General features: G+C 61.0%; 49 protein-coding genes and 2 tRNA genes (1 of these 51 running past the window's edge). 43 read left to right on the top strand and 8 right to left on the bottom strand.

Annotated elements, in window-relative coordinates; translation table 11 throughout:
• Positions 1-3,023 carry the 5' portion of a DUF748 domain-containing protein gene (locus VL197_13840; protein HUJ19059.1) on the bottom strand. The gene continues 58 nt to the left of window position 1, outside the view, so only the first 3,023 of its 3,081 coding nucleotides appear in the window; its start codon is at positions 3,021-3,023; its stop codon lies beyond the left edge, outside the window.
• A 339-nt stretch (positions 3,024-3,362) separates the two neighbouring features.
• Between VL197_13840 and VL197_13835 the strand changes: the two genes are divergently transcribed.
• The 4 genes from VL197_13835 (at position 3,363) to VL197_13820 (ending at position 5,661) form a co-directional block, all read left to right on the top strand.
• Positions 3,363-4,397, top strand: coding sequence for a zinc-dependent alcohol dehydrogenase family protein (locus VL197_13835; GenBank protein ID HUJ19058.1), 1,035 nt, complete (start codon positions 3,363-3,365; stop codon positions 4,395-4,397).
• A 16-nt stretch (positions 4,398-4,413) separates the two neighbouring features.
• A complete protein-coding gene (locus VL197_13830) occupies positions 4,414-4,764 on the top strand; it encodes a hypothetical protein (protein ID HUJ19057.1) in 351 nt (116 codons plus the stop codon).
• Between the two features lie 169 nt (positions 4,765-4,933).
• Positions 4,934-5,086 carry a GxxExxY protein gene (locus VL197_13825; GenBank protein HUJ19056.1) on the top strand — a complete coding sequence of 51 codons (153 nt, stop codon included), beginning with the start codon at positions 4,934-4,936 and terminating at the stop codon, positions 5,084-5,086.
• Between the two features lie 71 nt (positions 5,087-5,157).
• The gene (locus tag VL197_13820) at positions 5,158-5,661 is read left to right on the top strand and encodes a nitroreductase (GenBank protein HUJ19055.1); all 504 of its coding nucleotides are present in this window, start codon (positions 5,158-5,160) and stop codon (positions 5,659-5,661) included.
• Positions 5,662-5,692: 31 nt separating this feature from the next.
• Here VL197_13820 and VL197_13815 read toward each other — a convergent pair whose 3' ends face one another.
• Positions 5,693-8,200: a PAS domain S-box protein gene (locus VL197_13815; GenBank protein ID HUJ19054.1), complete on the bottom strand. Its 2,508-nt coding sequence runs from the start codon at positions 8,198-8,200 to the stop codon at positions 5,693-5,695.
• Positions 8,201-8,403: 203 nt separating this feature from the next.
• On the opposite strand from VL197_13815, the gene VL197_13810 reads away from it, so the two are divergent.
• The 24 genes from VL197_13810 (at position 8,404) to VL197_13695 (ending at position 37,961) form a co-directional block, all read left to right on the top strand.
• On the top strand, positions 8,404-9,336 hold the full coding sequence (locus tag VL197_13810) for an FAD-dependent oxidoreductase (protein HUJ19053.1): 933 nt from the start codon (positions 8,404-8,406) through the stop codon (positions 9,334-9,336).
• 270 nt (positions 9,337-9,606) lie between these two features.
• Entirely contained in the window at positions 9,607-10,887 is a 1,281-nt protein-coding gene (glp, locus tag VL197_13805) for a gephyrin-like molybdotransferase Glp (GenBank protein ID HUJ19052.1), read from the top strand.
• An 87-nt stretch (positions 10,888-10,974) separates the two neighbouring features.
• The gene (locus VL197_13800; protein ID HUJ19051.1) at positions 10,975-12,906 is read left to right on the top strand and encodes a molybdopterin biosynthesis protein; all 1,932 of its coding nucleotides are present in this window, start codon (positions 10,975-10,977) and stop codon (positions 12,904-12,906) included.
• Between the two features lie 93 nt (positions 12,907-12,999).
• Entirely contained in the window at positions 13,000-13,716 is a 717-nt protein-coding gene (locus VL197_13795) for a MotA/TolQ/ExbB proton channel family protein (GenBank protein ID HUJ19050.1), read from the top strand.
• Positions 13,713-14,129 carry a biopolymer transporter ExbD gene (locus VL197_13790; GenBank protein HUJ19049.1) on the top strand — a complete coding sequence of 139 codons (417 nt, stop codon included), beginning with the start codon at positions 13,713-13,715 and terminating at the stop codon, positions 14,127-14,129. The genes VL197_13795 and VL197_13790 overlap by 4 nt, the downstream gene beginning before the upstream one ends.
• Complete coding sequence (locus VL197_13785) at positions 14,126-14,908, top strand: TonB family protein (protein ID HUJ19048.1); 783 nt, start codon at positions 14,126-14,128, stop codon at positions 14,906-14,908. The genes VL197_13790 and VL197_13785 overlap by 4 nt, the downstream gene beginning before the upstream one ends.
• A gap of 50 nt (positions 14,909-14,958) precedes the next feature.
• Entirely contained in the window at positions 14,959-16,242 is a 1,284-nt protein-coding gene (gene tolB, locus VL197_13780) for a Tol-Pal system beta propeller repeat protein TolB (protein ID HUJ19047.1), read from the top strand.
• A gap of 529 nt (positions 16,243-16,771) precedes the next feature.
• On the top strand, positions 16,772-17,215 hold the full coding sequence (locus tag VL197_13775; GenBank protein HUJ19046.1) for a hypothetical protein: 444 nt from the start codon (positions 16,772-16,774) through the stop codon (positions 17,213-17,215).
• A 31-nt stretch (positions 17,216-17,246) separates the two neighbouring features.
• Positions 17,247-19,199, top strand: coding sequence for a thioredoxin domain-containing protein (locus tag VL197_13770; protein HUJ19045.1), 1,953 nt, complete (start codon positions 17,247-17,249; stop codon positions 19,197-19,199).
• 240 nt (positions 19,200-19,439) lie between these two features.
• A complete protein-coding gene (gene rpiB / locus VL197_13765; protein ID HUJ19044.1) occupies positions 19,440-19,898 on the top strand; it encodes a ribose 5-phosphate isomerase B in 459 nt (152 codons plus the stop codon).
• A gap of 2 nt (positions 19,899-19,900) precedes the next feature.
• The gene (gnd, locus tag VL197_13760) at positions 19,901-20,797 is read left to right on the top strand and encodes a decarboxylating 6-phosphogluconate dehydrogenase (protein HUJ19043.1); all 897 of its coding nucleotides are present in this window, start codon (positions 19,901-19,903) and stop codon (positions 20,795-20,797) included.
• Positions 20,798-20,916: 119 nt separating this feature from the next.
• Positions 20,917-21,804: a transaldolase family protein gene (locus VL197_13755; protein HUJ19042.1), complete on the top strand. Its 888-nt coding sequence runs from the start codon at positions 20,917-20,919 to the stop codon at positions 21,802-21,804.
• A 2-nt stretch (positions 21,805-21,806) separates the two neighbouring features.
• Positions 21,807-23,378 carry a glucose-6-phosphate dehydrogenase gene (gene zwf / locus VL197_13750; GenBank protein HUJ19041.1) on the top strand — a complete coding sequence of 524 codons (1,572 nt, stop codon included), beginning with the start codon at positions 21,807-21,809 and terminating at the stop codon, positions 23,376-23,378.
• Positions 23,375-24,133: a 6-phosphogluconolactonase gene (pgl, locus tag VL197_13745; GenBank protein ID HUJ19040.1), complete on the top strand. Its 759-nt coding sequence runs from the start codon at positions 23,375-23,377 to the stop codon at positions 24,131-24,133. The genes zwf and pgl overlap by 4 nt, the downstream gene beginning before the upstream one ends.
• A 329-nt stretch (positions 24,134-24,462) precedes the next feature.
• Entirely contained in the window at positions 24,463-25,515 is a 1,053-nt protein-coding gene (locus tag VL197_13740) for a radical SAM protein (GenBank protein ID HUJ19039.1), read from the top strand.
• Positions 25,516-25,581: 66 nt separating this feature from the next.
• Positions 25,582-26,091 (top strand): nitroreductase family protein, encoded by a 510-nt coding sequence (locus VL197_13735; protein ID HUJ19038.1) that lies wholly within the window; start codon positions 25,582-25,584, stop codon positions 26,089-26,091.
• Positions 26,092-26,334: 243 nt separating this feature from the next.
• The gene (pal, locus tag VL197_13730; GenBank protein HUJ19037.1) at positions 26,335-26,871 is read left to right on the top strand and encodes a peptidoglycan-associated lipoprotein Pal; all 537 of its coding nucleotides are present in this window, start codon (positions 26,335-26,337) and stop codon (positions 26,869-26,871) included.
• A gap of 93 nt (positions 26,872-26,964) precedes the next feature.
• Complete coding sequence (ybgF, locus tag VL197_13725; GenBank protein HUJ19036.1) at positions 26,965-27,813, top strand: tol-pal system protein YbgF; 849 nt, start codon at positions 26,965-26,967, stop codon at positions 27,811-27,813.
• Positions 27,814-27,929: 116 nt separating this feature from the next.
• On the top strand, positions 27,930-28,610 hold the full coding sequence (locus VL197_13720) for an ABC transporter ATP-binding protein (GenBank protein HUJ19035.1): 681 nt from the start codon (positions 27,930-27,932) through the stop codon (positions 28,608-28,610).
• Positions 28,603-31,098: an FtsX-like permease family protein gene (locus tag VL197_13715; protein HUJ19034.1), complete on the top strand. Its 2,496-nt coding sequence runs from the start codon at positions 28,603-28,605 to the stop codon at positions 31,096-31,098. Before VL197_13720 ends, VL197_13715 begins: the two co-directional genes overlap by 8 nt.
• Positions 31,099-31,148: 50 nt before the next feature.
• Positions 31,149-31,820 carry an arylesterase gene (locus tag VL197_13710; GenBank protein HUJ19033.1) on the top strand — a complete coding sequence of 224 codons (672 nt, stop codon included), beginning with the start codon at positions 31,149-31,151 and terminating at the stop codon, positions 31,818-31,820.
• Positions 31,821-32,132: 312 nt separating this feature from the next.
• On the top strand, positions 32,133-33,374 hold the full coding sequence (locus VL197_13705; protein ID HUJ19032.1) for a TolC family protein: 1,242 nt from the start codon (positions 32,133-32,135) through the stop codon (positions 33,372-33,374).
• A gap of 96 nt (positions 33,375-33,470) precedes the next feature.
• Complete coding sequence (locus tag VL197_13700; protein HUJ19031.1) at positions 33,471-34,655, top strand: efflux RND transporter periplasmic adaptor subunit; 1,185 nt, start codon at positions 33,471-33,473, stop codon at positions 34,653-34,655.
• Between the two features lie 168 nt (positions 34,656-34,823).
• A complete protein-coding gene (locus tag VL197_13695; GenBank protein ID HUJ19030.1) occupies positions 34,824-37,961 on the top strand; it encodes a CusA/CzcA family heavy metal efflux RND transporter in 3,138 nt (1,045 codons plus the stop codon).
• Positions 37,962-38,514: 553 nt separating this feature from the next.
• On the opposite strand, the gene VL197_13690 is transcribed toward VL197_13695, so the two are convergent.
• The 5 genes from VL197_13690 to VL197_13670 all read right to left on the bottom strand — a co-directional run bounded on the left by VL197_13690 (position 38,515) and on the right by VL197_13670 (position 42,719).
• Positions 38,515-39,210, bottom strand: coding sequence for a helix-turn-helix domain-containing protein (locus tag VL197_13690; GenBank protein HUJ19029.1), 696 nt, complete (start codon positions 39,208-39,210; stop codon positions 38,515-38,517).
• A gap of 38 nt (positions 39,211-39,248) precedes the next feature.
• Positions 39,249-40,190 (bottom strand): AAA family ATPase, encoded by a 942-nt coding sequence (locus tag VL197_13685; GenBank protein HUJ19028.1) that lies wholly within the window; start codon positions 40,188-40,190, stop codon positions 39,249-39,251.
• A complete protein-coding gene (scpB, locus tag VL197_13680) occupies positions 40,187-40,846 on the bottom strand; it encodes an SMC-Scp complex subunit ScpB (protein ID HUJ19027.1) in 660 nt (219 codons plus the stop codon). The genes VL197_13685 and scpB overlap by 4 nt, the downstream gene beginning before the upstream one ends.
• A 121-nt stretch (positions 40,847-40,967) precedes the next feature.
• On the bottom strand, positions 40,968-41,816 hold the full coding sequence (locus tag VL197_13675) for a HEAT repeat domain-containing protein (protein ID HUJ19026.1): 849 nt from the start codon (positions 41,814-41,816) through the stop codon (positions 40,968-40,970).
• A gap of 138 nt (positions 41,817-41,954) precedes the next feature.
• On the bottom strand, positions 41,955-42,719 hold the full coding sequence (locus tag VL197_13670; GenBank protein ID HUJ19025.1) for a segregation/condensation protein A: 765 nt from the start codon (positions 42,717-42,719) through the stop codon (positions 41,955-41,957).
• 261 nt (positions 42,720-42,980) lie between these two features.
• On the opposite strand from VL197_13670, the gene VL197_13665 reads away from it, so the two are divergent.
• The 15 genes from VL197_13665 to VL197_13595 all read left to right on the top strand — a co-directional run bounded on the left by VL197_13665 (position 42,981) and on the right by VL197_13595 (position 57,034).
• On the top strand, positions 42,981-43,958 hold the full coding sequence (locus VL197_13665) for a hypothetical protein (GenBank protein HUJ19024.1): 978 nt from the start codon (positions 42,981-42,983) through the stop codon (positions 43,956-43,958).
• A gap of 132 nt (positions 43,959-44,090) precedes the next feature.
• On the top strand, positions 44,091-44,573 hold the full coding sequence (locus VL197_13660) for a universal stress protein (protein HUJ19023.1): 483 nt from the start codon (positions 44,091-44,093) through the stop codon (positions 44,571-44,573).
• Positions 44,574-44,676: 103 nt separating this feature from the next.
• Positions 44,677-45,084, top strand: a complete 408-nt coding sequence (locus VL197_13655; GenBank protein HUJ19022.1) for a bacteriohemerythrin — start codon at positions 44,677-44,679, stop codon at positions 45,082-45,084.
• Between the two features lie 14 nt (positions 45,085-45,098).
• Positions 45,099-45,857: an ElyC/SanA/YdcF family protein gene (locus tag VL197_13650; protein HUJ19021.1), complete on the top strand. Its 759-nt coding sequence runs from the start codon at positions 45,099-45,101 to the stop codon at positions 45,855-45,857.
• A 532-nt stretch (positions 45,858-46,389) separates the two neighbouring features.
• A complete protein-coding gene (locus VL197_13645) occupies positions 46,390-48,753 on the top strand; it encodes a vitamin B12-dependent ribonucleotide reductase (GenBank protein HUJ19020.1) in 2,364 nt (787 codons plus the stop codon).
• Between the two features lie 256 nt (positions 48,754-49,009).
• Positions 49,010-49,201: a hypothetical protein gene (locus VL197_13640; protein HUJ19019.1), complete on the top strand. Its 192-nt coding sequence runs from the start codon at positions 49,010-49,012 to the stop codon at positions 49,199-49,201.
• Between the two features lie 199 nt (positions 49,202-49,400).
• Positions 49,401-49,766, top strand: a complete 366-nt coding sequence (locus VL197_13635) for a hypothetical protein (protein ID HUJ19018.1) — start codon at positions 49,401-49,403, stop codon at positions 49,764-49,766.
• Positions 49,767-49,993: 227 nt separating this feature from the next.
• Positions 49,994-50,833: a tRNA 2-thiocytidine(32) synthetase TtcA gene (ttcA, locus tag VL197_13630; protein HUJ19017.1), complete on the top strand. Its 840-nt coding sequence runs from the start codon at positions 49,994-49,996 to the stop codon at positions 50,831-50,833.
• 100 nt (positions 50,834-50,933) lie between these two features.
• Positions 50,934-51,638: a hypothetical protein gene (locus tag VL197_13625; protein ID HUJ19016.1), complete on the top strand. Its 705-nt coding sequence runs from the start codon at positions 50,934-50,936 to the stop codon at positions 51,636-51,638.
• Between the two features lie 98 nt (positions 51,639-51,736).
• The gene (locus VL197_13620) at positions 51,737-52,123 is read left to right on the top strand and encodes a DUF1573 domain-containing protein (protein ID HUJ19015.1); all 387 of its coding nucleotides are present in this window, start codon (positions 51,737-51,739) and stop codon (positions 52,121-52,123) included.
• A 283-nt stretch (positions 52,124-52,406) separates the two neighbouring features.
• Positions 52,407-53,543, top strand: a complete 1,137-nt coding sequence (locus VL197_13615) for an alanine--glyoxylate aminotransferase family protein (protein HUJ19014.1) — start codon at positions 52,407-52,409, stop codon at positions 53,541-53,543.
• Positions 53,544-53,669: 126 nt separating this feature from the next.
• Positions 53,670-55,247, top strand: coding sequence for a phosphoglycerate dehydrogenase (gene serA, locus VL197_13610; protein HUJ19013.1), 1,578 nt, complete (start codon positions 53,670-53,672; stop codon positions 55,245-55,247).
• Between the two features lie 92 nt (positions 55,248-55,339).
• The gene (locus VL197_13605; protein ID HUJ19012.1) at positions 55,340-56,647 is read left to right on the top strand and encodes an adenylosuccinate synthase; all 1,308 of its coding nucleotides are present in this window, start codon (positions 55,340-55,342) and stop codon (positions 56,645-56,647) included.
• 137 nt (positions 56,648-56,784) lie between these two features.
• Positions 56,785-56,860, top strand: a tRNA-Lys gene (locus VL197_13600).
• 96 nt (positions 56,861-56,956) lie between these two features.
• Positions 56,957-57,034, top strand: a tRNA-Glu gene (locus VL197_13595).
• A gap of 13 nt (positions 57,035-57,047) precedes the next feature.
• On the opposite strand, the gene VL197_13590 is transcribed toward VL197_13595, so the two are convergent.
• Positions 57,048-57,671 (bottom strand): site-specific integrase (locus VL197_13590; GenBank protein HUJ19011.1); only part of this gene is annotated, 624 nt, incomplete at its 5' end.

Genomic DNA, 57,671 nt, shown 5'->3' with positions numbered 1-57,671 from the left:
AGGGTCTTGGTCTCAACAATGAAAATGCGCTCCGGATCGATACGTTTCGACTGCAAGAGATAGTCCCTTACCGCACGCACCCGCTCGTCAGCAAGCGCCTTCAGGTCCTCATCGGTCACCTTCATGTTGTCGAGCATAAGCTTCTCCATTTCGGGCACCGGTACGTCCTTGGCGATTCCAAGGAAATTAGTCGGCTTGGGGAATTTTTCTTCTTTGTAGGCACGCTTCAGGAGCAGGGGATATTCCTGGGGCGAAACGGTCACCGACTCAAGAGATGATGTCTCATCTTTCTTTCCGGCAAGTTCCCGGATCTTTTGGGCCCGGATCTTTTGCTGCATGCGGCTTTGTTTCAGCCCCTCCCTGTCCTGCTCGGGGTCCGCGTGGCCGATGATGTCCATCCTGAGCGATGGCCGCTCGCTCAGCGCTTTTTCAAGGATATCGAGCTTCTTCTTTACGGCGTCCGTCAGGGCTGCCGACCCATAGTCGAACTCGGCATAACCGATCTGCTCTCCGCCGCCGAAAACGGCTCCCAGCAGGGCAAAGGGGGAGGTGGCGGCCTTTTCGAGAAGGTTCACAATGATCTTGAGCACGACGCGGCCCACCCTGAACTGAGGGTCGTTCAATTCTCCCGACACCGGGAGGTCGAGGTGAATCTCGCCGTTTCGGTCCTTCAGGAGGGCCACCGCGAGCCTCACCGGCAGCTTTGTCGCGTCGGGGCTCTCGACAGGGTCTCCGAAGGTGAACTGGTCGATAAGGACGTTGTGCTGGGCATCAAGCTTGTTCTTTTGGATCAGATAGTGAAGCTGAAAGGAGAGCTTTCCCTTTTCAACCGCATATCCGGCATAGCGGCCCGCGTAAGGGCTGATCGACGTAAGGTCCATGTCCCTGAAATCGACCGTAAGCGCCACATACAGATCGTTGCGGAGCGGGTTGATCTTACCCGTGATCTGAAGGGGTGCATACCGGTCGTAGGCGCCCGAGAGCTCGACTTCACCAAGCGTGTTCTCATCTGAAGAGAGTCCGGAAATGCGTCCTTTGATGTCAAACAGGTTGGAGCTGAACCGCATCTTCATGCTGTTGTCGGTAAAGTTGATCGTTCCGCCCTGCAGGCTGATCTTGTCGATCCCGATCGTACGCTGCTGCGCCGGTTCCTGTTCCTGTTCCTGTTCCTGTTCCTGTTCCTGTTCCTGTTCCTGTTCCTGTTCCTGTTGTGTTGCGGACGTTGTGACCTTTGTGAGCGAAGGCTCCTGGAGCGGGGGCGCTGTTTCTCCTGCGGGCTCCGCGGCGCTGAAGGCCTCCAGCAGGTTTACCGTCCTGTCCGCATTGATGATGATGCGCGAGTAGAACTTTGAAAGCACGATCTCCCGGATATGCAGGGACAAAGGTGCGTACCGCGCCTCGATCCCTTCCAGGGAAAGCGAGTCCCACTTCAGCAGATCTTCGGCGTCAACGCTGTCGAGGAGCGAGAGTTTATCGATCCAGAGCCTTCCCCTCATCACGGCGTTCAGCCCTTCCTTGCCGGTCTCCCGTGCTTTGAGAGCGCCCTTCGCGTTCAAGGTTCCGGCTGCAAGCAATACCTGCGCATGCCCCGCCAGAAAGGGCTGCATCAGTTTGAGCCGGACCCTGCTGAGGCGCACCGCGAGGTCGGTTGCCAGAGGGCTCAACGTGAAGGTGCCGTCGACCACGCCAGAACCCGTACGGTCAATGCGCAAAGAGAGCGCGATCGTTCCTTTTGCATCTTTTTCCGTGGAGATATTTTGTGCCTTGCAGCTGATCTCGTCCAGGGTGACGCTAAACGGCTTGGCGAGGCTGCGGTCCGTCGCTTGTACGGTATAGGCATCGACGACGATGGATTTGAGCGATATGATCCAGGGAGCTTCTGCCGGCGTCACGCGGCCGGTGCGATCCGACGACGAAGACGTGCGCGCTGGTGGCGATGCCGCAGGTGGAGCAGCTATGAACGATTCATAACTCATCCGTCCGTCCGGGGAACGCGAGATCGCTATCCAGCCCCTCTCGGTGGCGATGGCGCTTATCTCGATCTTCCTGGTTTCCATGTCCATCGAGATGTCCCTTATGCTCAAACGGGAGACCTTGAGAATGTCCTCCTGTGCCTTCGTAGTGCTGATCCGAAAGTCCCTGATCCTTGACTCGCCTGTTATGGCGAGCATCGGCTGACGATTGGTAAACTGGCGGTAGGTAACCTTCATGGCCATATCAAGCCTGCCGGATGCCACCTTCACGTTGAGCTTCATGGGGACATAGGCTGCATAAGTGGGGATATCGATATCCTTGAGCGAAATGTCCAGAGAGGTCTCATGGGAGTCGGAAAAGACCTGCGTGGCGCCTCTGACGTGCACCGGCGTGCCGTTTATCGTCGCGTCCAGCGATGGTTGGACGAATGAATCGACATAGGAGGGAAGATCGGAGATGAAGGGAATCGTGAGATTGATCTGCGTGATTTCGTGTCTTTTTGACACGGGACGGTCATCGAACTCGATATCGCCATCGATTATCTGAATATTGCTGAATGAAAAGAGAACCGGCTTCCCGGCCCTCTCCTGAACACGGACCTCACGTTTTTCCAGGAACCTGTCCAGGACAGCGGAAAAGTTGTAGGTATTGGCGTCCGTTCGGACGAGGTGGACATGGGGCTTCTCGAGCTTTATTTCCCTGACGACCGGCCCGCCCTTGAAGACTGATACTGCCTGGAGGTTGACATAGAGCCTGCGGAACGACACGAACGTCGCGCGGCCATCGGCTTCCTTGATCTCAAAGCCCGAGATGGTAACCGCAAGCGAATAGGGATTGAAGCGGACCGAATTTATCACAACACTGCGGCCGAGCTGCCTGCTCAGCTGCTCCGTCGCCATCCCTTTGATGTAATAAGGCAGGATAAAAAAGCCTGTGATCGAGTAAAGAAGGAAAAAAACGAGCAGTATGGTGCCGAAAATCCTTACCCTGCGGATTTTCGTGAGATTCGTGATGCCCATGAGGTATCCGTCAGGCTTCGCAAAGTGCATGCTGCGTCTCCTGGATCAAACGGCGTCGTCAACGTCAGCCTTTGGCATGACAACAATATAAAGAACCAGCACTCATCCTCTTTTGAGGTTAGCACAAGCTGCAGACAGGCGCAACCAAAGCGTACGGATATGCTGCTTGAGACAAGAGAACGGCTCTTCCGGGGTGAAGTGGATTGCCGCGGCAAAACATGCTGGCGAGCAGCCGACGTCCGCACCATCACGATGATCTGTGCCCTCTGAGCGCAGAGCCGGACCGTGAAAGAAGCGGGAAGTCATCTCGATTTTTTTAGGGTAAAATAATCATAGGCATCCATTCCGCAGTTCCCTGCGAGGTGTTTTGTGAAAGCAATGGTATTAAAAAGCATCGCCAGCCTCACCGACAATAAAGCTCCCCTCGAACTGGTCGACTTTCCCGTACCTGTCCCCCGTCGCCATGAGATCCTCATCAGGGTTTCGACCTGCGGCGTGTGCCATACCGAGCTCGACGAGATCGAGGGCAGGACGCCGCCGTCGAAATTCCCGATCATCCTTGGCCATCAGGTCGTTGGCAGGGTGCAGCAAAGCGAGGACACGGGCGGGCGGTTCAAAGCGGGAGACCGGGTGGGCATTGCCTGGATCAATTCTTCCTGCGGTGTGTGCAGGTTCTGTCGCCAAGGTCTTGAGAATCTCTGCCCCGATTTCAAGGCCACAGGCAGGGACGCAGACGGCGGGTACGCGGAATACACGACCGTACCCGAGGCATATGCCTACCGGATCCCGGAAGTATTCACAGACAGCGAGGCGGCGCCGCTCTTGTGCGCGGGCGCGATCGGGTACCGCTCTCTCCGGTTGACGAACCTGAAGGATGGTGATAACCTCGGGCTCACCGGCTTCGGCGCATCGGCACATCTCGTGCTCAAGATGGTTCGATACCGGTATCCGAACGCAAAGGTCTTTGTTTTCTCGAGGACCGAGGCTGAACAGAAGTTCGCACAGGAACTGGGCGCAGTGTGGGCGGGAGGCGCGGAAGAGTCATCGCCTGAAAAACTGCATGCGGTCATCGACACGACGCCGGCCTGGGGCCCGGTCGTCGAGGCATTGAAGAACCTCGAACCGGGCGGCAGTCTCGTGATCAACGCGATCCGGAAGGAAGAAGGGGACAAGAAGGCGCTGCTCGGGCTCGATTATTCCCGCGACCTCTGGATGGAGAAGGAGATCAGGAGCGTTGCGAACATCACGCGCCGCGATGTGGAGGAGTTCCTGAAGCTGGCCGCCGAGATACCGATCAGGCCCGAGGTGCAGGAGTACCGGCTCGAGAATGCGAACCAGGCGCTGCTGGAATTGAAAGAGCGCAAGATCCGGGGAGCGAAGGTATTGAGGATCGGCAGGCTGTAAGAGAAAGGGAGGCATCATGGCGTTCGAGCACTACAAGACACCCTTGCTGGCCAGGAAGCGGTTCATCAGACGCCAATTGCGCTACACCGGCTTTTCCCTGATCATCTTGTCCCTCTCGCTCGGTCTCGGGACAATGGGGTACAAGGTCTTCGGCCATCTCGCCTGGATCGATGCCCTGCTGAACGCCTCCATGATCCTGACCGGCATGGGTCCGGTCGATCGTCTGGAGACGACGGGCGGCAAGCTGTTCTCTTCGTTCTACGCCCTGTTCAGCGGGATCGCCTTCCTCACGTTCGCGGGCGTTCTTTTCGCGCCGGTATACCACCGGTTCCTGCACAAGCTGCATTTGCATATTGCCGACAGGTGAGAAACACAGCCATCAAACCAGGGAACCGCGAAGGCGCGAAGGACGCGAAGGGGTTAAGCGAAAAGATTAAATATTTTTGACGAGTCTTTTTGAAGATTTTGAAGATGAAGATATTGAAAAGAGATGAACCATAACTGGAGATCAAACCAGACAGCAATGGGAGGGAAAGGTGGAGATTGAAAGGGTGGCAGAAAAAATCGTTAACCCCGAAGCTCAGCTGTTGACATATCTCAAGATAAGAAAATGTAAATTAGGTTTTTTGCTTGATTGGAATGTTCTCCGTATGAAGGATGGAATCAAAAGAATGGTCAACAATTTGTAATGTTGTAACCCAAGATTTTCCCCGCGTCCTTCGCGCCTTCGCGGTAAAAGTTTAAGGAGGTTTTGTTCTTCATGGATATTCTCGAAGGGATTTACACGCGCCGGAGCGTCCGGCAGTATACGGACCAGCCCGTTGACCGGGAGCAGCTGCTCGAGATCATCAGGGCCGGGATGTGGGCGCCCTCGGGCCTGAACAACCAGCCCTGGCGTTTCGTGATCGTCCGGGACCCCGGGGTCAAGCTGAAACTGGCAAAGCAGACGAAATACGACTATATCATCGAAGGGGCGTCGGCCTGCATCGCGGTCTTCATGGACAAGAGCGTCATGTATCATGAGGTGAAGGACCACCTGGCCATGGGCGCCTGCCTGCAGAACATGCTCCTTGCCGCTCACGGCCTGGCGCTCGGCGCGGTCTGGCTCGGGGAGATATTGAAGAACGCCGGGGCAGTCCGCGGGCTTTTCAGCCTCCCCGAGAACCTCGAGCTCATGGCGGTTGTCGCCGTGGGCCATCCTTCTGCCCAGAAGAGAGCATCGACGAGGAAGGACATCGCGGACGTGCTGCTGCAGGAACGATAGCCGGGAGCAGCACCTCTCCCTCGATCGCGACCTACTGCAGGACCTCCCGCACCTTTTTCAGCAGGTCGTCCGCAGACAGGGGCTTTGGCAGGAATTCAACATCCTCGGTCGCCAACCCCTTTTTCCCGATGATGTCCGTCGTATAACCGCTCATGAAGATGGCCTTGATATCGGGGCGCATCTTCCGGATGTCGTCCAGTACCTCCTTGCCGTTCTTCTTCGGCATGACAACATCCAGGATGAGGAGATGGATCCCGCGCCGGTCCTCGCTGAACCTGCGGACGGCTTCCTCCCCGTTCACCGCCTCGACCACGGAATAACCGACCTCCTCGAGCGAGTTCCGGACGAGCTTCCTCACGGTATCATCGTCCTCGGCAACAAGGATCGTTTCCGTGCCGCCGGGGATATGGGCCTGCGCCGACGGCTTCAGCGAACGGGAGGGCGTGTTGACCAGGGGCAGGTAGATCGTGAATACCGCGCCCTTGCCGGGCTGGCTCTTGACATCGATGCTGCCGCCGTGCTGGCTCACGATCCCGTACACGATGGAAAGGCCGAGGCCCGTTCCCTTGCCGACGTCCTTCGTGGTGAAGAAGGGGTCGAAGATCTTTCCCGCCAGCTTCTCATCGATCCCGGTTCCCGTATCCGTCACGGAGAGCACCGCGTAGGAGCCGGCCTTCTCCAGGCCGCGGGCCCGCGCGTCCTCGCCGGAGAGCGTCACCCGGCCCGTGCCGAGCGTGATCACGCCCCCGTCCGCCATTGCGTCCCGGGCGTTCGTGCACAGGTTCATGAGCACCTGTTCGATCTGTCCGCGGTCCGCCATCACCGTGAGGTCTTCCGCAGCCAGGTCCGTGATCAGCTCGATATCCTCGCCGATGATCCTGAGGAGGAGCTTTTCCAGGTGCCGGACAACGGCGTTCAGGTCCTCGGGCAGGGTCTTCATGGGCTGGCGCCTGCTGAAAGCGAGCAGGCTCCGGGTAAGACCGGAAGCGCGCTGCGCCGCGGTGAAGATGCTCTCGATGGCCTGCCGGAACGCGTCGTCCTGCTGAAGCCTCTTCAGCAGGAAGCTGGAATAGCCGAGGATCGTGGTCAGGATGTTGTTGAAGTCGTGGGCGATCCCGCCCGTCAGCGTCCCGATCGCCTCCATCTTCTGGGCGTGGCGCAGCTGCTCCTCCAGCCGCCTCTTGGCCGACACGTCGTTGATGACCTCGATCGCGGAAACGACCTCGCCCGACGGGCTCATCATGGGAAACGCCTTCGTTTCGACGTGGATCTCGTTGCCCTCGTGGTCATGGTGGACGTGCAGCGCGGTCTGGGGCAGCGCGGTCTCGAAGGTGCGCCTCACGGAGCAGTCCTCGCCCGCCTCCCAGCATGGGGACTGCTGCCGGTGCGAGATCTCGAAGCAGTGTTTCCCGATGATCCCGGAGAGCGGCATCTTTGCCTGGCGCGAGTAGGCCGCGTTCGCGGACACGACCTTGAACTCGCGGTCGATGACGATGAAGGCCTCGTCCACGGCCTCCAGGATGTTCCGCCTGAACTCTTCCGCGGTCTTCCGCTCGGAGATGTCCCGGTCGATCGCAAGCAGGAAACGCCGGTTCTCGATCTCAAGCAGGCCCGCCGAGAGCTCGACGGGAAAGACCGAACCGTCCTTTCTCACGTGGTTGATCTCGGCATGGATCCACTCCCCGCTCAGCGCGGTTTGGATCCGCTCGGGCACCATGCTGGCGGCTTCTTGCGAGTCCAGGTCCGTAATGTTCATGGTAAGCAGTTCCTGGAGCGTATAACCGTGCATGGCGGCAGCCGCCCGGTTGGCATCAACGATCCTGCCCAGGTGCGGAGGCTCGGCATCGAGGATGAAGATCGCATCGCCGGCGTTCTCGAACAGTGTTCGATAGCGTTTCTCGCTCTCGCGGATCGCTTCCTCCGACCGCTTCCATTCCGTCGTGTCCCGTATCGCCTCGATGCAGGCGATGACTTCTCCGTGGGAATCCCTCAAGGGAGAGGAGATGATCTCGAAGCACCGGACGGCGCCGTTGACCGTCTGTTTCTGCTCAATCCGGTGGATCCCTCCGTCCCTGAACGAAAGCGCGACATGGCAGCCCTCGCAGACATGGTCCAGGTGCCGGTAGGCCTGGTGGCAGTATTCGCCGGCATGCTCCCCGAGAAGCTCCTTGTGCAGGGTATTCTGATACATGACGCGGTAGTCGCGGTCCTGGATGCTGATGGCGTCCCCGATGGCAGCGATGACCGCTTCGGTATGGGTTTGCATTTCCCGGGCTTTCGTAAGGGCCGAGGTCAGTTCATCCAGGGTATGCTGCCGTTCGCGTTCATGCCGGGCAAGGAGACGGCTCAACAGCAGTGAACTGAGCCCCACATACAGGCCGCTGCTCAGAAGGGCGAACAACAGAAAGGCGGTGCTATGATAGATGAGAAAAAAGAGCGCGACCGCGCTCAGGAGCAGCCACAAGGCGCCTGCGAGGGCATAGACACGGGCAATTTTCCGCGAAGATGCATTCAGGATCTGCCGGAATGAGTCTCGCATACGGTCGCTCATGAATTATTCATTATTTTGCCGGGAAGGCAGGACGCGAACCGGAAGGCGGTGGCCCGGCAAAATATGCTACTTTATGTAAAGTTTACCGCATTTCCGGCCATAATACAAGGTGCGGAGCCCACCAGACAATCATTGACTTGAGCAGTGCTCTCGGATACAATACGTGACCACCCGCAACGAGGAGGACAATCATGCCGCAATTCTATGACACCATCATCATCGGTTCGGGCCCGGCGGGCCTCACGGCCGCGCTGTACCTGGGCAGGGCCGGCCAGAAATGCATCGTGCTCGAGAAGGACTTCGTCGGGGGGTACACGGCGAAGATCGCCCATATCGAAAATTATCCCGGCTACGAGACCATCAACGGCATGGACCTGACGCAGATCATGGCCAAGCAGGCGGAGAAGTTCGGCGCCACCATCGTCTATCCCGTGGAAGTGGTGGACATGGAGCTCAAGGGCGAGGTCAAGCGCGTGCGCACCCGCGACGAGGTCTATGAGGGCCATGCCGTGATCATATCGATCGGGGTGGCCCGGAAGAAGCTCGAGGTGCCCGGCGCCAAGGAGTTCCTCGGCAAGGGAGTCTCCTACTGCGCCACCTGCGACGGGAACTTCTTCAAGGGCAGGAAGGTGGCCGTGGTCGGCTCGGACGACGAGGCGGCAGAGGAGGCGCTCCACCTCGCCGAGCTCGCGGACAAGGTGACCATCGTGCCGCCCAAGGAGCTCGATATCGTGAACGCCGTCATGAACCGGCTCAGGTCAAAGCAGAACGTGGAGATCCTTCCGGTCTCGAAGGTCCATTCCGTCGTCGGCGATGAACTGGTTACGGGACTGAAGATATCGCAGAACACGGAGGAACGGGTGCTCCCCCTCGAAGGGGTCTTCATCGCCATGGGCTCCACGCCTATCTCGCAGCTCATCCTGCGCGCCGGCGGTCTTTCCGACGACCGTGGCTGCCTGATCGTGGACAAGCACCAGCGGATGAACCTCGAGGGCGTCTTCGCGGCGGGCGACTGCACCTGCGGCGGCATGCAGATCGTTTCCGCGGCCGGCGAAGGGGCCGTGGCCGGCATGCGGACGGCGTCCTACGTACGCAAGATCAAGACGAAGGCAGAAGGAAAATAGCAATGTAAAAAACCAGTGACCCCAGAGACAACGGGATGCAGGCGCAGGGAAAAGCCTTTGTCTCACGCGAAGCCACGGTGCCACGAAGAAAAAGCAAAAAGGCTTCCGAAATTGTTTTCAAGTTACCCTTTGCGCCTGTGCGGCTTTGCGCGATGAATAAGGTTTTAAGGATCTGCATCGTGCCTTTTTTTCACGCCGCGTTCATTCATCATATACCGTTTATCTTCTTGCCGTGCCTCTGCTCTGGAATTTATTTTCATGGGAGTTTTGATGACCATCAAGGACATGCTGGGCAGGAGCGGCGTGGTTTCCCGTGAGGACGCGCTCAAGGTCCTGGACGAGCATTTCGTCGTTCCTGTTCTCCCGGCCGAGCAGATCTCCCTCAGTTCTTCCCTCGGCCGCGTCCTCGCCTCGAATATCATTTCCCCGTCAGACCTTCCGGATTTCAACCGTTCGACCATGGATGGCTATGCGGTCAGGAGCGCGGACACCTTCGGCGCGGCCGAGTCCCGGCCGGCTCTCTTGACGGTCATTGGCGACATTCTGATGGGAACCATGCCCGGAAGCGGCATCGCAAAGGGCGAGGCCATGAAGATCGCCACGGGGGGAGCCTTGCCCGCGGGTGCCGATGCGGTCGTGATGTTCGAGCAGACCCAGCCGGTGGACGCAGCCAGCATCGAGGTGGTGAAGCCTGTTGGACCGCTCGAGAACGTGATCCAGATCGGCGACGACGTCAGGAAGGGCGAGTCCATCCTTGCCCGCGGCCGCCGCATCCGGCCGCAGGACATGGCTGCGCTGGCTGGCATGGGCATTACCGCCGTCAGTGTCTTTGAAAAACCGAAGGTCGCGATCATATCCACCGGAAACGAGGTCGTTCCCGCGGACACCACCCCCGGACCCGGCCAGATCCGCGATACCAACTCCTACGCCCTCGAAGGCCTGATCGAGCAGTCCGGCGGCATGCCCGTCAAGAAGGGCATCATCCGCGACGAGGAGGACCGTCTGTCGGAAACGCTCCAGGGCGCGGTCAAGGACAGCAGCCTCGTGCTGATGACCGGGGGCAGCTCGATCGGCACGGCGGACCTCACGGCAAAGGTTATCAACAGCGCGGGGATGCCGGGCGTGATGGTGCATGGCATATCGATCAGACCGGGGAAGCCCCTGATCATCGGCATTGTCGGAACGCCGCGCGGACAGGTGCCGGTATTCGGCCTGCCCGGTCATCCCGTTGCGGTCTCCATCTGCTTCGATCTGTTCGTAAAGCCGGCCCTCGTCCGGTTGAGCGGGGAGGTCGTGCATCCCTCGCTCGAAGGGGTATCTCCCTACCGCGTCGTACGGGCAAAACTGGCGCGCAGCATCGCGTCGAGCCCCGGCCGCGAGGACCACGTCCGCGTCACGCTGGAAAAAAAGGACGACGGGCTCTGGGCGAGGCCGGTATTCGGTGCGTCCGGACTGATCAGCACATTGGTTAAAGCTCTGGGCACGGTCGTGGTTCCGGTCAACACCATCGGGATCGAGGCGGGAGAAGACGTGGACGTACGGCTGTTCTAGGTTCCTCTTTACGCGCGGCCGCCGGGAAGGACCGCCGGGCAGTTCACCGGAGAGGACGCGAAGCCTTGGCGCAAAACGGACACTCCAATGGCATTCAAACAAAAAAAATATCTCTCCAACGAGCCCCTTGCCGAGGCGATCAGGAAATACAGCGACGCGCTGACAGCGGCGCACATCGTCTCGCCGCTCGCGGGCGAGCGCATCCCCGTGGCCGATGCCCCCGGCCGGGTCACGTCCGAGGCGGTGATCGCGAAGATCTCGTCGCCCTTCTACCATTCCGCGGCCATGGACGGCTATGCCGTCCGGTTCATTGACACCTTCGGCGCAGGGGAGACCAGGCCCAGGCGGCTTGCCGTGCCGGAGCAGTCGGTCGCCGTAGACACGGGCGATCCCCTTCCCGACGGGTTCGATGCCGTGATCATGATCGAGGACGTGGAGAAGACGTCCGAAGCGGAGATCGAGATCCTGAAGCCGGCCACCCCGTGGCAGCACGTGCGCCTCGTGGGCGAGGACATCGTCGCCACGGAGCTCATCATCCCCGAGAACCATGTCATCCGGCCCGTTGACATGGCCGCCATGATCGCGAGCGGCCATACCACGGTCATGGCGCGCCGCAGGCCCGTCGTCGCGGTCATCCCCACGGGAACGGAGCTGGTGGAGCCGGGAAGTGAACTGAAAAAGGGAGATATCATCGACTTCAATTCGACCATGCTCTCCGCCATGGCCGCGGAATGCGGCGCCCGCGCCGTCCGGACGGGCATCGTCAGGGACGAAGCGGCCCTGCTCGCGAAAACGGTCCTCGGTGCGCTCGCGGACTCGGACCTCGTGGTGATCAACGCCGGCTCATCCGCGGGCAGGGAGGACTTCACCGCCGATGTGCTTGCCGGGCTCGGCCGGGTCCTGGTGCACGGCGTCTCGATCAAGCCCGGCAAACCGGTCATCCTCGCGATCGTGCAGGGCAAGCCGGTGATCGGCATCCCCGGCTACCCCGTGTCCGCCGCGCTCACCTTCGCACTCTTCGTCAAGCCGCTGATCTATGCCCTGCAGGGGCTCAAAGCGCCCGAGGCGGAGACGGTCACGGCACGGCTCAGCAGGCAGGTGGCCTCCTCCCTCGGCCAGGAGGAGTTCATCCGGGTGAAGCTGGGCAGCGTTGCCGGCAACCTCATCGCCACGCCGGTCACGCGCGGTGCCGGCGCGCTCATGTCGCTGGTGCGGGCCGACGGCATCATCCGGGTCCCCGCGATGAGCGAAGGGATCGCCGCCGGGCAGGAGATCGGCGTCGAGCTCCTGCGGACGGGCGGCGATATCCGGAATACGATCGTCTGCATCGGATCGCACGACAACGCGCTGGACGTGCTCGGCAATTATCTGAAGAAAAAACATCCCGAGCTGACCCTGTCCTCGGCCCACGTGGGAAGCATGGGCGGCCTCCTCGCCATCAAGCGGGGCGAGGCCCATGTGGCGGGCACCCATCTGCTCGACGAGGAGACCGGCGAGTACAATGTCAGCTACATCAGGAAACTGCTTCCCGATACGCGGACCGTCCTCGTGAACCTCGTGCACCGGACCCAGGGCTTCATTGTGCCGAAGGGCAACCCCAAAGGCATCAGGGGGTTCGAGGATCTTGTGCGGCCGGACGTGGTGTTCGTGAACCGCCAGGCCGGGGCCGGCACGCGGCTCCTGACGGACCTCTCGCTCAGGAAATTGAAGATTGACCCGAATACCGTAAAAGGGTATCATCACGAGGAATTTACCCATATGGCCGTCGCGGCAGCGGTCGCCTCCGGCGCGGCGGATACCGGGCTTGCGGTGCTCTCGGCTGCCCAGGCGCTCGGCCTCGACTTCATCCCCGTGGCGCAGGAACGGTATGATCTCGCGGTGCCGCAGGAGTTCTACGAAACGCCGATGGTGCAGGCGCTGTTCGGGATCATCCGCGGCGACAAGGGTTTCCGCGAGGAGATCATCGCAATGGGCGGCTACGACGTGAGCGAAATGGGGAAGGTTCTGGGCGTTCTGTGAAGGCCGGAGGGAACCTTGCCAGCCCGGGAACCATAACAGTTACCATTTCAAATCTTCAATTTACCACTTACCATTGATTACGGAGGTATCATCATGTTCGCTATCGCTGCCGTACCCGGCATGGGAATGGGGGTCCTCGGCCTGTTCCTCGAGACCGGATGGATCGCCCGCGGGATCGTCATCATCCTGCTGGGATTTTCGGTCGTCTCCTGGGCAATGATCCTGCTGAAATACCAGTTCCTGCGCAGGGCCGAGAAGGAGTCCCATGCCTTCCTCGCCGCGTTCCGGAAGACCAGGAACCTCGACGATCTGACGCAGCACGCCGAGTCGAAGAAGTACAGCCCCCTCGCCACGCTGTTCATCGAGGGCGTGCGCGAGACCGAGGCCATCGTCAAGGCGCTGCCCGAGGGGAAGGTGACCGAGGAGGAGCGGCCGCTCATCTCGCAGGACATCGAACGGTCGCTCAAGATCGTGACCCAGGACGAGATCGGGTACATGGAGCGCTACCTGGCGTTCCTCGGCACGACCGGCACCGTGGGGCCGCTGCTCGGTCTCTTCGGCACGGTCTGGGGCATCATGGACGCCTTCTACGGCATCGGCCTGAAGGGCGCCGGCGACATCGCCGCGCTGGCGCCGGGCCTCGCCGCGGCGCTCATCAACACCATTTCCGGCCTGTTCGTGGCCATCCCGGCCGTGATCGCCTACAACTATTTCGCCGACAAGATCCATGACATCGCGAACCGGTGCGATTCATTCTCCATGGAGTTCCTGAGCTACGCGGAGCGCCACCTGCTCAGGAGGAAGTCATGAGCTTCGAGCGCCGCGAACGTCACATCATCCGCGAGATCAACCTGGTTCCCCTGATCGACGTGCTGCTCACGATTCTCTTCTTTTACATGATCGTCTCGCCCATGATGAGCCGCGGGCTGGACGTGAAGCTGCCCAAGTCCGAGTCGAACACGGTGAAGCCCGAGGACCGCATCGTGCTCACGGTGACCCGGGCGCAGGAGGTCTTCGTGGAGAAGGAGCGCGTGGACATCTCGAGGCTGAAGGGAGTCCTGGACTCGATCAGGAAGTCCAAGCCGCAGATCAACGTCTACCTGCGCGCCGACCGGGACGCTCCTTACGGGGCCGTAGTGCAGGTCATGGACGTCGTGAAGCGCGCCGGGATCGACAAGCTCGGCATGGTGACCGAGTCCGCCGGAGGTGAGAGCGGCAAATGAAGCTGTCCTCGGGGAAGAGGATCGGTCAGTCCGGCCATGAACTGTACCTGGCCGCGATCTTTTCCTTCACGCTGCACGCCATCGCGTTTTCCGCGGCTGTCCTCCTGTACACCGCGGGGCCAACCAGGATCTCCGTCCCTGCGTATTACAACGTGAAGCTTGTGGGACTTCCCTCCGAAGCGCAACAGGCGGCATCATCGCCCTCGCAGCCGTTGTCGGAACCCGCTCCTGTGCTGCCACCCTCCCCGGCACAACACGCTCCTCAGACAAAACAGGCGCCGGCGCGGGAACTCAGCGCCCCGGCGAAGCCGAACCCCGGCGCCATGCCCGAACTGGCGAATACGAAGCTGAAGCAGAAGCAGGAGAAGGCCGAGCCTGAACGGCCGGTTGAAAAGCCTGCAGTGCAGTCGCCCGGTCCGACCTCGGCAGGCAAGGCGGGAACAACGGGACAGGTTGCCAAAGCGGAAGGCGTGGCAGTGGCCGCACCTGAAGGCTTCAAGCCGGAGTTCCAGCCCTATGTGGACAGGGTGCGTGAGCGCATCAGCCTGAACTGGAACCCGCCGCCCGGGTCCGCTGACACGGCGGTCAAGGTCCAGTTCACGGTCCTCCGTTCGGGCAGGGTGGGCGATGTGAAGCTGATCGCATCGAGCGGGAACTTTTATTTTGACCAGGCCGCTTACCGCGCCATCCTCTCGTCGAGCCCCTTTCCGCCCCTTCCCGAGGGCTTCTACAGGGATTTCGAACTGTTCAGCGTCGATCTGATGGAGAAGGAAAAATAAAAGGTGCCGGGTCGGAAAGAGCGTTCATCCTGCCCCGGTCTTCTCTGCATATGTTGAAACGTCTCATAGCGGTCATAACGATCTGTCTGCTTGCGGCAGAGCCCTGCGCGGCCCAGTACTATCTCGGCGTGATCCGGGGCGAGACCCGGAAGATCCCTATCGTCGTCATCGATATCGTGAACGACTCGGGCAGCCCGAAGCTGAGGACCCTCGCGATCGACATCCTTCAGGCGGATCTCCGCCGATCCCAGATCTTCGAGGTCATGGACCCGGAGAAGCTCGACCTCCCTCATCCGGCGCAGGCCGAGCCGCCCGAGGCGGTCCTGAAGCGGGCCGCGACATTCGGGGTGGCCGGCGTCGTGTGGGCCTCTTTGCGGAAGAAAAGCGGCGAACTCCTGCTCAGCGGCCGGCTCTATGACGCGGCCTCGGCCCTGAAAATGACGGGAAAGGACTATTTCGGCAACGAGGAGACCTTCCGGCGCATGATCCACAGCTTCGCCGACGAGATCGTGACCCGGTACACCGGCGAGAAGGGCATCGCGAAGACGCGCATCGCCTACGTGTCGGACAAGACGAGGAACAAGGAACTCTTTGTCATGGACTACGACGGCCAGAATCCCATGAAGCTCACGGCCGACCACTCCATCTGCCTCTCCCCGGCCTGGAGCCCCGACGGCGAGGTGCTGGCCTATGTCTCCTACCGCGACCGTAACCCTGACCTTTTCGGTCTCGACATGGAAACGGGCCGGCGGTGGAAGATCTCGGGGAACGAGGGCCTGAACATATCGCCCGCCTGGTCGCCGAACGGCAAGCGTCTGGCCGTGGCGCTGAGCAAGGACGGCTCCGCCGAGATCTACACCATGGACCGGTACGGCGACGACCTGGAGCGGATGACCTACGGGGCCTATGACAACGTGTCTCCCGCCTGGGCTCCGAACGGAAGGGAGATCGCCTTCACCTCGGGCAGGGCGGGGACGCCCCAGGTTTACGTCATGAACAGCGACGGCACCGATGTCCGCCGGATAACCTTCGAGGGCCAGTACAACGCTTCGCCGAACTGGTCGCCCCGCGGCGACCGCATCGTGTTCGTATCGCAGGTCCGCGGGCTTTTCAAGATCGCGACGGTAAACCCCGACGGGTCGGACTTCCGGATCATCACGCAGGGCCCCGGCAATGACGAGAACCCCTCCTGGTCGCCGACGGGCAGGAAGATCGTCTTCAGCTCGAGCCGCGAGGGAAGGTTCAACATCTACCTGATGAACGCCGACGGCAGCGAGCTGGAACGGCTCACCCCGAATGACGCCAACTATACCTCGCCCGCGTGGTCGCCCTGACGTCGCTCACGTCCCGTGCCCTGATTCCCGCCGTTCTACCTCGTTCGCACAGCCGCCCATTCTCGTTCTCAAGAACAGCGCCCCACCGCGTCCTGCCGGTTCCTTCCTTAACCCGACAAGCTGGCACAAGAGTAACGACAACAACCCCTGACACTGATAACGGCTGATTAAAGAGCTGTGAAAAATCATGATGCTTCCTGTTTTTTCAGTGCAAATCAGCGCCAAAGGAATTGATGTTCATAAATATATTCTATCCAGCGTGCGTAGAATTCATTCGTAACCGATACCGTCTTCGTAAAGTCTTCACGGTGTTCCAGTCCCGGCAGCAACTCCGTCACGAGGGGAGCCTGCCGAAGGCCGGTTCGACCGCGCTGCCCGCCTCAGTCTGTTCCCCCGGACGCCGTCGGCCGGTGCGGCAGCGGAGGTGTCCGCCCGTGGCCGCGGTGCTATAATGAAAACAGGGGTCCGTCCCGGCAATAAGAGGAGTTCTCCGCTCCTCATTCAGCGCCCGGACCTCCGGAGGCATGCCATGCCCCACGCGGGATTAATGGAAGAACAACGTCTGGGTCCGGTGGAAGGACCGCTCCAGCGGGCGCGGCTGCACATCCGGGGAGGAAAGCGAAGGCTCCGGCAGGGCAAGATCTCCGCGGGGATCGTGACCCTCTACGACGCCGTGTCCGCGGCCATGGATTTCTATGCGGCGACGCACGGGGGGAACGCTCTTGCCGTCATGCCCGGAGAAAACATACACGACGAGCGGACGCTGTATTCCGTGCTCGTCAGAAGCGGCGTGGTCGACGGCGCCTTCGATTTCACCGCTTTCGACCGGCTTACGGAAACAGCGCTTGACAGCGATCTGAACGGCTACGATTACCGGCCGCTGCTTGCCGGCATCGAGCTGCTGATGCAGCAGCTCGGCGTCATGCCCTTCGACGAAGCGGTGCTTCCCGCCGAGGACCCCGCGACGTTCTGAACGGAGCGCTCCCGTCCTCCGGAGGCAGACCATGAACAGACTGGCAGGACAGCATTCGGCCTATCTCAAACACGCGGCTCATCAGAATATCCACTGGTATCCGTGGTCGGAAGAGGCGTTCAAGGCCGCCCGCCGCGAGGACAAACCGGTGTTCCTCAGCTCGGGCGCGGTGTGGTGCCACTGGTGCCACGTGATGGCCCGCGAGAGCTTCGAGGATGAAGCGATCGCGATTCTCCTGAACGAGTCGTTTATCTGCATCAAGCTGGACCGGGACGAGCGGCCCGATATCGACCGCAGATATCAACAGGCTGTGGCGGCAATGGGCGGCGGCTCGGGGTGGCCCTTGAGCGTTTTCCTGACGCCGGAGAAGAAACCCTTCTTCGGCGGGACCTACTTTCCTCCGGAAGACCGCCAAGGGCGGGCCGGTTTCAGGAAGGTGCTCATCGCGGTCAGTGATTTTTTCCGGACCAGGAAAGCGGATGCCGCAGCATACGCAGCGTCGGTCATGGACGCCCTTCAGCCGGATCGCCTGCTGCCCGAAGAACTGGAGGAGGGATTCCTCGCCAGGGCCGAAGCGGAAGCGCTTTCATTCTACGATCAGCAGAACGGGGGGTTCGGGACGAGCCCCAAGTTCCCGATGCCGGGCGCCGTCGAGTTCCTGCTCCGCAGGTACTCGCTGCAGGGCAGCCGCGAAGCAGGGGATGCGGCCCGGAAGACCCTGCTCGCCATGGCGCGCGGCGGATTTCATGACCAGCTCGGCGGCGGCTTTCACCGGTATTCCGTCGATGACGCTTGGATCATACCGCATTTCGAAAAGATGGCTGACGACAATGCGGGACTCCTGCGGAATTTCACGGATGCCTATGCCCTATTCGGGGAAGATTCATTCCGGGACACCGCCCAAGGGATCATCGATTTCGTGAATCGTGAGCTCGCCGACCCGGAGGGCGGGTTCTTCGCAAGTCAGGACGCCGATGTCACACCCGAGGACGAAGGCGGCTACTTCACGTGGAGCGAAGCTGAACTGAGGGAGGTCCTCGGACCGCAGGAATACGAGATCATCGTCCGTCACCTGCTCCATCCCCGCGGCGTCATGCACCACGATCCATCACGGAGGGTGCTGGCTGTCACCGCCACAGCCGCGGAGATCGCGGAGGAGCTCCGGATGCCGCGCGAGGCCGTTGCAACCGCGATCGCGCATGCCAGGGCGGACCTGCTCGCGAAACGGATGACCAGGGAGGCGCCGTTCATCGACCGGACGCTTTATACCTCTTTGAACGGCATGATGATCGCGGCCTACTTCCGCGCCTTCCTGGTGCTGGGCGGGGAGACCCTGCGGGACCGCGCCGTCCGGGGGCTGGACCGGGTCCTGCGGGAGCGCTGGGCGGGCGGCAATCTGGAACACAGTCCGGGCGTGAGAGGCCTGCTTGACGATCATGTGCATCTGGTCGATGCCCTGCTCGCGGGCTATGAGGCAACGGGAGACCGGCGCCATCTCAAGCTCGCAGAGACGGTCATGGCCGAGGCCAGGGAAAAGTTCCTGGACCGCGAGGCCGGCGGGTTTTTCGATACGGAGGAGGATGTCCTGGGCACGAGAATGAAGCGCGTCGAGGACGTGCCGCATGCGTCCGCAAATGCCGTGGCCATCGCGGCGCTGCTCAAACTGTCGCTGATCACCGGAAAGGATGAATACCTGCGCGAGGCAGGGCGCGGCCTGCGCGTCTTTGCAGGTACGGCCCGCAGCCTGGGCGTCCACGGCGGAACGTATCTCTGCGCCCTTTCCGGATATTTCCACCAGGCAACGCTGACAATCGAAAGCAGCGCCATGAGCGCGCTCGCGAAGGAAGCACGGGCTGCGGCCGTGCGCTCTTTCTCCACGGCCAGGTACGGACCGGACAACGGGCGAGTCATCCCCTGCACGGGCAGCGCCTGCGCGGCGCCCTTCGAAGACGCTGCGGACCTGGCTGCCTGGCGCCCTTCCTGAGCCGTAATCGGTGCCGTGATGAGAGCGCGGCCCCGCGCTCGGGTCCACCATCCCGCAACGTTTCCCCGGTTCATACTCCTTAGTACGTATCTTTACAACGCAACCTCCCTGTCTTGACTTGGCGACCTGTTGTGCTATGATTTTTATATTCTAATTCCCGGGCTCTGAAGCTGAGTAGAGCAGGGGCCGAAGCATCAGGGTATTGCGGTACACGCCGGAAAGAGAAGAAAGGCGGGCGAAATGGTGATCGCGATCGCCGCCGACCACGGCGGGTATCAACTCAAGAACGTTCTGGCCGCCTATCTCGCGGAGCAGGGGCATGTCGTTCAGGACCTCGGCACGCATGATGAACAGTCGGTAGACTACCCCGATTTTGCGCGTGCCATCGCCCTGTCCCTGCTGGAGCACAGGGCCGAGCGCGGGATCCTGATCTGCGGCAGCGGCGTGGGCGCGAGCGTTGCCGCGAACAAATTCCCCGGCATCCGCGCGGGCCTTTGCCACGATACCTTCTCGGCGCACCAGGGCGTTGAAGACGACGACATGAATGTGTTGTGCCTCGGCGCCCGCGTTGTCGGCCCCGAACTGGCCAAGGAGATCGCCCGCACGTTCCTTACGGCTTCCTTTTCCGGGGCTGAACGGCATGTTCGGCGCGTGGGCAAGGTGGCGGAGATCGAGAAAGAGTGCTCGAAGAAAGGTTGACGATGAAACTGGGCTATATCGGTCTCGGCAAAATGGGCTTCAACATGGTGCAACGATTGCTGGAGAAAGGGCACGAGGTCGTGGCTTACGACCGGAGTCCTGAGAGCGTGAAGGCCATTGCAAAAGAGGGCGCCCGGCCGGCTGACTCTCTCCAGGACATGGTGCAGGCCTTGCCGGTGCCCCGGCTGGTCTGGATCATGGTCCCCTATCAGGCAGTTGATGCCGTTCTCGCGGAGCTTGTTCCGTTGCTCGCCAGGGGAGACAGGGTGATCGACGGCGGCAATTCTCCGTATAAAGAATCAGAACGGCGGGCAGCGGAACTGGAGCGAAAAGGCATCGACTTTCTCGATGCCGGCGTGAGCGGCGGGCCGAAAGGCGCGAGGACGGGCGCCTGCATCATGGTCGGCGGGAAGCGCGGGGTGTTTGAAAAGCTGGAGCAGTTGTTCCGCGATCTGTCCGTGGCGAAGGGATACGCGTACCTGGGACCGGCCGGCGCGGGTCATTTCGTGAAGATGGTGCACAACGGCATCGAGTACGGCATGATGCAGGCCCTGGCCGAGGGATTTACGGTCCTGAAGAGGTCGCCCTTCAACCTGGACCTGGCGGTTGTCGCCGACCTCTACGATCACCGGAGCGTGATTGAATCGCGCCTTGTGGGCTGGCTCCAGGAGGCTTACCGCCAATTCGGCCCCGAACTGAAGGACATTTCCGGCTCAGCTGCGCAGAGCGGCGAGGGCATGTGGACCGTCGAGGCTGCAAAGGAGGTGGCTATCGCGGTTCCGATCATTGAGGGCTCCCTCGAATTCCGGCTCCGTTCTCAGAAGGAGCCGAGCTATACCGGCAAGATCATCTCGGCCCTCCGGCACCAGTTCGGCGGGCATGAGGCGGCCAAGAAATAATGAGCCAGGCACCGGGACTGTTTTGGCCTCTCCTCGCGCAGGGAAAGTGCGAGCGCGGGCAAGGGATGGTGTCCGGCAGGTGTTTTTTGTGTCTGGAATCTTCAGAAAGGATGGTGATAATGATGAGACCCGCAGATCTGAAGACACGCATATTCCTGGACGGCGGGGATCCCGCCGAAACCGACAAGATCATGAGCCTCCTGGGCTTTCTCGACGGACAGACCACGAACCCGACGCTCATCGCGAAGAACCCCGAGGCCCGCAGACGGCTCGATCAGGGTCTGAAGTTCGAGGAGCAGGAGGTTCTCGATTTCTACCGGGGCGTCGTCCGTGCGATCTCTGACCTGATCCCCCGGGGATCGGTGTCCGTCGAGGTCTATGGGGACGCGGTGACATCGGCGGATTCCATGCTGAGACAGGGCAGGGAGATGTTCTCCTGGATACCGAACGCGCATGTCAAATTCCCTACTTCGAAAGAAGGCCTCGCGGCGGCGCAGCGGGCGGTGAAGGAAGGGATGCGCGTGAACATGACCCTCTGCTTTTCCGAAGAGCAGGCAGCGGCCGTCTACGCGGCGACCCGGGGGGCGGCCAAGGGCCAGGTCTTTGTCTCCCCATTTGTGGGCAGGCTCGATGATCGAGGCGAGAACGGCATGGAAGTGATCGCCAATATCATGGCCCTGTACAAGCAGGGAGACGGCCATGTGGAGGTGCTGACCGCGAGCGTGCGGAGTCCCGACCATCTTCTGTACGCGCTCATGCTCGGATCGGACATCATCACCGTGCCTTACGGGGTGTTGAGGGCCTGGGGAGAGCAGGGGATGCCCCTGCCGCGGCCGGACTATCGCTACGGCGCCGGAGCCCTGAGGCCCATTCCGTACCGGGAGATAAGCCTGGATAGACCCTGGCAGGACTATGACATCCGCCATCCCCTGACGGACATGGGCATGGAAAAATTCTCCGCCGATTGGAAGGCGCTGATCGGGACGGCAGAGCGGAAGACGGCCTAGGCATGGGTGATCCCCTCTCTCAAGAGAACAGGGGCCGCAACGGTTCGGGCGGCCGCGTTGCGGAGTACCGCGTCATCGCACCCGAGTGCGAGATCGAGGTGACACCCCCGGCCGCGCTCATCATCTTCGGAGCGTCCGGCGACCTGGCGAAACGGAAGCTGTTCCCGTCCCTGTACCGTCTCTATAAGCACCAGATGCTGGCGGACAACTTTCTGATCCTCGGGACGAGCCGCGTCGAGTACTCGACCGGGAGCTTCCGGGCTATCGTACAGGATGCGGTCAGGGAGGCCTTTCCGGCGGACTTCGATCAAGCGGTCTGGGACGGGTTCCAGGCTCACGTTTATTACTCCACCTTTGATTACGGAGACCTCAGGTCCTATACCGCCGACCTCGTGAATATCCTTCCCGCGCTGGAGCAGAAGCATCAGACCCGGGGGAACCGTATCTTTTATCTGGCCATACCCCCCCAGGTGTTCGAAGCCGTGATCAACAATCTTGGGCGGGCCGGGCTTTCCCGCCAGGACGCGGGATGCAGTCACGTCGTAATCGAGAAGCCCTTCGGCCACGACCTCGCCTCCGCACGGAAGTTGAACCAGCTGGTACACACCTATTTCAAGGAAAGCCAGATCTTTCGCATCGACCACTACCTGGCGAAGGAAACGGTCCAGAACATCCTGATGTTCCGCTTCGCCAACGCCATCTTCGAACCGCTCTGGAACCAGCGTTACCTGGACCACATCCAGATCACGGCCGCGGAGACCCTGGGCGTCGAGCACCGCGCGGGCTATTACGAGCAGGCGGGCATCATCCGCGACATGTTCCAGAACCACATGTACCAGCTTCTGTGCCTGACGGCCATGGAGCCTCCCTCACGATTCATCGCCGAGCAGGTGCACGATGAGAAGGCCAAGGTCCTGCGCTCCCTCAGGCGCGCCCCGCGGGAACAGCTGCTCGAGCAGGTCGTGATCGGGCAGTACGGGCCCGGCAGGTTCAACGGTCGGGCGGTGCCCGGGTACCGTGAGGAGGAGGGCGTCTCCCGTGACTCCCGCACGCCGACGTTCGCCGCCATGAAGCTCTTCGTCGACAACTGGCGATGGCACGGCGTCCCTTTTTACCTTCGGTCCGGCAAGCGGCTGGCCGCACGGAAGACGGAAATATCCATCCACTTCAGGGACGTCCCCTTTTCCATGTTCCCGGATTCCGTGACGGGCCCCATCGCGGCGAACACGATCGTGCTCATGATCCAGCCCGACGAAGGCATGAGCCTCACGTTCCAGTCAAAACAGCCTGGGACCAAGGTCTGCCTGAGCCCCGTTCAGATGACCTACTCCTACCCGCGGGGAGTGCTGCTCGACGCATACGAGTGGGTGCTCCTTGACTGCATGCTCGGCGATCACATGCTGTTCATGCGCGAAGACAGCGTGGAGCTGGCATGGTCGACGCTCATGCCGCTGCTCGACGCGATCGCGTCGGACACCCGCGCCGCCATCCCGGTCTATCCCGCGGGCTCCGACGGCCCGGACGAGGCGCGCCGCATGATCGAAGGTGACGGGCGTTTCTGGAGGCCGCTGTGACCCGGGCAACACTGACCGACATCCGGGTATATCCCGACCTGGCCGCGATGAGCAGTGCGGCCGCAGAGCTTATTTTTTCGATCGCCCGTCAGGCGGTCGCCTCCCGCGGCCGTTTCGCGGCCGCCCTCTCCGGGGGCTCCACGCCGCGGCATCTCTACTCCCTGCTTGCGGCCTCACCGTACCGGGAGGCGCTGCCCTGGCAGCACATGCATGTCTTCTGGGCGGACGAACGCTGTGTTCCGCCCGACCACAACGACAGCAATTACCGGCTCGCGAACGAAACGTTCCTTTCAAAGGCGCAGATCCCTGCCGGGAATGTGCACCGGATACGGGGAGAGGCAGAGCCAGGCGATGCTGCCCGGCAATACGAGGGGGAGCTCTCAGCGTTCTTCGGACCCGCGATACCCGCCTTCGACCTGGTGCTCCTGGGAACCGGTCAGGACGGCCACACGGCCTCGCTCTTCCCCGGCTCCGCATCGCTCCGCGAGCGAACACGGCTGGCACTGCCGGTCCTCCGTGCCCGGCCGGCGCCAGGCCGCGTGACGCTCACGCTCCCTGTGCTGAACGCGGCGGAACAGGTGATCTTCCTCGTAGCCGGAGAATCCAAGGCCCGTATCGTGCACGAGGTGCTGGAAGACGGGAACCCGAAGGGCCGTCCGGCGGGCCTGGTGAGACCGTTCCGAGGGAGCCTGATCTGGATGCTCGACCGCGGGGCCGCCGAAGCGCTGACGGGCGTCGTTGTGAAAAAGGAATAAATGGCGGGTGTCCGGTCTCCATGCAGTTTGTGCTATGATTGAGATTATTCGACAGTGAAAGGAGGTGAGTCAGGATGAAAAAACCCGTGAACGCAAAGGCGCTGGAAAAAGAGGCGGCTTACTGGAGCGCACTGAAGGAACTGGCGAAAATGAATCCTGGCACGGTATGCCACAAATGAAAGGGCTGAAAGAGCTAACGTTGCTGGTCAGCAACCACACGCAGAGCGGCGGGTAAGGCAGGACTTCAGCAGGAGTCCGCAGCCGTCTTGTCTTACCCGCCGGGTAATTTATTCGCATCCCCTCATTCGTCATCATTTTTTTCTCTCATTATGGCGACCAACGGACAACCTTTTGAATTCTTCCTGCAATGGCATCTGACGGAGAAATGCAATCTCTGGTGCCGGCACTGTTACCAGGGAGAACGGAGCGCCGATGAGATGCCGCTTCCCGAAATAACCCGGGCCATCGCCGAAGCGTCGGACATGATCCGGGAATGGTCCGATACGTACGGGATCAGCTTCCGGCCCAGCATGAACATCACGGGCGGAGAACCCTTCCTCCGGCATGATCTCTTCGACGTACTGAAGGAAGCGAAGAACCGCGGCTTCGAGCTTTTCCTGCTCACGAACGGCACGCTCGTGGACCGCGCGCGAGCCGAGGCGCTCGCCGGGCTGGGCGTGGACGGCGTGCAGGTGAGCATGGAGGGGCCCGAGGACGTTCATGACGCCATCCGCGGAGCCGGAAGTTTTGCCGCGTCGGCCGCCGGCGTCGAACGGCTCGTGGACTGCGGCATCCCAGTCACGCTGAATGTGACGCTCTCCCGGCTGAACGCAGACCATATGAAAAAGCTGATCGCCTACGGTTCTCATGCAGGCGTGAGGCGGATCGGCTTTTCGCGTCTCGTGCCCTCAGGCAGGGGGAGGACGATGGTCAGCGAGATGCTCACGCGGGAGGAACTGGCCCCGCTCTATTCCTCGCTCCTTTCCCGGGAGCTGGCCGGCGTGGAGATCGTGACCGGCGATCCCGTGGCCGCGCAGCTCCGCAAAAGGGACCGCGTGAGCGGGGACGCCGGGGACACGATCGCGGGCGGATGCGCCGCGGGCCTGGCTGGCCTGACGATCCAGTCGAACGGAAACATCCTGCCCTGCAGGCGTCTGCCCCTGTCCCTCGGGAATATCCGCAGGGACTCGCTGCGCGAGGTCTGGGCCGCATCGCCCGTGCTCGAAGCGCTGCGCGACCGGAGCAGGTACCGGGGAAAATGCGGGGCCTGCCCCCGCTGGGCCCGCTGCCGGGGGTGCCGGGCGATCGCCTATGCCTGGTCCCGCTCCCGGGGCGGGGATGATTTCCTGGCCGATGACCCGCAGTGCTTCCTGGAAACCTGACGTTCTCGCCACGAAGCCGGGGTCGATATGAGGATGACGGGGTCCCGACAAGAGGAGGTGGACGACATGGATGCAATGAGCGCAATTCTTTCCCGGAGAAGCATCCGCCAGTATACGAACAAGCCGGTGGCGAGGGAGTCAGTGTACGAGGTCCTGCAGGCGGCCATGAACGCTCCCTCGGCGGGGAACGAGAGACCCTGGCATTTCATCGTCCTGACGGAACGGCGGGTCCTGGACGAGATCCCGAAGTTCCACCCCTATTCGGCCATGCTGAAGCAGGCCTCGGCCGCCATCCTGGTCTGCGCTGACCTGTCGCTGGAAAAGCAAAAGGGCTGCCTGGCGCTTGACTGCTCGGCTGCGACGGAGAATATCCTGATCGCGGCCCATGCGAAGGGGCTCGGCGCGGTCTGGTGCGGCGTTTATCCCACGGAGGACCGCATGGCGAATCTCAGGAAACTGCTCCGCCTCCCCGACGCGATCATGCCCTTCTCGCTCGTCCCGATCGGATTCCCGGCGGAAATCAGGCGCGGCGAGGACCGCTACGATGCTTCCCGGGTCCATTGGAACGAGTGGTAGCACGCCGCTGTCAACCCGTTCCGTGTCGATGACCTCCGGCGATCGTGACCGGGGAATGCTCACAAAAAGCTTGTTCTCTCCTCGTATTTTTTGCAAGGCGGGGCCATGCACGGCAATCAAAAGCCTTTCCCGTTGACAAGCGAAAACACGTGTGCTATGGTTGGATTCAAGCGCAGTGCCCCGCAGCCTTTTCTTTTTTTCACACTTCCAGACCAACATCAAAACCGCGTAAGGAGGAGCATCATGAAGACCGGAAGATCAACGTTGTTCGTCATTATCCTGCTTGTCAGCACGTTCGCTTTTTGGGGATGTCCGAAGAAGGCGGAGGTGACCGCCACGCCGGAGGCGCAGAAGGAAGTACAGCCCGCCGCGCCGGAGCAGGCAAAGCCTGCGGAACCGAAGGCGGAGGAAGCAAAGCCCAAGGCAGAGGAACGCGCCGCGGCATCGGCGAAGGGACTGGAGCCCGTGTATTTTGATTTCGACAAGTCCTTCATCCGCGAGGATGCGCGGCCCGTCATGAAGGCGAATGCCGAATGGCTCAAGGCGAACCCGAAGGTCAAGATCAAGATCGAGGGGAACTGCGATGAGCGCGGCACGATCGAGTACAACCAGGCGCTCGGCCAGCGCCGCGCCGCAGCCGCGAAGAAATATCTGACCGACATGGGCATTGCCGGGAGCCGTATCTCGCTGATCAGCTACGGAAAGGAAAAGCCGGCCTGTACGGCGAGCACCGAAGAGTGCTGGCAGAAGAACCGACGGGACGACCTCGTGGCGCAATAGGCAATGATCGGGACGGCGTGGGTCCGCAGGGAGCCACGCCGTTCTGTTTCAGGCATGTGCCGGGAGGCCGGCACGAGGAGCTATGAAGGTTCTATGAAGATCGGGCTGTCACTCATCAGCATGCTGTTCCTTGTCCTTGCCGCCTGCGCGCCACAGGCCGAACTGGTGAAGACCCGGTCGGACCTTGCGGAAATGCGCGAGGAGGTAAGGACGTCCCGGTCTCGCATCCAGGAACTCCAGAAGTCACAGCAGGAGCTTGAGAAGCGGATCGAGGCGGTCGATGCCAGCGCCAAGGGCACCAATGACGTCCAGAAGGCATTGGCCGACTACGGCGCCAAGACGGACCAGCTCGCGACGGACATCCAGCTGCTCCAGGGCAAGCTCGAGGAAAACAATTTCCGCATCGCCGACATGGGCCAGAAGGTCGATGACAGGGGCTTCAAGGTCGCCGAGCTGACGGCGCGCATCGACGAACTCGAGGCAAAACTGAAGTCGCTCGCGGCAGCCCCGGGCGTCGCCACGGGAGCGACGGCGACCGCTGAGAAGAAGGCGGGTCCCAGGGCCCTCGAGCCGTCCGAGGCCTACCGGCAGGCGTTGAACGACTACAACAGCGGGAACTTCGATCTCGCCCTTGCCGGGTTCCAGAACTACATCACCCAGTTCCCGGATACCAGCCAGGTCGACAAGGCCCAGTACTGGGTGGGCGAATGCTACTATGCCAAGAAGGACTTCGGCAGCGCCATCGACGCCTTCGCGAAAGTCATCAAGAGCCACCCGAAGAGCGACAAGGTGCCCGGCGCCAAGCTCAAGATCGGATACTCCTACCTCAACGAGAACAATGCCGCCAAGGCCCGCGAATGGCTGAACAGGGTCATCAAGGAATACCCCGGCTCGAAAGAGGCGGACCTGGCAAAAGAAAAGCTGCGGAAGATCGGGAAGTGATCCCGTCCCTCACCAGGCACCTTCCTCGCTCATCCTGTAGCCAGCGATAGACACGTCCTCGCCCTTCCTATCCGCGATCAGCCGGGCTCACCAATCAGCGAGACTGCGGAGCTCTCATGACCATCCTCGAAGCACGCGGCATCACGAAGACCTACCCCATCGGCAGCGCGACGATCACGGTGCTGAATGATGTCTCCCTTGCCGTCGCCGCCGGCGAGTTCCTCGTCGTCCAGGGCGAGAGCGGCAGCGGCAAATCGACGCTGCTCTCCATCCTCTCGGGGCTCGACAGCACCGATCGCGGCAGGGTCCTGGTCGAGGGGAGGGACATCACCAACCTCCCCGAGGACGAGCTTGCGCCGCTCAGGAACGTTTTTTTCGGATTCATCTTCCAGTCCTTCCACCTGGTCCCTTCCCTGACGACGATCGAGAACGTCATGTTTCCGGCAGAGCTCCGCGGAGACCCCCGGGCGAGGGAGAAGGCGGATACCCTCCTCGCGCGCGTCGGTCTTTTGGGGCGGGCCGCAAGTTTCCCCCACCAGCTTTCCGGCGGCGAAAAACAGCGCTGCGCCATCTGCCGGGCCCTCATAAACGATCCCCGGATCATCTTCGCTGACGAGCCCACGGGCAATCTTGATTCCCTCAACGGCAAGGCCGTGCTTGAGCTGCTCAATGAGCTCCATCGTGAACGGCGAGCCACCCTGGTGCTCGTAACGCACAGCCGGGACATCGCCGCGACCGCGGACCGGGTCGTGACCCTGCGGGACGGCAGGATCGACGCGGGGATCGTCCATGCGTAGCCGACACCTTGTCCGCCGCCAGATCACGGGAGCCCTGCACCAGTCCGTTGTATTCGTTCTCTGCGTGATCCTCTCCATAGTAACCCTGGTTTCACTGAGCGGCTTCAGCGGAAGTGTCCACGCGTCGTTCCTGAGGGACGCTCGCGCGCTCCATGCCGCGGACATCATCATCCAGGCCCACGCGCCGTTCTCGCTCCCCCTCCTGAAGGCCGTGAACAGGCTGGAGCGGCTGGGGTCGATCGAAAGCGCACGCGTCTATCGCTTCTATTCGGTGGTGCGGACGGCAAAGGGCGATGCCTCGCTCTTGGCGGACCTGAAGGTCGCGGAGCCGGGCTACCCGTTCTACGGCAGGGTCGAGCTTGCATCGGGACGATCGTTCCCTGAGGTGCTGACCCGGGGAGGTGTTGTCGTGGAGCAGGCTCTCCTTGACCGCCTCCACCTCCGTATCGGCGACCGTCTCCGGGTGGGGAGCGCCATGCTCACGGTCCGCGACGTGGTGACCGTGGAACCCGACAGGCCGGTGAACTTCTTTGCCCTCGGCCCCCGGGTCTTCGTGGCCGCCTCGGACCTTGCCTCGCTCGACCTCATCGGAAAGGGGAGCCGCGTCGATTACGATATTCTCGCCCGCGTACGGGACCGGAAGGATCTGGACCGGGTCGCGGGAGAGCTCCGAAGCGCGGCGCTCAAGGACCGGGAACGGGTCGAAACCTATCAGACCGCTGATTCCGGAGTGAAGCGGTTCTTTGACAATTTTCTCTTCTTCCTGAACTTGATCGGCATATTCACGCTGCTGCTCGCAGGCGTCGGCATCCAGAGCTCGCTGACCGCGTTCCTGAAGGATCAGGAGCGGACCATCGCCGTGATGAAAGCGCTCGGGGCGAAGAGCCGCTTCATCATCGGGCACTATTTCACGGTCGTTCTGGTGCTGGGCCTCGGCGGGACATTCCTGGGCATTGGTGCGAGCTTTCTGCTCCAGAGGGCGCTCCCCGGCCTGTTTCGGGGACTCCTCCCCGCCAATCTGGAACTGACCATTTCCTCCGGCGCGATGGCAGAGGGGCTTATGCTCGGCTTGTTCGTAGTGGCCCTTTTCACGTTCCTGCCCCTGGACCGGTTGAAGGAGGTGAAGCCGCGGTCCATCTTCGGCAAGGAGGAGCAAGGCAGCACGCAGCGCAGGCCTGCGTGGCTCACGGGCGCTGCCGGCGCCATCTTCTTTGTCGCGATGGTCCTGTGGCGGGTGCGGGAGGTGAAGACCGGCCTCTACTTCGTCTTCGGCGTGGGGATGCTCATTGTGGTCGCATTTTTATGCGCCGAGGGGGTCCTCCGGATCGTGAGGAGGCTGCCCGCGAAGAACCTTGTCCTCCGGCAGGCCATGAGGGGGCTTTTTCGCCCCCGGAACGCCACGCGGTCGATCATCGTCACCCTGACCGCCTCCCTGGCCGTGATCTTTTCCATCACGCTCGTCGAGCAGAACCTGGATGAGACCTTTGTCCGCTCCTATCCTCCTGATTCGCCCAACCTCTTCTTCATCGATATTCAGCCGGGGCAGAAGGACGCCTTTGCCCGGGAACTCGGTATCGAGACCACCTACTTCCCCGTTGTGCGGAGCACCATTCTGGAGGTGAACGGCGAGCCGATCGACGCGGAACAGGAGCGTCGGAAGCGGGGGGACAACCTTGCCCGCGAGTTCAATCTTACCTGGCGGGGCCACCTGCTGGAGGACGAACGGATCGTCTCCGGGAAGGCGCTTTTCCTGGATGACTGGCCCGGGGTCCAGGTGTCGGTCCTCGACACCGTCCTCTCCATGCGGAACATGAAGGTCGGCGACACCATCACCTTCCGCATCCAGGGAATACCGCTGGCAGCCAGGATATCGAGCATCCGGACGAGGACAAGAACCTCGCTGCAGCCGTTCTTCTACTTCGTCTTCCCGGAGCAGGCGCTGAAGGACGCGCCCCAGACATTCTTCACCGCCGTTCGCGTTGACCGGGACCGGATCGCCCCGCTCCAGAACCGCATCGTGGCCCGCTTCCCGAACGTGACCGTCATCGACGTGACCGAAACGGTCGCCGTCTTTGCCCGGGTCATGGACCGGCTTTCTTCCATCGTCCGCTTCTTCACCTTCTTCAGCGTCGTCGCCGGCGTCCTCATCATCATCAGCTCGGTCTTCGCCACCCGTTACGCGCGGATCCAGGAGGCGGTCTTTTTCACGATCCTCGGCGCGCGGGGACGCTTCGTCCTTGCGGTGTTTTCCCTGGAGGGTCTCATGCTCGGCTTGATCAGCGGTGTCATCGCGCTTGTCCTCGCCCAGTCGGTGGGCTGGATCGTGTGCAAGTACTCCCTCGACGTGGCCTACAAACCCTCGAGCGCCGCGAGCGTGCTCATGGTCCTGTCGACGATGCTCCTCGTCGTCGTGGTCAGCCTCGGAGCGTCGATCCCGATACTCCGGCAAAAACCTGCCGCCTTCCTGAGGGAGCAGGCGGAGGAGTGAAGAGAGTTTCTGCGATCACACGTCCCTTGTTCCATCGAAGAAGGGGATCTATGAACGTTATAAGGATGGCTTTCGGGGGGATCGTTATTTCCCTGCTGTGTGTTCTCTCCGGATGCGAACAACAGCATGCGGCAACGCCGCGGGTACAGCAACAACCCGTCTATGAGGGGACCATTGTTGCCGTTGGTGACAGCCTCACGGCGGGAAAGGGCGTCAACGAGGAGGATGCCTATCCCGCGCAGCTGGAGAGCAAGCTCGGGAAGGCGGGGTACCACTGGCGGGTCGTCAACGCAGGGATCAGCGGTGAGACGAGCAGCGGCACCCTCTCCCGCGTCGCCTGGGTGCTGAAGCTCAAACCGGACATCGTCATCCTGGAAACCGGACCGAACGACGGCCTCAGGGGGATCGACCCCGGCATGACGCAAAGGAATGTCGACGAGACGGTGCGCATTCTGCAGGAGAACGGGGTCACGGTCGTGCTGGCGGGAATGAAAATGGTCTCCAACCTGGGCCGCGAATTCACCCGGGCATTTTCAGCCATGTATCCCGCGGTGGCAAGGAAGCGCAACCTCATTCTGGTCCCCTTCCTGCTCGAGGGCGTGGCGGGCGACCCGTCGCTCAACCAGGCCGATGGCATCCACCCCACGGCGGAAGGATACCGGATCGTCGCAGAGACGGTCTATCCCTATGTCCGCCGGGCGATCGAGAACAGAAAAAAATGAAAGACGATAACGAATGCTCAAAGGCGGCCGGGGATGCCGCAGGGAAGACAGGACAGCGTGTTTTACGCTGGGACCTCCTTGAGCATGATAGTGAAAGAGAAGACGGAAGCCCAACTGATTCTCACCTCTCACAGGCAGCGTCTCGTAAAATTTCATCCGTCACGACTGTATCAAATACTACATCTGATAGAGCAGAGGCTTCACTCATGCTCAGGCCCACTGTGCATATGGAGCAACGTACTGATTTACCATAATAAACCGAGTGGCACCTATTGGTCTGAACATTGCATAAACACCGCAGGGAGGCTTGCGATGCGAATCAAGATGCTCATGGCGTTCTGTACGATCGTTCTGGTTCCTCTTCTGGCCTTGGCCGACGAAGCGGTCGTATCGCTCAAGGACCTGGAACGGGAGGCGCTCGCCCGCAATCCCGGCATCGGGATGGCAGAAAAGAAGGCCGAGGCGGCGGGGGAGCGGAAAGGGGCCGCGTCCGGCATGCCGGACCCCGTGATCGGCTACGCGCTCCAGAATGTGGGCGCGCTCGGGACATCCACCATCGGCAAGGATCCGATGAGCATGCAGGGCGTGGTCGTGTCCCAGGAGATCCCCTTCCCGGGCAAGCTCTCTACGAAGGGGAAAGCGGCGCAGAAGCAGGCGGAGCAGGCGGAGGAGACGGCCCGCGAAACGCAGCTCAAGGTCCTGAGCGACCTGCGCAAGTCCTACTATGAATACTACCTCGCTTTCAAGTCCATCGAGATCCTGGAGCAGACGAAGGACCTGATGAAGAACCTGGAGAGGATCGCCGAGACGCGGTACGCCACGGGCCAGGGAAGCCAGCAGGACGTGCTGCGTGCACAACTGGAAGTTTCCATGCTGCTCGACCGGATCGCGGAGCAGGAGCAGAACAAGGACGTCCGGGCGGCGGAGATCAACAGGCTCGTTGGCCGCGACCCTCTGGCGCCCCTGGGCAGGCCCGCCGACGTCTTCCCCACGACCCTTGCCATGACGCAGGAGGAGATGAGCAGCATGGCCATCGCCCACTCGCCGGTCCTGGCTGCGCAGCAGCGGATGGTGGAGCAGAGCGAGTTCGAGGTATCCATGAGCAAGCAGGAATACCTGCCGGACATGGCCGTTTCGGTCGGGTGGTTCGCGAGGGACGGACTGCAGGACGTATGGCAGGCGAGCGTGATGCTCAAGGTGCCCCTGTACTTCTGGAACAAGGCTGCCGGCGTGCGTGCGGCCCGGGCGGACGCGAACGCTTCTCGGCATTCGCTGGAAGCGGAAAAGCTGGGGGTCCTGGCGCGGGTGCGGGAGCTCTATTCCATGGCAAAGACCGCGGAGCACCACCTCCATTTGTACGAGGCCGGCATCATCCCCCAGGCCCGGCTTTCGCTCCAGTCGGCCACGTCCAACTACCAGGTGGGCAAAACCGACTTTGTGTCCCTCCTGGACAGTGAGAACGTCCTGTTCAAGTACCAGCTCATGGAGCAGGAGGAACTGGTAAACCTGAACAAGTCCCTCGCCATGATCGGAGAGCTTACGGGCAGTGAGTGACGAGTCCGAAGCGGGGAGTTCGGAGTAAGGGGCTCGAAAATCCGCAGGGCGTCAGGCGTGAGGCGATACCTGATCAGGCCGTGGAGAAAAAATCAGATGAAGAAATCCGACGCAATTCCACAATATCTAATTTTCAATGTTCAATTTGCCTTCGCCGCGCTCCTTCTTGTTTCTTTGTGCGGCGGTGTCTCTGCCCAGGAGCAGAGCGGTCCTGCGAGCCAGGGAGTGCCGAAGACGGAGCCCAAGGCACCTGCAGCGGCAACGAAGCAGCAGGAGACGGCTCCCACAATAACCATATCGCCGGACAAGGTCCAGCTGATCGGCATCCGGACCGCGGTGGCCTCTTTTCGCTCCCTGGGCAGGGCCATCCGCACGGTAGGCAAGGTAGAGCCGGACGAACGGAAGCTCGCCTACGTCAACACCAAGGTCGGCGGCTGGGTCAAGAAGCTGTACGTGAACTTCACCGGGGAGCACGTGATGAAGGGCCAGCCGCTCCTCTCGCTCTACAGCCCGGACCTCGTGACAGCCCAGGAGGAGTATCTGCTCGCGCTCCGGCAGATCAGGTCCGGCCAGACGCGTTCCTCGGGATTAGCCGAGATCGATTCGTCGCGCGCGGCGCTGCTCGAGTCCGCGCGGCGCAGGCTGCTTCTCTGGGACATTACTCCGCAACAGATCGAGGTGTTGGAGGCCTCGGACAAGCCGATGACGGACATGACCATCGAGGCGCCCCTGAGCGGGGTCGTGCTCGAGAAGATGGTGCTCGAAGGGGCATACATCTCCCCGGGCATGAACCTCTACCGGATCGCCGACCTCTCGGAGGTCTGGATCCTGGCCGACGTGTACGAGTACGAGGTTCCCCAGATAAAGGTCGGCCAGGCCGCGCTCGTAACGATCCCCTACACGGCGGGCGGGCCGCTCAGGGCAGCGGTGAACTACATCAACCCGGTGCTCGATCCCGCGACGCGGACCGTGAAGGTCCGGGTGTCCGTCGCAAACCCCGGGCTGATGCTCAAGCCCGAGATGTTCGCCAACGTCGAGATCCAGACCGGCTCCGGGTCCCGGCTTACCATCCCCCGCGAGGCGGTCCTGAACTCCGGCACGCGCCAGATCGTGTACGTGGAGAAGAAGCCCGGGACCTACGAGATGCGCGAGGTGGCGCTCGGTCAGCAGGGCGAGGATCTCGTCGAGGTGTTGAAGGGAATCCAGAAAGGGGAGCGCGTGGTCACGTCGGGAAACTTCCTGATCGATTCCGAAAGCCAGCTCCGGAGCGGGGGGCAGTGAGGCCGACGCGGAGACAATGAGGCGACGGGGTGACGGGGGGCCGAAAACGAGTCCCAGCCTCCCGCCGTCATCCTCAGCTCGACCGATGATTCCTTTTGTGTTGATTCCTTTGCGGCCTTGCGCGAGAAAAGGATTTTAGGATTTTATCATTCTCTTTCGGAGTAGCAGATGTTAGCCAAGATAATAGAGCTGTCGGCACGCAATAAGTTCCTGGTCTTCCTGGCCGTGGCCTTCCTGACCGTCTGGGGCATCTGGGCGCTGTACCACACGCCCCTGGACGCGATCCCGGACCTGTCCGACGCGCAGGTAATCATCTTCACCGAATGGACCGGCAGGAGCCCCGACCTGGTGGAGGACCAGATCACCTATCCCATCGTATCGACGATGCTGGCGGCGCCCAAGGTGCGCGTGGTACGCGGCAAATCCTTCCTCGGCCTTTCCTTTGTCTACGTCATCTTCGAGGACGGCACTGACATCTATTGGGCCCGGAGCCGCGTCCTGGAATACCTCCAGGGCGTGGGCGGAAAACTGCCCGCAGGCGTTACCCCGACGCTGGGGCCCGATGCAACGGGCGTGGGATGGGGGTTCCAGTACGCCATCACCGACGAGACCGGCAAGCACGACCTTGCCGAGCTCCGCTCGCTCCAGGACTGGACGCTCAAGTACGCCGTGGAATCCGTGCCCGGCGTGTCGCAGGTGGCGAGCGTGGGCGGGTTCGTCAAGCAGTACCAGATCACCATCGACCCGAACCGGCTGCTGGCCTACCGGCTGCCGCTCATGAAGGTGACCGAGGCGGTGCGCAGGAGCAACAGCGACGTCGAAGGCCGCGTCGTGGAGTGGTCCGGCAGGGAATACATGGTGCGCGGCCGCGGCTACATCCATGATAAGTCGGACATCGAGAAGATAGCCGTGGGCAGCGACAAGGGCACCCCCATCCTGCTCAGGGACATCGCCACGGTCCAGCTGGGGCCCGAGATCAGGCGCGGCGCGGCCGATCTCGACGGCAAGGGCGAGGCCGTGGGCGGCATCGTGGTGATCCGCTTCGGCGAAAACGTGCTTTCCGTCATCGACCGGGTCAAGGCCAGGATCAAGGACATCGAACCTACGCTGCCCGAGGGCGTCAAGATCATCACGACCTACGACCGCTCGGAGCTGATCCACCGGTCCGTGGATACGCTGAAGGAGGAGATCCTCAAGCTCGGCCTCGCCGTGAGCGCTGTCTGCGTCGTGTTCCTGTTCCATCTGCCGAGCGCCCTCGTCGTGATACTGACCCTGCCGATCGCGATCCTCATTTCGTTCATCTGCATGTATTATCTCGGCATCAGTTCGAACATCATGAGCCTCTCGGGCATCGCCATCGCCATCGGCGCCATGGTGGACGCCTCGATCATCATGGTCGAGAACGCCCACAAGAAGCTGGAGGAGTGGGAGGTCGGGGGCAGGCTGCACGGCTCGCGCATTGATGTGATCATCAACGCCGCCAAGGAGGTGGGCCCCTCGCTCTTCTTCTCGCTCCTGGTAATCACCGTCGGCTTCCTGCCCGTCTTCACGCTGGAGGAGCAGGCCGGGCGGCTGTTCAAGCCGCTGGCATACACGAAGACGTTCTCGATGCTGTTCGCGAGCTTCCTGGCCATCACGCTCACGCCCGTGCTCATGACGCTCTTCATCAAGGGGAAGATCAGGCACGAGGACGACAATCCCGTCAGCCGCTTCCTGATAAGGATCTACCATCCCGTTGCGGAGTTCTCGCTCCGCTTCCGGAAGAGCGTCATCATCGGCGCCGTCGTGATCGTGGCCGTCACCGCCATCCCCTTCGCGCGGCTCGGGTCCGAGTTCATGCCTCCGTTGTACGAGGGCACGCTCCTGTTCATGCCCACGTCGGTGCCCGGCGCCTCCATCACGACCATGTCCGACGTGATGCAGGCCCAGGACCGCATCATGAAGCAGTTCCCCGAGGTGGAGCGGGTCTTCGGCAAGGCAGGCAGGGCGGAAACGCCCACGGACCCCGCACCGCTCGAAATGGTCGAGACGAACGTGACACTCAGGCCGGTGAGCGAGTGGCGGCCGCAGTTCCGGAAGTGGGAGGACCTTCGCGACGAGATGGACAACGCCCTTGCCATGCCCGGCGTCGGCAACAACTGGACCATGCCGATCATCGGCAGGATCGACATGCTCTCCACGGGCATTCGAACGCCGCTGGGACTCAAGGTGTTCGGCCCGCGTCTCGATGAGATCGAGCGCATCGGCCTCGACCTGGAGAGGACCCTGCGCGTCGTTCCCGGGACCCGGGCCGTCTACGCCGAGCGCGCGAACACCGGCTACTTCCTGGATTTCACGATCAACCGCGACGAGATCGGCAGGTACGGCCTGCGCGTGGAGGACGTGCAGGAGGTTATCGAGTCCGCAATCGGCGGAATGAACCTGACGACCACCGTGGAGGGCAGGGAGCGCTATCCCGTGAACATCCGGTACGGGCGAGAGCTGCGCGACGACGTGGAGAAACTCAAGCGGGTGCTCGTGCCCGCCATGGAGGGAGCGCAGGTGCCGCTCGGCCAGCTGGCGGACATCCGCGTGACGCGCGGCCCCGGGCTCGTGCAAAGCGAGGGAGGACGGCTGACGGCGAGCGTGACGCTCAACATCGAGGGCGGCGATTTTGGGGGGTACGTGCACCGTGCGCAGGAGTCGATCGCGAGAAATGTGAAGGTCCCCGCGGGATATTCGATCCTCTGGTCCGGGCAGTACGAGTACATGGAGAACGTGAAGGCCAAGCTCTTCTATGTCATCCCTCTCACACTGCTCATCATCATCGTGCTCATCTATCTCAACACGGAGTCCTGGCTCAAGACGGCCATCGTGCTGCTTGCCGTACCGTTCTCGCTCGTGGGCACGGTCTGGCTCCTCTACCTCCTGGGCTACCACATGAGCACGGCCGTCTGGGTCGGCGTGATCGCGCTGGCCGGGCTCGACGCCGAGACGGGAATCGTGATGCTCCTGTACCTCGACCTCTCGTACAACCGCTGGCACCAGGAGGGCCGGATCAATTCGCTCCGCGACATCGAGGCTTCCGTCATGGAAGGCGCGGTCAAGCGGATCAGGCCCAAGATCATGACCGTGTCGGTGATCCTGGCAGGACTCGTCCCGATCCTGTTCTCGACGGGGACGGGCGCGGACGTGATGAAGCGCATTGCCGCGCCCATGGTCGGCGGCGTGGTCACGTCCACGATCCTCGAGCTGGTCATCTACCCGGCGATCTATGTGATCTGGAAGGAGCGGGGACTGAGGAGAGAGGGCGCTGAGAAGGTATAAATAAGAATTGGGGGAAGCAGACGTAAAACGAGGCAGGATCAAGTCCTGCCCCGTTGTTGGTGCGAACGTGATGCCTACTGGTGCCCGCTCGTACTGATGCCCTGTGCGTAGATATCCACCGATGTGCCGCTGCGTTCGTCCTCCCAGACGACAATGGCTCCGCCCGAGCTGTCCGCAACGATTTTCGGATACATCTGGTGAAGGTCGGCTGTTGATACCGGGGAATCACGTCAGTCCTTTCAAACGGAACTACGACAACCTGAACAACCTGAACAACGGCATCTCTCAAGGCCTGAAGATTTTTGCGCGACGCATGAATGAGCGGGAAACGCGGTCTGGACCGAAAGGGTAAAAGCCATCTCTGTATCAGAATCCCGATACTGTGCTTGTAATCGATCAACGGAAGAGGCGATCAGATAGTAAACTTACAACTAGCATAATGCAACCGATCGCAAAGGTGACAAGGGGGGGTATTTTCAGGGTTTGGAAGGGTTCTGAGGGGGAGCGTGCTGTTCTGGCCACGGGGAGCGCAGCAGCGCTGCCTCAGCCTATTTTACTTCTTTTTCATGCTTTCCATCGCCGCGTCATACCGCTTCAGATAATCCCCGACGACGCGGTCCGGCTCGTATCCGAGAGCCCGGGCATAGGCCATGAGAAAACCGCGGAGATAGGGGCGGACCGGCAGTTTGTCATATATTTCTTCTTCGATCAGTTCCAGGTAGCGGGTGCCCACTTTCGTCATTTCCGCGATGCTCCGCACCGACAGGCCGCGCTGTTCGCGAAGAAGCCTCATGGCCGGCCCCGTGAACTCCGCATTGAAGGGGGGCGGCGGCTGCAGGGAGGCCTGGAGAACAGGCTCTGCCGTTTCCCCGGAAGGTTTCGTCGGCGCCTCCTCGGTCTTCCTGGTCCGGCCATCGAGCCGATCTATGAAATCGGACGGCGTCGTTACTGCCCGGTGCCGAGGGGTGGATGGCATCGGCAGGCCTTCCTCGGACTCCTGCTGGATCCCCCGCAGCATGTCATCGTACCGCTTGCGCTGGGATTCGTACGTCAGCGTCCGGTAGGCTTCCTCGATCCGCTGATTGATGGCCGCGGTCTCCTCGGGAGTGAAGAGCGAGTACAGCGCGATGGAGTTGGGCTCGTAGATCCGGCGGATGCGCTCGTACGCCTTGTGGACCTCCTGGGATGTCGCCGTGGGGCTGACTTCCAGCAGTTCGTAATAGTTCAGGTCTTCGATCTTTTTGACCATGATCATTCTCTCAGCTTGCCGGCGATCCGGCACGTCTGCTACAGCGAATTCAGCGCGAGCTGCTCTTTCCTGAGCACGTTGTGGACGATCCGTTCGATGCAGCGCGAGGGCCGCGAATAGGGGTATTCGACGGTGAGCGGCCGTTTGCCCCTGATCGACTGCCAGACGCAGTCATCATATTCCACGTACCCCAGGTATTCCAGGTTGATGCCGAAGTATTTCTGGCAGGCGCTCTTCATCGAAAACCCGATCTGGATGTCATTCTTCGTCCGAACCTGGTTCACGATGAGCTTGGGCTTGAATTTCATCACCTCGAGCTCGAGGATCTCGCCCACTTCCTGCTCCATCTTCTTCACCTGCTCGATGAGGTCATAGGGGGTCCGGATGCCCATGACGTTCTTCTGGTCCATGGCCGCGTCGATGAGGTCCTTGATGTTCTGGTTCGCCACGACCTTTTTGAAGCGGCGGTAGAAGGCGCTCTTGATGAACCGGTAGGCGTTCTCGATGGCCGTCGGTTCGGGAAGCACGACCAGGATCCCGTGGTCCGAGAAGAGGAAGAAGTCGAGGATGTTGAATGACGTGCCGGCGCCGAGGTCCAGGAGGATGTAGTCCGCATCGAGCGTTTCGAGGTGCCGGAGCAGGCGCGTCTTCTGCGCGAAGTTGGGGTTGGCTGCGTCGAGGAAGTCCTGGGCTCCGCTGATCAGGCCCAGGTTCGGAATGCTCGTTTGGATGACGATGTCCTTGATGTTCTCGACCCGGCGGTTCAGGAAGTCCGACAGGGTCATTTCCGGGACGCCGATGCCGAGCGTTGTGTGCAGGTTGGCGCCGCCAAGGTCGGCGTCCACGAGCAGGACCTTCTTCTTCAGGCGAGCGAGGGTTATGCCGATGTTGCCGGTGATCAGGCTCTTGCCGATCCCGCCCTTGCCGCCGCCAATGGCCCAGATCTCTTTTTTGCGAAGGGCATCCTGGAGTTCTATCATTTCGTGACGTTCTCCCCGGCCTCGATCGACGCCTCCGGCCCCGGATCACGGGCCCCGGCTGCCGCCTCGTCGTCCTGTTCGCCGCTCTCCTGCTCCCCGGCGGGGACCTCTTCCATCACGTCTTCCCCGGCCTCGAGCTCCTGAAATTCCTTCAGTGTCGGGAGCGAGGAGAGGTCCTTCAGCCCGAAGTATTGCAGGAACTCCTGTGAGGTTCCGTACATCATCGGCTTGCCCGGCACGTCCTTTTTCCCGACGATCTTGACCAGACGGCGCTCCATCAGGTTCCGCATGATGCCGCCGATATTGACGCCGCGGACCGCCTCGATCTCGGTGCGGGTGATCGGCTGCCTGTAGGCCACGATCGCCAGCGTCTCGAGCGCCGGCTTCGAGAGCTTGGCCGAGACCTTGACGGCCTTGAACTTCCGGATCCAGGAGGCCTGTTCCGGCCTCGTGGCCAGTTGGTAACCGCCGGCCACTTCAACAAGCATGATACCCGCCCCCCGGTCCTCGTACTCCTGCCTCAGCGCGCTGAGCTGCGCCTCGATCTGCTCCGGCGCCGGGCCTTCTAAGACGCCCGTGAGCTTTTCCAGGGAGAGGGGATTCCCTGCCACGAAGAGCAAGGCCTCGATCACCGATTTCAGTTGCAGATCTTCCAAAGCAAAACCTCATCATACACGATTTTGTAACCACGGATAAACACGGGCGCGCTGTCGCGCGCACACAGATGCAAGCACGAGGAATGAAACCGTGTGAGCGAAGCTCCCGTGGTTCCTGCTGCTACATCGCCGATGGATCGCCGAGCCTGCCCAGCGCCACCTTGGCGTTCATCTTCACATCGAGGTCGGTCGACGATTCCATGATCTTCCTGATCTTGGGCATCGCGTCCCTGACCGTGTCGGGGTTCGAACTCCCGATGTTGCCGAGCGCTGCGATGGCGTTCTTGACCGCGTTCGGGTGGCCGCTGTCCAGGTACTGCATGAGTTTCGGTATCAGGCCCGCCACTTCCGACGGATAGTGGAGCCCGATGGCGCCAAGGGCGAAGAGCACGCCGCCGCAGGTGGCCTCCTTCGAGAATTCGAGGACCTCCACGAGCTTGGGCAGGATGCCGCGGATCAGTTCCGGCGCGTTGATGCCGACCTTGCCCAAGGCATGGGCTGCCGCCTCACGTTCGTCATCGTCGCCCTGCTCCAGCATCTGGATCATGCGCGGCACGGCGTCCCTCACGAGGTCCGTGTGGGCAAAGCCGATGTTCCCGATGGCGTAAGCCGCCTCCTGCCGCACGAGGCTCTGGTCGTGTCCCAGCAGCGCTTTCAGCTTCGGAGCGGCCTGCTCAGCCGAGTCCTTGAAGCTGAAGCCGAGATTGCCGACGGCGTTCGCCGCGTCGATCTTGACGAACATGTCCGGGTCATCGAGGAGCGCGATGAGCGCCGGCAGGTGCGGCCGCGTGTCCTGGGGGTAATCGAACCCGACCCGCGAGAGGAGGTTCAGCACGCCGGAGCGCACATCTCCGTCCTTTTCCGCGAGCAGCCCCGCGAGGTCGCCGATGAGCGAGCGGTCCGCGTAGACCGCGGTCTCGATCTCGCCGAACTTCTTCGCAAATGCCAGTGCCTTGATGTCGGGTCTCATGGGTTCCTTCTTGAACCACGGATAAGCAAAGGTACGTTACCATTCTTGGGTGACGGATAATCTCGGGCAAAGCCGGATCGCGCGAATGAAATCCGGTTCTCCCTGTAAATCTGTGTCCGGAAAGGTTTCTGCCTTTTCCTACCCGAACAGGTTCCCCGTGGCGGTGTCGCGGTCCCGGGTCTGGCTGTCCATTACGGCCTTCATGATCCGGATCGCGCCGAACTGCTCGACCTGGAAGACCTTCGCTGCCCGGGTCTTGATCAGTTCGAGGAGCGCCAGGAACGTCCCGATGACCTGCAGGCGGGAGGTGCTTCCCTCGAAGAGGTCGGCGAAGAGAACGCTGTCCACGGTCTCGAGCCGGGCCAGGATCTGCGATATCTTTTCGGTGATCGAGACCGTCTCCGCCGTGACCTCGAACTGGGCGTCCGGCACCCGGGCCATCACGTCCTTGAGCGCCGAGAGCAGGTCGAAGAGGTGAAAGTCGAAGAGCAGGGGCTCATCGTCAGCGGGGACGTCCGGCGCAGTCTCGGCCTGCCTCGTGTAGACCTGCGACCAGGTCTCTTCCTTGCCGCCAAGCGAGCCGGCTGCTTCCTTGAAGCTCTTGTATTCGAGCAGCCTGCGGATGAGCTCGGCCCGGGGGTCGACGCCTTCCTCGTCGGCATCGGGATTCTCGGGCGGAGGCAGCAGCATCCGGGACTTGATATGGGTCAGCGTCGATGCCATCACGAGAAACTCGCCGGCAATCTCCATATCCAGGCTCTTCATGAGTTCGAGGTATTCAAGGTACTGCTGGGTGATGAGGGCGATGGGGATGGAATAGATATCGAGCTCGTGTTTTTTGATGAGGTGGAGCAGAAGGTCCATGGGACCTTCAAAAATCTCGAGTTTGATCTGGTACGACATGGGTGACTGCGCCCCTTCGGAGAACGGCGAATTAACCACCGATGAACACGGCAAAGAAAAAACGATACATCATCACCACGGGTGGATCAGGCAGTCGTGGATATGAATTAGATCAGTGTTTATCCGTGTGCTTGGTTCTCATGGAAATTAGCGTTATTTGCCCGAAAAGTCAAGAGAAAACGTGATCCGCGCACCTGAACCGGATAGCCTCGCGGCGTGGTCGAAACTGCTATAATGGTGGTACCGGGAGGATACCTGTCAATGCCCGTCCCCCGCGACGGCTACACCGAAAAGGAACTGCTCCGCATGATCCGGAAATGGCTTTCCCGCGACCGGGTGCCCCGACGCGTCCAAATCAAGGACACGTCCGACTTTTTCCGGGTCGATTACGACGACGTGGTCGTTCTCGACAGCGTTCCCTATCTCATCAGGAACAACGAGCGCGAGGGCAGGTTCGGGATCGATGACGAGCAGAAGTTCTGGGTCAAGCGCGCATGTGATCTTTTGACCGGCGAGGTCAAGATCCTGAAGTGGGTGTTCAAGGAGCGGTTCAATGCCCGGATCGGCCATCTCGTGTTCGAGTGCGTGCGCAGCCCGCAGAAGGAGGCCAGGATACTCGAACTGGTCCGCGGCAGGCCGGACTTCATGCAGGGCAAGACGGTCCTGGATTCATCGGGGAACCAGCTCCGCATCCTTGATTATATCAAGGGGAAGACACTTGGTCAGCTCGCGCTTGAGCTGGGCAAGGACCACGAGGGCTACTTCCACGAGCATTACCCGGCGCTGCTCGACGAGTTTATCGGTGTCGTCAAGGCGATCCGCTTCCTGCACGAGAACGGAGAAAAGCACGGCGACATCCGGCGGGACCATATCATCAAGGATTCAGAGACCGGGCAATACCGGTGGATCGATTTCGATTTCAATTACCGTCACGGCGAAAGCCGCTTCGGGTTCGATCTGTTCGGGCTCGGCAACGTCCTGCTGTTCCTGACCGGCCGCGGCGACATCACCACGCATCGCCTGCTGCAGGAGCGCCCCGACCTGCTGGACCGGCTGACGGAAGATGACGTCAACATTGTGTTTCACAACCGGGTGAACAACCTCAGGAAGATCATGCCTTACATCCCGGAAAAACTGAACCGCGTTCTGATGCATTTCTCGCTGGGTGCGTCGGTATATTATGAGGAGACCCGGGAGCTGCTGGAAGACCTGGGCGAGGCGCGGGAACATATCGGGTAGCGCGGAGAAGTCAGGGGGGATGGCAGGGAGGAACAACGGGGCTTGACCTGCAGCGTCCGGATCGACCGGATCATGCCGCTCCTTCCTCTCACCTCCCTGAGAGACAATCGGATTTCAGGAAAGGAGCCATCCATGAATATGACAGAATCGCCGATGCCCGGGCCCAGAGACAAGCATTTTCTTATTGCCGTCGATGAGTCCGAGAGCTCACGCCGGGCGGTGCTGTACGTTGCAGACATCATCGGCGGATTTCCGGGGTTCACGGTCACGCTCCTCCGGATCATTCCCGAGCCGGAAGAGGATTTTTTCAGCAGCGAGGCGGAGCTGAACGCCTGGGTCAGGGAACAGATCGACGCCGCCAACACCATGCTCCGGAACTACCGGGAGGTCCTGATCCAGTCAGGCTTTCCCGAGGAGAAGGTCCGCTTCCGCGCCTGCCTCGGTGAATCGAAATCACTGGCCGAGGCCATTCTCGATATACGTTGCGATATGACCTGCTGCACCGTGGTCGTCGGGAGGCACCACAAATCGAAAACCGAGGAGTTCCTGTTCGGGAGCACGTCGAGCAAGCTCGTCCACGAAGCCAAAAATTGCGCTGTGTGGGTCGTGGAATGATTATAATTTAGATTCCCTTTTTCATGAATTTGTGCTATTATGCAACATTATGTCCATCGGACACTCGCGGCACCTGACGAATTCATGAAAGGAGATCGACACCATGTCTTTGCAGTGGACCAACAGCCTCGCAACAGGATCGGCCGAGATTGACGGCCAGCACCAGGAGCTGTTCACGAGGGTGAACAGCCTGCTCAGCGCCTTTGAAAAGGGGACCGTGGCGCGCGAGGAGGTGAGCAGGATCGTTCAGTTCCTGACCGAGTACGTGGTATTTCATTTCGGGACGGAAGAGAAGCACATGGATAAATACGGCTATTCGAGCGCCACGCAGCACAAGGCGCAGCATGCGCAGTTCGTGAAGTCCTTCCTGAAGCTGAAGGACCGGATGCTGATGGAGGGCATCAACCCGAAGCTGACCGATGACACCAAGCAGCTTGTCGTGGACTGGCTGCTCAACCATATCACCTATTCCGACCGCGCGCTCGGCATGTACCTCAAGATGAAGATGTAAGAAGGGCAAGTGACATGCTGTTTACCGCGCAGAAGCTCATCTGGTTCCTCCTGATCCCTCCCGCAAGCCCGATGCTCCTGATGCTTGCAGGCATGCTCCTGACCACGAAGCGGAAGCTCCTTGGCCGGGCCCTGATCCTGTGCGGTTTTGTTGCGCTCTATCTTGTGAGCCTCGGCCTGACGGCCGATGGTATCCTGAAACCGCTCGAAGGACGATATCCCCCCCTGCGTCAGGGCCGGGTGAATGCCGATGCCGTGGTCGTTCCCGGCGGCGGGTCGGTGGACCGGGGCTGGATGAATGCGGAGCCCGTGCCGAACGCGGAGACGCTGTCGCGGCTCGTGCTCGGCGTCGAGCTTGCCAAACGGTTCAAGCTGCCGCTGGTGCTTTGCGGCGGGAACGGCGAGCCCTTTGCCACGACCGTGAGGGACGCAGACGTCATGGCGCGGGCGGTCTCCTCCATGGGCATGCCACCGCAGCAGGTGATCGTCGAGAACGATTCACGAAATACCCTCGAGAATTCCCATGCCGTCCGTAAGCTCGTCAAGGGCGATCGCATTATCCTTGTCACGTCCGCCTATCACCTGCCGCGCGCCGTGGCGATGTTTGAGAAGCGGGGGTTCACGGTCATCCCCGCGCCCGCCTACTATCTCGCCCAGAAACGGCTCCTCTCAGCAGCTTCCTTCATTCCGAAGGCCGTGGAACTCGGTCATTCCTCCGTGGGGATCGCGGAGTGGATCAGCTTGGCGTGGTGGCGGGTGCGGGGTGAGTACTGATCCGCCTGCTCCCGGCAGTTGTCGTTGTCCGCACGGTACGGCAATAGGCGCTGGCGGCTCGCCGGGAAGCACGAGCCGGGTCGCTTCGGATGAAAAGAGACCAAACCGATCTTCTTCGTACCAGTTTCTTCTTCCGGCAGGGCAAGAAGAACTGCGATTGACGCGGGATTTGCTGAACCTGTCTTTTTTCAGCCTTTTTCCATGCCCCCCCGAGCCCGCAGCATGCTTTCTGACCGCATGAAATCAAGACTAAATGTAGTATTGAAATTGGCTTGACATCACAATATGTTGTGGTATACTGCTTCACAGTTTTCTTGAAACAGCGCAGGCGCTTCAATTCTATTCACTGTTATTCATCCAATTCCAAGGCACGGCGGGCGGTAGGCGGTTATGGTGTTTTGTTTGCGTTTACAGAAGACCTGCAAACCCGGCTCTCTTCAGATTAAGAGTCAGTAGTCAGCAACCCATTCAGGGCGATATCCGATCGCCCTGATTTATTTTTTATCCGCGATATCTTCCAAGGAGGGGGTTTATGAAAAGCACGGCTTCCATCCCTGCCCATGCATCCGGTCTCATGCTGAACGAGAACAGCCTGAAGGTTCTTGAAAAACGCTACCTCAAACGCAACGAGGACGGGACCGTTGTTGAAACCGCCGTGGACATGTTCACGCGCGTTGCCCGGACCATCGCCGAGGGGGACCGGGCCTACGGGAAGACGGATGCCGACGTGGAGCGGATTGCGACGGAGTTCTACCGCCTCATGACGTCGCTCGAGTTCCTGCCGAACAGTCCGACGCTCATGAACGCCGGCCGTGAACTGGGCCAGCTGTCGGCCTGTTTCGTGCTGCCCGTGGGCGACTCCATGGACGAGATCTTCGAGTCCGTGAAGCACGCCGCGCTCATCCACAAGTCCGGCGGCGGCACGGGTTTCTCCTTCTCGCGCATCCGTCCCAAGAACGACGTGGTGAAGTCCACGAAGGGGGTCTCTTCCGGCCCGATCTCGTTCATGACCGTTTTCGACGCGGCGACGGAGACCGTAAAACAGGGGGGCACGCGGCGGGGGGCGAACATGGGCATCCTCTCCGTCGAGCATCCGGACATCCTCGACTTCATCACCTGCAAACAGCAGAACGACCGGCTGAACAACTTCAACATCTCCGTGGCCATGACCGACACCTTCATGGACGCTGTGGAGCGGGACGGCGAGTACGACCTGGTCTCCCCGCGCGGCCGGACCGCGGTCAAGCGGCTCAACGCCCGCAAGGTCTTCGATACGATCGTGAACATGGCCTGGAAGAACGGCGATCCCGGGATCATCTATCTGGACCGCATCAACCAGTACAACCCCACGCCGCATGTCGGCATGGTGGAGTCCACCAACCCCTGTGGCGAGCAGCCGCTGCTGCCCTACGAGTCCTGCAACCTCGGCTCGATCAACCTGGCGAAGATGCTGGCTCCGAACGGCCGGGCGATCGATTTCGACAAATTGCGCCACACGGTCCGTCAGGCCGTCCATTTCCTCGACAACGTGATCGATGTCAACCGGTACCCCATCGAGAAGATCAGCCAGATGACGCGGGCGAACCGCAAGATCGGCCTGGGCGTCATGGGCTTTGCGGACATGCTGCTCGAGATGGGCATCCCCTACAATTCCGACGAGGCCGTGCGGTCCGCGGAAACGGTGATGCAGTTCATCACCGATGAAGGCCGGAAAATGAGCGAGGAACTGGCCGCCGAGCGCGGCGCATTCCCGAACTTCAAGGGCAGCATCTATGACCGGCCGGGGATGTCTCCCGTCCGGAACGCGACGGTCACGACCATCGCCCCGACAGGGACGCTCTCCATCATCGCCGGATGCTCGAGCGGCATCGAGCCGCTCTTTGGCCTCACCTTCGTGCGAAAGGTACTGGACGGCGCCGAACTCCTGGAGGTGAACCCCGTGTTCGAACGGGTGGCGCAGGTGCGCGGGTTCTATTCCGATTCGCTCATGAAGGAGATCGCCGAGCATGGCGGGTGCACAAACATCCAGACCGTGCCGGAGGACATCCAGCGGGTGTTCGTGACGGCCCACGATATCACGCCGGAGTGGCATATCAGGATGCAGGCTGCCTTCCAGAAATATACCGACAACGCCGTTTCCAAGACGGTGAATTTTCCTCACAGCGCGACCCAGAAGGACGTGGAAAAGGTGTACCTCATGGCCTACCGGACCGGCTGCAAAGGGGTCACCATCTACCGCGACGGATCAAGGGACGAACAGGTGCTCTCCACCGGCGCGACGGAAAAGGCGCGCAAGGCGGCCGCCGCTGCCGGACAGCACGTGACCGTTGCGTCCGCCTCTCCCGAACTGGCCGAGGATAAGAAGCCCCGCAACCGTCCTCCCCTGACCCATGGGATCACGCAAAAGATCCCCACGGGCTGCGGCAACCTCTATATCACGATCAACGAGGACGAGGAGGGCATTTGCGAGGTCTTCTCGACCATGGGCAAGTCCGGCGGGTGTGCGGCGAGCCAATCCGAGGCCGTCTCCCGCATGGTCTCCCTGGCGCTCCGGTCCGGCGTTTCGCTGGAGTCGATCATCAAGCAGGTAAAGGGCATCCGCTGTCCGTCGCCGGCCTGGGGAGAGGGCGGGTCGATCTTGTCCTGCCCCGACGCGATCGGCCGTGCACTTGAGCGCTATGCCAAGGAAGGGCACGGACAGCGGCAGCACCACAAGCCCAAGACAGCGGCTGCACAGGACCTGCCCACGGTTCCCTACACGTCATCCGACTGCGCTGAAGGCGGCAGCAAGAACCATCTGGGCCTCTGCCCGGAATGTCCCGATTGCGGCGGGCTGCTGGAGTTCGGTGAAGGATGCGCCTTCTGCCGGGGCTGCGGGTTCTCGAAATGCGGGTAATCCCGTCCTGCGGACCAATGGCGCAGGGCAATTCCCATCTCGCCGAAGGCTGCTCGCCAAGCAGGTGTGTCAGGCAGTGTCCTTCGAGTATCGGAGTCGTCATGACCCAGCCGATCGGACCAATCGGAAATTATTCTGGATTTCAACAGACCGGGAGAACATTCTCCCGGTTTTTTTTGGCGCGTAGCAGCAGGGCGCTCGTTTTGACGTGGCCGGGGGGCGTGCGGTTAATTAAAGGAATTTCAAGGAGATCCCCATGAATCTGGAAGAGATCATTATTGAACTTTACCGCATTTCAGAGACAAAAAAATGGGAGGGGCAGAAGAGCGACGAAGCCCTTGCCGCAGCGATCGAAGGAATGGAGAGAATCTGGGAAACAAGGCAGGCGGACCTTCGTAAGAACGCAGCAGCCAGGCAAAACCGAAAGCAGCCCAGGAACTGGTGCTGATCCGCATGCGTCCCGACAAATACCTTCTTATAAATCTCATAAAATGCTTGACATTTATTTGATCTGATTCTAAATTAGGCTTAAATGCTGAGTGTTTCTGTTCCTGCAGTTCTCGAAGTATGCTGAACGCAGTCTGTTCACACGTGCTGTCATCAAGCCCGGGCAATCGGGTCATCAGCTAACCAAGGAGGGGGCGCGTATGGGAAATGAGAGGATCATGCAGTACGAATGCAGGGTATGCGGAAGGAAGATCGACGTCACGAGGACCGGAGATGTTTACGAAGAACCGGTATACTGCTGCGGTCTCGAGGCCGCTCAGGCCACGGCTCCCATCGTTCCGATGGCGTCCGCGACTGCGGCGGTGAAGAGGCCGGCAAAGAAAAAGGCTGCCCGGAAGCCGGCGAAAAAGAAGGTGGCAAAGAAAAAGGCCAAGAAGAAGGCCGCCAAGAAAGCTGCAAAAAAAGCGGTAAAGAAGAAGGCCGTAAAGAAGAAAGCTACGAAGAAAAAAGCTGCCAAGAAGAAGATAACCAGGAAAAAAACCGCGAAGAAGGCAAGAAGAAGATAGCCAGGAATCATGGACCAGCATGAGCCGGCCCCGTTCCTTTTCAGCAGGAGCGCCGGGGACAACCGCGATCTCTCATGACTTCCAGGGCACCCGGAAACCGGGTGCCCTTTTTTGTGTGCCATGGGGTCGGGAACTTGTCTTCTCTTCGCCGTGGCCCCTCCCGCCAGGCGTGCGATCCGGATTTTTTTCATGTTGACTTCCCCTTTTTCCCGCTTTAGGATTGAACCATGAACCTGCGAGTGCGAACGAAGCGGATCAGAAGGCTTGTCGGCCGCGCCATAGGCGACTTCGGCCTGATCGAGAGCCATGATCGCATCCTCATCGGGCTTTCCGGCGGCAAGGACAGCTGGACGCTTCTCACCCTGCTGGACGATCTACGCCTGCGGGCGCCGGTCCCGTTCACGCTCATCGCGGTAACGGTTCACCCGGGCTTCCCGGGGTTCCATACCGTGGGCATCGAGTCCTATCTCCGGGACCACGGCCATGACTTCCGGATCCTGCATGCTCCCGTGCACGATTTGCTGCTTGAAAAGCTCCGGCCCGACGAGACTCCCTGCGCGCTCTGCGCGCGCATCAAACGGGGAGTGCTGTACTCCGCGGCGGTTCAGCTCGGTTGCACCAAGATCGCCCTGGGCCATCATCGCGATGACTTCATTGAAACCCTGCTCCTGAACCTGTTCTTCAACGGCAAGGTCAAGGCCATGGCGCCGCTGCTCCATTCCGATGACGGGAGGAACAAGGTCATCCGGCCGCTCGTCTATGTACCCGAGGACGAGATTTCCCGCTACGCAGTCGAGGCGGGTCTGCCGGTCACGTGCTGCGCCTGTCCGGCCTGCGGAGACCCCGATCAGAAGCGGACGCAGATGAAGAGATTGCTGGCTGGTCTCGAACGGTCGCATCCCGGCATCAAGGCAAGCCTGCTCGCGGCTCTCGGGAGCGTCGAACACCGGCATCTGTTTACCGCGGGAACAGTTGGGCGAGGGGCTGCGCGGGAAGGTGATTCAATTTCCTCTCAGGCCGTGCTGCACGGGTCTCCGAGGCGCCAGGGCGTGAGAGCTTCCCCGTAAAATGGTTGACATTCTGTCGAGCCCAAGCATATAATCACAGGTGGCGGGACCATGGCCTCTACGGTCGGTGCCTCGCCAAACGCTCACCGAGGAGGACCCTATGGCCGAGGCCAAGAAGCTTGGCGAGCTTCTGAAAGAGGTGGGGTTAATCGACGATTTCCAGCTTCAGTCGGCCCTTTCGCACCAGCGGACCTGGGGAGGCAAGCTGGGAGCCATCCTTGTGGAGCTCGAATTCGTGAGCGAGGAGGAAGTGGCAAAAGTCATTGCCGACAAGCTCAAGATCCCTTATGCCAATCTTTTTGAACCCGAAATCCCCGAGGCCAGCCTCAAGTTTATCAAGGCCGAAGTCGCGAAAAGATACAGCGTTGTGCCCGTAAAGAAGGAAGGGGGCGGCCTCGTCGTGGCCATGTCCGATCCCCTGGACATCGAGGTCATGGATTCGCTCCGCTTCGCCACGGGACTGAACATCAAACCTGCCCTTGCCCTCGAGTCTGAAATCAAACTGGCGCTTAGAAAATACTATGATCACGAAGACGTCGTTCGCCGGACCAAGGCTTCGTTCCAGCAGACTGCCCGGAGTTCTTCCGGCAAGATGGAGATCATCCACGGAAGCGATCTCAACATGACGAAGGTCGAGCAGGCAGATCCTTCGTCGGCGCTGCTGTCCAGCCAGGAAACGGCACAGCAGTCGCTCACGGACAACAAGGTGCGGCTGGACGCTCTGATCAGCCTGCTGATCGAGAAGGGGCTGATCACGCGCGATGAGCTGGTCAGCATGGTCTATCAGAAGAAACTCGGGCTGTGACGGGAATGATACGGAAAGCGGAAGCTTCGTGATCAAGGCCCGACCGCTGCCGTACGGGAATGACCTGACCGGCGGCCCACGTTAGGAAAGGCCTACACATGAAAAAGTCGGTTCTTTTTTTTGCGATCATGGTCCTTGCCTGGCAGGCGGCGGCGCAGGACCGCCAGGGACCCCAGATCAGCGTCAAGGAGGTCCGGCACGACCTCGGCGCCGTGGCGCAGGGATCAGCAGCGACGTACGTGTTCGAGATCAGGAACGACGGGACCGAGACGCTGGTCATCGACAGGGTGCAGGCCAGTTGAGGCTGCACCGCTGCGGTGATCAGTTCTGATCACCTGGAACCGGGAGCGAAAGGCAGCGTCAGGGCGACCATTGATACCGCCGGGAGGAGCGGCCGCCTTGAAAAGCACATCACGCTGTATTCGAACGACAGGCGCAATCCGGCTCTTACCCTGACCGTCAGTGTCAACATCATCCCGAAGTAGCAGCAATCCCCCGCTCCCGATTGTCCTGCGAACTATTTTCTTGACAATTTTCTTCGGCTTATGCTACTCTGCTTTGGTTTTTGTCCCGAAAAGCAGTAAAGAGAGGCAGCAAATCTTGAAACAGCACAGACATCCGCAGTATCCCTGCGACACGCCAACCCCGGGCATAGGTCCCGCCCCGGCAGGACGTTAACATTCTTCGTGCGTGGCGATCACGCACAATAATCCGAACAACAGCATTTCCACGGGAATAATCACGATCAAGACTTTGGAGGGAATACCCATGCAAAAAAAATATCTCTTGGCGCCAGGCCCGACCCCCGTCCCGCCGGAGGCGCTCCTTGCCATGGCCATGCCGATCATCCATCACCGCGCGCCGGACTTTCTGCCGGTGCTCGATTCTGCGAAAAAAGGCCTCCAGTGGATCTATCAGACCAGGAACGACGTGCTCATCCTCTGCGCCACCGGTACCGGCGGCATGGTCGGCTCGGTCACGAACTTCCTGTCCCCCGGCGATGACGTGCTGGTGGTCAACGGCGGCAAGTTCGGCGAACGGTGGACCAAGATCTGCCAGGCCTACGGCATGAAGGTCGAGGAACTGATGGTGGAGTGGGGCTACGCGGTGAAGGCCGACCAGGTCGAGGCCGCGCTCAGGAAGAACCCGAAGATCAAAGCCGTGTTCGTCCAGGCGAACGAGACCTCGACCGGCGTGTACCATGACGTCAAGACAATCGCCGCGGTCGTCAAGAAGACCGATGCCCTCTTTGTCGTCGACGCCATTTCCGCCCTCGTGGCCCATGATATCCGGACCGACGAGTGGGGCATCGACGTCATGATCGGCGGCTCGCAGAAGGGTGTGATGCTGCCCCCGGGGCTTGCCTTCGTTTCGGTCTCCGACAAGGCCTGGAAGATGGCCGATTCCGCCAAGACGCCGAAGTTCTACTTCAACTTCAAGAAGGAACGCGAGAACCTCGCCAAGAACCAGACCAACTTTACCTCGGCCGTGACGCTCATCATCGGCCTGAATGAGTGCATCAGGATGCTCCAGGCCGAGGGCCTCGACAAGGTCTTCGCGCGTCATGACCGGTTGGCACGGGCGACGCGCGCCGCCGCAGCGGCCCTGGACCTCAAGCTCTTCCCGAAGGAAAATCCGTCGAACGCGCTCACGGCCATCGAGGCGCCGGCCGGCGTCGACGGCCAGGCGATCTACAAGAACCTGCGCGAGAAGTACGGCATCACCGGCGCCGGCGGGCAGGACAAACTCAAGGGCAAGATCTTCCGCATCGCCCATCTGGGCTACGCCGACACCTTCGACGTGATAACGGCAGTCGCCGGGATCGAAATGGTCTTGAAGGGCCTGGGCCACCCAGTGAAACTGGGAACGGGCGTTGCCGCAGCGCAGGAAATATTGATGAAATAGCATGTAAAACCACGGGTCCGGCCGCGCCGGACGCACGGATGGGCACCGGCAGGAACAACGAAGACGAAGTGCATGGTGCGGCGTTCCCGTGTTCATCCCTGGTTATATCCGGTTTTGGAGGAATGTATGAAGGTTCTCATCAGCGACAACCTCTCCCCCGTAGGCGTGGAGATTCTCAAGAAGGCCGGGCTCGAGGTGGACGCCCGGAGCAAGACCGCGCCCGAGGAGATCGAGAAGATCATCGGCGACTACGACGCGCTCATTATCCGTTCGGCCACCAAGGTGACGGCCGGCCTGCTCGAAAAGGCCGGGAAACTCAAGGTCGTGGGCCGCGCCGGAAGCGGCCTGGACAACGTGGATACGCCTGCCGCAACCAAGAAGGGCGTCGTGGTCATGAACACGCCCGGAGGCAACACCGTGACGACCGCTGAACATACCATCGGCATGATCTTCGCCTGCGCCCGCATGATCCCGCAGTCCTATGCATCGCTCAAGGCCGGGAAATGGGAAAAGAAGAAGTTCGAGGGTGTGGAACTCTATGACAAGACCCTGGGCGTGATCGGGCTGGGGGCCATCGGCGGCGTCGTGGCGAACCGCGCCATCGGGCTGGGGATGAAGGTCTTGGCCTATGATCCGTTCATCTCGACGGAGAAGGCAAAATCGCTCGGCATCGAACTGGCGGACCTGCCGACGATCTACAAGCGGTCCGACTTCATCACGGTCCATACGCCCAAGACCAAGGAGACCGCGAACCTGATCAACAAGGACACCATCGCCCAGATGAAGGAAGGCGTGCGCATCATCAACTGCGCCCGCGGCGGCATCATCAACGAGCAGGACCTCTACGAGGCTCTCAAGAGCGGCAGAGTGGCAGCAGCCGCCTTCGATGTGTTCGAGAAGGAGCCGCCCGAGAGCCACCCGCTGCTCACGCTGGACAACTTCATCGCGACGCCGCACCTCGGCGCCTCAACCCGGGAGGCCCAGGACAACGTGGCGATCGCCGTTGCCGAGCAGGTCGTGGATTATCTCGTAGCCGGGACCGTTCGGAACGCCGTGAACGTGCCCTCGGTGCCGGCCGACCAGCTCCCCACGCTCTCGCCGTACATCAACCTCGCCGAGCGCATGGGCCTGTTCATCGGCCAGCTCGTCGAGGGCGGCCTCACCCAGGTGACCGTGGAGTATAGCGGTGAAGTGGCGAACCTCAAGCAGGAGCCGATCACGCTGGCCGCACTCAAGGGGCTGCTCACGCCCACGCTGCAGGAGAACGTGAACTATGTGAACGCCCCGCTGATCGCCAAGGACCGCGGGATCGACGTGAAGGTATCCCGGTCAAGCGGGACCACGGAGTACACGAGCCTGGTCACGCTGCGGATCAAGGCGGGAGCCAAGGACCTGTCCGCCGCAGGCACGCTCAACAGCAAAAAGGAGCCGCGCATCATCCAGGTGGACAACTTCCCGATGGAGACCGTGCCCGAGGGGACCATGCTCGTGCTCATGAACAACGACAAGCCCGGCGTGATTGGCGGCATCGGAATGCTCATGGGCCAGAACGGCATCAACATCGCGCGCATGCAGTTTGGCCGCGAGCAGCAGGGCGGCCTGGCCATGTCGGTCGTGAGCGTCGACAGCACCGTGTCCGATGCCGTGATGGCCAAGATCAAGCAGCTGCCGAACGTGCTGTCGGTGAAGCAGATCAAAATCTAAAAAAACGCAGAGTGAAGATTGAACAGTTGCTGATCACTCTTTATTGATCAAAGAACTTCAATTTTCATTCTTCAATGCAGCAAGGAGTCACCATGCCAGTCTTAGTCGTCGTCGGCGCCCAGTGGGGTGACGAAGGCAAGGGAAAGATCATCGACCTGCTCACGGAAAGGGCAGACGTGGTCGCGCGCTACCAGGGCGGCCACAATGCGGGGCATACCGTAGTGGTGGGCAAGAACGAGTTCATCCTGCACCTCGTGCCCTCGGGGATCCTGCACAGGGGCAAGACGTGCATCATCGGCAACGGCGTGGTCGTTGATCCGGCCGCGCTGATCGAAGAGATGGACGCGATGACCAGGAGGGGCGTCCGGTTCGACGAGAGCCTGCTCATCAGTAAGAATGCCCATCTCATCATGCCCTACCACAAGGCCCTCGATGTGGCGAGCGAAACGCAGAAGGGGACCCGGAAAATCGGGACCACCGGCCGCGGCATCGGGCCGGCCTACGCCGACAAGATCAACCGCAAGGGCATCCGGATGGCCGATATGCTCGACCCGAACATGTTCCGGGAAAAGCTTTCCTGCAGTTGCACCGAGGCGAACTTTCTGCTGGACCGCTTCTACAAACAGCCGCTCGTGCAGCAGGACCGCGTCTTCGACGAATACATGGCCTATGCAAGGCGGCTGAAGAAGTATATCAGCGACACGACGCTGTTCCTGAACCAGTCCATCGCGAAGAAGAGAAAGATCCTTGCCGAGGGCGCCCAGGGCACGCACCTGGACATCGACCACGGCACCTATCCCTTCGTGACCTCGTCGAGCCCCACGGCGGGCGGTGCCTGCACCGGGCTTGGCATCGGGCCGAACACGATCTCGGACGTGATGGGAATCGTGAAGGCCTATACGACGCGGGTGGGCAGCGGCCCCTTCCCCACCGAGCTCGAGAACAACACGGGTGAACTGCTGCGAGCGCGCGGCAAGGAGTTCGGCGCGACGACGGGAAGGGCGAGGCGCTGCGGATGGTTCGACACGCTCGTTGTGAGGCACGCCGTACGCGTGAACGGCATGACCTGCGCCGCCATCACCAAGCTCGACGTGCTCGATGACATGGACGAGCTCAAGATCTGCGTCGGTTACAAGTACCGCGGAAAACTGTACGAGGAGATGCCCTCAGAGCTGGCAGTGCTCGAGAGGGGGACCCCCCAGTACATCACCATGCCAGGATGGAAGGAAAGCACCATCGGCATCACCCGGTACGGGGATCTTCCCAAGAAGGCCCGCGCCTACGTGGAAAAGATCTGCAGGCTCTCGGGCGTGAAGCCCACGATCATCTCGACCGGAGCGCGCAGGGACGAGACCATCATCCTGGAGCAGCCGTTCAAGAAGGCAGCTGCCCGGAGATAGGTCCCGACGGAAAAAGACATTCCGGAAACAATGTCAAATGATCTGGTATTTTAATTTGGAACGTTACCTGGTGCGGGAAATTTTATTGACAATACTCCGAAAACTCTGATAATATACGCCTCTTCGCGTGAAAGCGCGGGCCGGTAGCTCAGTTGGTAGAGCACCGCCCTTTTAAGGCGGGTGTCCTGGGTTCGAATCCCAGCCGGCTCACCACTTAAATCCAGTTATGAGTTGTGAGTTCATTAAATGATTCAAAGCAAGACTTATAACTCAGAACTAAGGACTCCGAACTAAACTGATTATCAATCCGTCCCCATCGTCTAGCCCGGCCCAGGACACCGCCCTTTCACGGCGATAACGGGGGTTCGAATCCCCCTGGGGACGCCAAAAAATCAAAGAGTTACGGCGATTGCCGTAGCTCTTTTTCTTTGGATTGTTCCGAAATTGTTCCAAAATCGCGGTAGCTTTTCTCCAGCTGGCTGATCGCACTCACCAGATGCTGCGGTCCGATGTGTGCGTAGCGTCTCGTCATTCGGGTGTCCTTGTGGCCCATGAGATCGGCGAGCGTGTCGAGGTCGATTCCCGCCTGTCTGTTCCATGATGCAAAGCAGTGCCGAAGATCATGGAACCGGAAGTCCTCTATCTCTGCCTTCGAGAGTGCATCCTTGAAAGCCCGCTGCACCTGCATTGCGCTGTAGCGTTTTCCGTCCGCGTCGCAGAACACATAAGGACTGTTCAAGTGCGTCACCTTCGTGGCTTCTTTCAGGGCTTCCAGTGCAGGGGCCGCAATCGGGATGATCAGCGCTTCGCCGTTCTTGGTCTCGGACCCGTCAAGCGAGATCGTCCTGTTGAAGATGTTCACCTGGCTGCGCTTCAGGTTCAGGATGTTGCCCTTCCGTAAACCCGTCCAGGCTGCCGCGATCACCGGGCCCCGAAGCCACACTTCGCACTTCTCAAGGAGCTTGTGGTATTCCGCGAACGAGAGATACCGCAGCCGCTTCTTGTCCGCCTTCGCGATCATTTC

Source organism: Nitrospirota bacterium (assembly GCA_035516965.1).
GTDB lineage: Bacteria > Nitrospirota > UBA9217 > UBA9217 > UBA9217 > MHEA01.
Note: the sequence above shows the minus strand (reverse complement) of the source record. Positions and strands in the feature narration are given on the sequence as shown.

Coding starts and splice junctions, on each gene's coding strand:
- ttcA (HUJ19017.1), top strand. CDS start 49,994: ATGAACCTGCGAGTGCGAACGAAGCGGATCAGAAGGCTTGTCGGCCGC.
- tolB (HUJ19047.1), top strand. CDS start 14,959: ATGTTGAAACGTCTCATAGCGGTCATAACGATCTGTCTGCTTGCGGCA.
- gnd (HUJ19043.1), top strand. CDS start 19,901: ATGAAACTGGGCTATATCGGTCTCGGCAAAATGGGCTTCAACATGGTG.
- VL197_13615 (HUJ19014.1), top strand. CDS start 52,407: ATGCAAAAAAAATATCTCTTGGCGCCAGGCCCGACCCCCGTCCCGCCG.
- VL197_13735 (HUJ19038.1), top strand. CDS start 25,582: ATGGATGCAATGAGCGCAATTCTTTCCCGGAGAAGCATCCGCCAGTAT.
- VL197_13665 (HUJ19024.1), top strand. CDS start 42,981: ATGCCCGTCCCCCGCGACGGCTACACCGAAAAGGAACTGCTCCGCATG.
- VL197_13830 (HUJ19057.1), top strand. CDS start 4,414: ATGGCGTTCGAGCACTACAAGACACCCTTGCTGGCCAGGAAGCGGTTC.
- VL197_13635 (HUJ19018.1), top strand. CDS start 49,401: ATGGGAAATGAGAGGATCATGCAGTACGAATGCAGGGTATGCGGAAGG.
- zwf (HUJ19041.1), top strand. CDS start 21,807: ATGGGTGATCCCCTCTCTCAAGAGAACAGGGGCCGCAACGGTTCGGGC.
- VL197_13710 (HUJ19033.1), top strand. CDS start 31,149: ATGAACGTTATAAGGATGGCTTTCGGGGGGATCGTTATTTCCCTGCTG.
- VL197_13770 (HUJ19045.1), top strand. CDS start 17,247: ATGAACAGACTGGCAGGACAGCATTCGGCCTATCTCAAACACGCGGCT.
- VL197_13755 (HUJ19042.1), top strand. CDS start 20,917: ATGATGAGACCCGCAGATCTGAAGACACGCATATTCCTGGACGGCGGG.
- VL197_13720 (HUJ19035.1), top strand. CDS start 27,930: ATGACCATCCTCGAAGCACGCGGCATCACGAAGACCTACCCCATCGGC.
- rpiB (HUJ19044.1), top strand. CDS start 19,440: ATGGTGATCGCGATCGCCGCCGACCACGGCGGGTATCAACTCAAGAAC.
- VL197_13670 (HUJ19025.1), bottom strand. CDS start 42,719: ATGTCGTACCAGATCAAACTCGAGATTTTTGAAGGTCCCATGGACCTT.
- VL197_13690 (HUJ19029.1), bottom strand. CDS start 39,210: ATGGTCAAAAAGATCGAAGACCTGAACTATTACGAACTGCTGGAAGTC.
- VL197_13655 (HUJ19022.1), top strand. CDS start 44,677: ATGTCTTTGCAGTGGACCAACAGCCTCGCAACAGGATCGGCCGAGATT.
- VL197_13740 (HUJ19039.1), top strand. CDS start 24,463: ATGGCGACCAACGGACAACCTTTTGAATTCTTCCTGCAATGGCATCTG.
- VL197_13820 (HUJ19055.1), top strand. CDS start 5,158: ATGGATATTCTCGAAGGGATTTACACGCGCCGGAGCGTCCGGCAGTAT.
- VL197_13660 (HUJ19023.1), top strand. CDS start 44,091: ATGAATATGACAGAATCGCCGATGCCCGGGCCCAGAGACAAGCATTTT.
- VL197_13790 (HUJ19049.1), top strand. CDS start 13,713: ATGAGCTTCGAGCGCCGCGAACGTCACATCATCCGCGAGATCAACCTG.
- serA (HUJ19013.1), top strand. CDS start 53,670: ATGAAGGTTCTCATCAGCGACAACCTCTCCCCCGTAGGCGTGGAGATT.
- VL197_13645 (HUJ19020.1), top strand. CDS start 46,390: ATGAAAAGCACGGCTTCCATCCCTGCCCATGCATCCGGTCTCATGCTG.
- VL197_13705 (HUJ19032.1), top strand. CDS start 32,133: ATGCGAATCAAGATGCTCATGGCGTTCTGTACGATCGTTCTGGTTCCT.
- VL197_13795 (HUJ19050.1), top strand. CDS start 13,000: ATGTTCGCTATCGCTGCCGTACCCGGCATGGGAATGGGGGTCCTCGGC.
- glp (HUJ19052.1), top strand. CDS start 9,607: ATGACCATCAAGGACATGCTGGGCAGGAGCGGCGTGGTTTCCCGTGAG.
- VL197_13815 (HUJ19054.1), bottom strand. CDS start 8,200: ATGCGAGACTCATTCCGGCAGATCCTGAATGCATCTTCGCGGAAAATT.
- VL197_13715 (HUJ19034.1), top strand. CDS start 28,603: ATGCGTAGCCGACACCTTGTCCGCCGCCAGATCACGGGAGCCCTGCAC.
- VL197_13640 (HUJ19019.1), top strand. CDS start 49,010: ATGAATCTGGAAGAGATCATTATTGAACTTTACCGCATTTCAGAGACA.
- VL197_13605 (HUJ19012.1), top strand. CDS start 55,340: ATGCCAGTCTTAGTCGTCGTCGGCGCCCAGTGGGGTGACGAAGGCAAG.
- pal (HUJ19037.1), top strand. CDS start 26,335: ATGAAGACCGGAAGATCAACGTTGTTCGTCATTATCCTGCTTGTCAGC.
- VL197_13625 (HUJ19016.1), top strand. CDS start 50,934: ATGGCCGAGGCCAAGAAGCTTGGCGAGCTTCTGAAAGAGGTGGGGTTA.
- VL197_13800 (HUJ19051.1), top strand. CDS start 10,975: ATGGCATTCAAACAAAAAAAATATCTCTCCAACGAGCCCCTTGCCGAG.
- VL197_13685 (HUJ19028.1), bottom strand. CDS start 40,190: ATGATAGAACTCCAGGATGCCCTTCGCAAAAAAGAGATCTGGGCCATT.
- VL197_13785 (HUJ19048.1), top strand. CDS start 14,126: ATGAAGCTGTCCTCGGGGAAGAGGATCGGTCAGTCCGGCCATGAACTG.
- VL197_13695 (HUJ19030.1), top strand. CDS start 34,824: ATGTTAGCCAAGATAATAGAGCTGTCGGCACGCAATAAGTTCCTGGTC.
- VL197_13675 (HUJ19026.1), bottom strand. CDS start 41,816: ATGAGACCCGACATCAAGGCACTGGCATTTGCGAAGAAGTTCGGCGAG.
- VL197_13810 (HUJ19053.1), top strand. CDS start 8,404: ATGCCGCAATTCTATGACACCATCATCATCGGTTCGGGCCCGGCGGGC.
- VL197_13650 (HUJ19021.1), top strand. CDS start 45,099: ATGCTGTTTACCGCGCAGAAGCTCATCTGGTTCCTCCTGATCCCTCCC.
- VL197_13700 (HUJ19031.1), top strand. CDS start 33,471: ATGAAGAAATCCGACGCAATTCCACAATATCTAATTTTCAATGTTCAA.
- VL197_13775 (HUJ19046.1), top strand. CDS start 16,772: ATGCCCCACGCGGGATTAATGGAAGAACAACGTCTGGGTCCGGTGGAA.
- ybgF (HUJ19036.1), top strand. CDS start 26,965: ATGAAGATCGGGCTGTCACTCATCAGCATGCTGTTCCTTGTCCTTGCC.